The organism is Nonomuraea maritima (assembly GCF_900100395.1).
Taxonomy (GTDB): Bacteria; Actinomycetota; Actinomycetes; order Streptosporangiales; family Streptosporangiaceae; genus Nonomuraea; species Nonomuraea maritima.
Genome location: NZ_FNFB01000015.1, coordinates 115,344 through 171,221 on the forward strand (window position 1 = coordinate 115,344; position 55,878 = coordinate 171,221).

Below are 55,878 nucleotides of genomic sequence, written 5' to 3' on the forward strand. Positions count from 1 at the left end.
CCACGAACTCGCTCACCACGTACGGGACGGGCCCGTCGATGTCGGCCCCGAGCACCCGGGCCGTGCAGAACGGCGCCACCCGGTGCGCGGCCTGCAGTTCCCTGACCAGCCGGCGCCGGTTGTCGGGATCGCCGCCCCCCTTGAGCACCTTGACGGCAACCCGCTCACCGGACGGGCCGCGCCCCTCGTAGACGACCCCCTGCCCACCCTCGCCAAGACGCGCGACGATCACGAAGCCCCCGAGCGAACGGGGATCCCCCGGCTCCAGCGGACCGGCCATGAGCTCCTCCACGCACCTGGGGCTACCGAGCACCGTGCAGAGATCCTAAGCCGCAACCTCCACCCCCGCCCCGCCTTCAGGGCGTCCGCGAGGCCGGGCGACCCGGCGGGCCGCACCTGCGACGTAGCTGTTTCTCCTCATGGCCCCACGCTGAGGCGAAAGCGGACTGGTAATCCGGTCCACTTTCAGAAACCACTTCCCGGTACGCGAACCGCGAGCGCCTGCTTTCCGTACGTCCTGGCGACGGCGAACCCTCGATCCGGGACGGCCCATGCTCTTGCGTTATGAACCTCGGCCGACGCGTACTGGTAGCGGAGACAATGCCCGCATGCCCCATCGTGCTGGAGACCCGTGATGAGCTTTCCAGTACCCGAACCTCTTCCCAGCCCGTCCCCCACGCCGCAGCAGCCGCCGGTCCGCCCGCCCGCCCCTTCCACGCCGCCGCCCGACACCACCGGCGACCCCGACCCTGCGCGCCCGTCACTGACTCCCGCACCCCCGAACTGGGACTACTCCGGCATCACCCCGTCGGAGATGACCCGCTTCGAACGTGACCTCAGCCGCGCCGAGGACGTGCTCCGCGCCCACGAGCCGCGGCTCCGCCAGGCCCTCGACCAGGTACGGCTCGACACCTCCGCGCTCGCGGCCCTGCGCGAGATGGGCAACTGGATCAGCGCCAAGCGTCCGGAACTGCGGCGCCGCAACGAGACCATCCAGTCGCTGACGACGACGTGGGGCGCCGACGCCCCCGACATGGCGCCCTTCGACGAGGCTCTCTACAACCGCGCCTCCAGCAGCCCCGACGTCTACGCCGCCGCCACCCGGCTGGCAGAGACCGCGACCACCGGCGAGGTCGACGAGAAGACCCTCGCCGCGTTGGAGCAGCGGATCGGCGAACCCGCCTTCGCCACGCTGCTCATGAACGCGCTCGGCGCCGAGACGTACCGGAAGGTGATGGCGAGGACGGTGCGCGGCGACGAGGAGCTGCAACGTCTCCAGGTCGCGCTCAGCAAGGCCCTCGGCACGGCAAGCTCCCGCCTGGACGCCGGCTGGCGCGCGGAGCTGACCTCCGGCCTGGTCCAGTGGGACCATCAGGCGCTCGCGAAGGCGATCGCGCACGGCACGTTCGAGCCGGCGTTCCTGCTGCAGGTGGCCAGGGCCGTCGACGCCCACGACCGCAGAACCCCGTTGGAGGGCGGAACGGTGTTCCGCGACCCGCACCACGATCCGATCGTGGACATGATGCGGGCGCTGGGCCGCAATCCCGAGGCCGCCCAGGACTTCTTCGCCAAGGACCCGACGGCGCTCGGACGCTACCTGACCGAGCGTCCCACGGTGAACGGCCAGGACGAGCTGGGCAAGGCACTGGAGGCGGCCATCACGGTCTTCCGGGACAGGGAGGGCACGGTGGACAATCCGTCGCGCGGTTTCGTGTCCGCCGAACTGGCTTCGGAGTTCGTGGAGTTGCAGCGCAAGCGGATCAGCGCGGGCAAGGAGTCGGCGGTTCCAGCCGCTACGACCGCGCTCATCCTCGCCGCCTACATGCCTGACTCGTCCTTCGTCTCGGACAGGTCGGGGCTGAGCGGGTCCCGCGTACGTCTCAACCAGCCCGCGCACTGGCCGCCGGACGAGCCGTGGGGTGCTCAGTTCCGCACCGAGGACGTGCGAAAGGTCATGGCGGAGGTGTTCGAGGACGACCCCGACTCCGTCGTGACGCTCATGGCGGCCCAGACCGTGTGGTCGCAGAGGCTGCTCGACCACAACGCCGCGAGCGGCGACCGCGACGCCTTCGTCGCCGCCGCGAAGCAGGTCGGCTCAGGTTTCGGCCTGGTCACCGACGCGACGGGCCTCGCCGGCATAGCCAAGGGAGAGGAACTGGACGAGGCGCAGGAGCGGAAGGTCAAGGCGGTCATGGCGGTGGTCAACACCGGGCTGGCCATCCCGCAGACGGCCGGCTGGCCCGTCACGGCCGGTGTCGTGGGCGCCTGGACGGGCCTGGTCGAGGACAGCGCCAAGACCGAGCTCAACAAGGACGATGCGACGTACGAGGCCAACAGGACCAAGACCAGGTCGGAGTTCCTGGCCACCCAGCTCATCGCCCAGGCCATGTTCGACCACGGGCACTTCGGCGAGGAGGGACGTCGCCCGTTGAGCTTCATCAAGCCCGACGGTTCCCTGATGACGCTGGGGGAGATGACACCGGAGGGCGCCGTCGTACATCCGCATTTCGAAAGTTACGAGAACTGGATCGCGGACGATCACAGGGGCACGATGTGGAAGCAGTCGAAAGAGGGCCTGATCAGCGCTTACGACCGAGCCTTCAGCGAGTACAAATGAGGATTCTGGCCGCGACGGGGGTGGTCCTGGTACTGACCGCCTGCACCACACCGCCGGAGCCACCCGTCGACAGGACCCCGCTGCCGACGGTCGCCGCGCCGCCCTACGCCTGCGACCACATTCCTCTCAGGGCGGTCGAGCTGATGACGGGCGTGCGCGATCCGATCGTCATCGGCGACTTCGACATGACCTTCAGCAAGGGGCTGGGAGTCGGTGGATGCGCGTTCTACGAGCGCGCGGGCGACAGGAAGAAGCTGCTCGACGTCGATCTCACTCCGAAAGGCGGGGAGGAGATGGTCCGGGCCCAGATCGCGGCCGGTGACATGCAGCTGCCCGAGATCGTCCCTGGGGGCATCGGGTTCTACACGCAGGGTGGAACCGTGGAGGAGGACAGGACGATGGCCGGGGCGGTGCTCGTGAGGGGCAAGGCTCAGCTGTTCGTCGGGATGTCGCGAGGCGTCGAGGGACGGGACAACGCGGCCGACGTCATCGCCCTCATGAAGCTGATCGCGCCCAAGCTGATCACCGACGCCACCGCGCCCGGCAAGAAGAAGGGCTGAGCATGGCGGCGATGGTGGCCAACCCGCTGCACGAGGCGCTGCAGAGCGCGCTGCGCGCGGTCGGCCCGATGGTCGAGGAGATCAGCAGTGGCATCGACACGCCGTACCGGCAGTTCCGGAGCGGAACGGTGTGGACGGGCCCGACGGCGAAGCTGTTCGCCGAGCAACTCGCCCAGCTCAGGTCGCGCGTGCGCGCGTCGGGCGAGGGGATCGTCGCCGATTTGCAGGCCCAGCTGGGCCGCACACCCGCCCAGGTCACCGAGGAGGAGGCCGCGGAGATCAGACGAAGGTACGGCTTCCCCTGACGCGGGTGGGGCTCCGGCTGCCCCGCCGCTGCCCGATCCGGGGTTCGGGGGATGGTGGGCGGGTAGAGGGGGTCCGTGGCCGAGGTGTGGTTCTCGTCGGCGGTTGAGCTCGTGGAGCGGCTGCGGCGGCGGGAGGTCAGCGCCGTCGAGGTGCTCGACGCCCATGCCGAGCGGATCGCGCGGTACAACCCCTCGCTCGTCGCCGTCGTCTCGGCGGACCTCGACCGGGCGCGGCAGGCCGCCGCGGAGGCGGATCGGCGGCTCGCCCGGGACGGCACGGCGGGCCCGCTGCACGGTGCCCCCATGGTCCTGAAGGACGGGCACGACGTCGCCGGGATGCGCACCACCCTCGGCACCGACGTCTACGACCGCGTGCCGGACCAGGACGGCACGGTCGCCGCCCGGCTCCGCGCAGCAGGGGCGATCATCGTCGGCCACAGCAACGTCCCGCCGTTCCTCGCGCAGTACCGTACCGAGAACGAGATCTTCGGGCGCAGCGGCAACCCGTGGGACCCGCGCCGCACGCCCGGCGGCTCCAGCGGCGGCGGCGCGGCGGCGGTCGCGGCGGGGCTGGCCGCGGCCGACGTCGGGTCCGACTACGGCGGCTCGCTGCGGCTGCCGCCGCATTTCTGCGGTGTGTACGGGTTGATGGCGACCGAGCGTCGGGTGCCGGCCACCGGGTTCTGGCGTCCGCTGGACGGCAGGGCGCGCACGACCCGGATCCTCATGTCGTTCGGGCCGATGGCCAGGGACGTGGCAGACCTTGATCTCGTCCTGCGCGTGATCGCCGGACCTGACGGGCGCGACGGCGAGGTGCCGCCGGTGCCGCTGTGCGAGCGCCGGAGCGTCGCGACGGCCGGGTTGCGGCTGGCCGTGGCGCCGGCGCTGCCGGGCGCGGAGGTCGCGGCCCCGCTGCGGGCGCAGGTCGAACGGGTCGCGGTGCGGGCCTCGGACGCCGGGGCTCACGTGACGGAACGGCTGCCGAAGGTCGACTGGGGCCAGCAGCGGTTCTCCGGCGAGCTGATGAGCGCGGCCACCGCGGTGTTCGACCCCGACGCGGTGCTGCCCGACGCGCACCGCGAGCTCGCCTGGTATCTGCGGGTGCTCGACCGGCGTGACCGGTTCAGGGCGGCCTGGCACGACTTCTTCGCCGAGTACGACGCGCTGGTCACGCCACCGGGGACGACCACCGCGTTCGTGCACGACAGCATGGCGGACGAAGGACAGGAACGGCAGCTGGTGTTCGCGAACTTCGCGGGGCTGCCGGTGCTGACCGCGCCCGCGGGCCACGACGGGGCGGGCCTGCCGATCGGCGTGCAGATCGTCGGGCCGCCCTGGTCGGAGGTCAGGCTGGTCGAGATCGCGCACGCGCTGGAGGAGTCGGGCATCCTGCCGGGCTTCACCCCGCCGCCCGGCTACTGACGGTCACTCTCCCGTACGGGCGGCGGTGGTGAAGACGTGCCGGTAGCGGCTCGGCGGGATGCCGAAGCGCCGGGTGAAGGTACGGCGGAACGTCTCAGGGCTGCCGAACCCGGTGAGCTGCGCCGTCTCGGTCACGTTGTAGCCGGAGTCGAGCAGCGACTTGGCCGCTTCCAGGCGGGTCTCCTCGATGAAGCGGGCCGGTGAGGTGTTGAGCTCGTCCGTGAAGAGCCTGCCGAGGTGCCGCGCGCTCACCATGGCGAGCGAGGCGAGCGAGGCGACCGTGTGGTCGGCGCCCGGGTCGGAGACGACGGCGTCGACGGCGGCGCGCAGGGCGCGCCGGCGCGGCACGGGCGCGCGCAGGGGCGCGGAGAACTGCGACTGTCCGCCCGGCCGCTGCATGTAGACGACCAGGCTGCGGGCGACCGCGCGGGCGAGGTGAGGGCCGTGGTCGGCCTCCACGAGGGCGAGCGCGAGGTCGATGCCGGATGACACGCCCGCCGAGGTGTACACCCCGCGGTCCGCGACGTAGAGCGAGTCGGGCTGCACGTCGATCGTCGGGTAGGCACGGGCCAGCGTCTGCGCGTGCTGCCAGTGCGTGGTGGCCCGGCGTCCGTCGAGGAGGCCGGCCGCGGCCAGGACGAACGCCCCCGTGCACACGGACGCCACCCGCCCGGCGCGCGAGGCGAGGCGGGCCGCGCTGTCGCGCAGTTCGGGCTCGATCGGCCGGTTGACGAGCCGGTCGCCGCCGGCCACGACGAGGGTGTCGCAGGGCTCGTCGGTGAGCGCGTCGCCGCCGACCGGCAGGACGACGCCGACGGACGTGCTGACGGCGACGCCGCGGGGCGACACCTGCCGCACCCGGTAGGCGGCACCGTGCTGGTTGGCCTCGGTGAACACCTCCGCGGGGCCGGAGACGTCGAGGAGCTTGACCCCGTCGAAGACGAGGAAGGTCACGGTATGTCCGTCCACGTTTTCCAGGATATGTCCGAAATTGTGGGATCCATGTCCAGGGGGACCGTGCGGCGGGGGCCTCCCACGGCGGACGCTGGAGCCATGGCTGAAACCATCGCAGGGATCACGATTCCCGACACGAAGCTCGTCCGTGAGGTGACGGAGTACATCCGCGACACCGAGGACGACCTGCTCTACCACCACTCCCGCCGCGTGTTCCTTTTCGGGGCGCTGCAGGGCAGGGTCCGCGGGCTGCGTCCCGACCTCGAACTCCTCTACACCGGCGCGATGTTCCACGACATCGGCCTGACCGAGGGCTACCGCGAGTCGCACCTGCGCTTCGAGGTCGACGGCGCCAACGCGGCCCGCGACTTCCTGCGGCAGCGTGGCGTCACCGACGGCGACGTCCGGAAGGTCTGGCTCGGCATCGCGCTGCACACCACGCCGGCCGTCCCGGAGTTCCTCGACCCCGAGATCGCCCTGGTGACCGCAGGCGTCGAGACCGACGTGCTGGGCATCGGGTACGAGAACATCACGGTAGGGGAGCGCGCCGAGGTGACCACCGCGCACCCGCGGCCCGACTTCAAGAAGCGCATCCTGAAGGCCTTCACCGAGGGCAACATCCACCGCCCCGAGACCACCTTCGGCAACGTCAACGCCGACGTGCTGGAGCACTACATGGCCGGGTTCCAGCGCACCGACTTCGTCAAGGTGATCCTCGACAACCGGTGGCCGGAGTGAGCCGCCCGGCCTGACCCCGGTGTGGGACCGTTCCCGGCGGGCAGTCGGGAGATCCGGACCACGAGCTGCTCGGGGGGTGACCATGGCGCGGTGCCTGGTGACCGGGAGCACCGGTTACATCGGGGGCAGACTGGTGCCGGAGCTGCTGGCGGCCGGTCACGCGGTGCGCTGCATGGTGCGCTCCCCGGACCGGCTGCGCGACCTGCCCTGGCGTCACCGGGTGGAGGTGAGCGAGGCCGACGCGACCGATCCGGCGCGTACGGCCGCCTCGCTCGACGGCGTGGACGTCGCGTACTACCTCATCCACGCCATGGGTGCGGGAGGCGACTTCGCCGCGCGGGACCGCGCGGCCGCCCGCGCGTTCGCCGCCGCCGCCCGCGAGGCGGGCGTCGGGCGCGTCGTCTACCTGGGCGGGCTCGCGCCGAGCGGCAACGCGTCGCCGCACCTGCGGTCGCGGGGGGAGGTGGCGCGGATCCTGCTGGACTCGGACGTCCCGACCGTCGTGCTGCGCGCGGCGGTGATCATCGGTTCCGGGTCGGCGTCGTTCGAGATGCTGCGGTACCTCACCGAGCGCCTGCCCGTCATGACCACCCCGTCCTGGGTCCGTACGAGGACCCAGCCGATCGCCGTCCGCGACGTGCTGCGCTACCTGGTGCGGTGCGCGGAGCTGCCGCCGGCCGTGCACCGGTCGTTCGACATCGGCGGCCCCGACGTCCTCACCTACGGCGACATGATGCGCGGGTACGCCGCGGTGGCGGGGCTGCCACCGCGCTGGATCATCCCGGTGCCGGCGCTGACGCCGCGGCTGTCGAGCCTCTGGGTGGGGCTGGTCACGCCCGTGCCCGCCCGGGTCGCGCGTCCTCTCGTGGAGTCGCTGCGCAACGAGACGGTCTGCGCCGAGCACGACATCGCCCGGCACATCCCCGACCCGCCCGGCGGGCTGATCGGGTTCGAGCAGGCCGTGGACCTGGCGCTGCGCCGGATCAAGGACGCCGACGTCGCCACCCGCTGGACGTCCGCCTCGACCCCCGACGCCCCGAGCGACCCGCTGCCGAGCGACCCGGACTGGGCGGGCGGCGTGCTGTACCTGGACGAGCGGCGCCGCGCCGTACGGGCGTCCCCGGCGGAGCTGTGGCGGGTGATCGAGGGCGTCGGCGGCGACAGCGGCTGGTACTCGGTGCCCGCCGTGTGGCGGCTGCGCGGCTTCCTCGACCGCCTGGTGGGAGGCGTCGGCCTGCGCAGGGGCCGCCGCGACCCCCACCGGCTGCGGGTCGGGGACGCGCTGGACTTCTGGCGGGTCGAGGAGGTCGTGCCAGGACGGCTGCTGCGGCTGCGCGCGGAGATGCGGCTGCCCGGCCTGGCCTGGCTGGAGCTGACGTGCGGCGAGGAGCACGGAACCACCGTGTACGGGCAGCGCGCGGTCTACCACCCACGCGGCCTGCTGGGCCACCTGTACTGGTGGGTCATGTGGCCCTTCCACCGGTTCGTCTTCGGCGGGATGGCCCGCAACATCGCCGAGGCCGCGTCCGCGCGGTCACGGCCCTTCAGCTCCGTACGATGAGCGGCCCGCTCAGTGAGGCCCGCTCAGTGAGGCCCGCTCAGTGAGGCCCGCTCAGTGAGGCCCGCTCAGTGAGGCCCGCTCAGTGAGGCACGGTCAGGAGCAGCCCCACGATGATGAGGATCACGCACACGATGATCAGGACCGAGATCCGCCACATGTAGCCGGGCACCGTGCGCGGCCCCCGCCAGCGTCGGCGCGGGGCGCTCTCGCCCGGGCGCGGCCGCGCGAGGAGGGCGTCGAGATCAGGGTCCTCGAAGGCGAGCCGCTCCTCTATCTCGTCGAGGGCCCGCTGTTCCCCTCTGGAGAGTCTCATCGGGATCACCTAGATGTGCAGTCGTAGCGGTTGTTCCCGGTGCCGGCTGCCGGGCGGCTCGTGACCCCGTTCGCGACGGGCCCGCACCGGACGGCAGGCGAGGGTTGGCCCCTCTCCACGGCCCTTGCCCCCGATCCGCCGTCTCATACAGGACCCGCCGGCCGCTCACCCGCGTCGCACCGTACGGAACCCCATACAGCAGTAAGTCTAGATAACCGCCACGAAGCACCAGTCATCTGATTTGTCATGAAATAGGCGATATATGGCGACTTGCTGGTCTGCTGGGAGCCCGGGGGCGGCGGTCAGGTGCGGTGGACGGTGAGCGCGGTGCGCAGCCAGTGGAACGCCGGGACCGCGGGCGGCGCGGGCGCCCGCCCACCGAGGACGCTCAGCAACTGCCAGTACCGCTCCACCCGGGGTTCGGCGACCATCGCCAGCCAGGAGATCAGGGCGGCGGTCTCCGCGGCGGGAAGGTCCGCGGGGACCACCCGCTCCAGGACGCCCACGGCGGCGGCCGACTCAGGGGCGATGCCCCGCTCCAGAGCGCCGCCCGCGTGCTCCAGCACCAGTGGCCGCAGGTCGAGCCCGAACTCCAGGCGGTTGTCCCCGCTCAGGACCATCCGGCGGACGGTCTGCCGGAAGCCGGCGCAGGCGACCAGCTCCGCGAGCTCGACCCAGGCGTCGACCTGCTCGGGCGTCGGGTCATCGGGCAGCTCGGACGGCAGGTCGCGCATCCAGCCGGCCACCAGGGCGGCGTCCTCGTCGAGGACACCGGCGAACACGCCGTCCACGAACTCGTCGATGATCTTCTGGCGTTCCTGTGCGGACAGCCGGGCCAGCGCGTTCATCAGGGTCATCTCCTCGGTGGTGGTGTCGCGTCGGGCGAGCACGCGCAGGACGGCCCGCTGGACCCGCAAGGTGCGGATCTCGGCGTCGAGCGCTTCGACGTGCGCCTGCGCCACCTCTCGCAGCGTGGACCGCCGCTGCAGGATCTGCTGGACGGCGTCGAGGCCGAGCCCCAGGTCACGCAGGGTCCGCACCAGGTCGAGCCGCGCGACCGCCTCCGCGTCGTAGAGCCGGTAGCCGCCGTCCGACCTGCGGGCCGGCGGGAGCACCCCGGTGTCGGACCAGAATCGGATCGTGCGTGCCCGCAGTCCGGTGCGCCGGGCCAGCTGGCCGATCGTGTAGAGGCTCATGACTCGACTGTGCACCTTCCACCCACTGGAAGCTCAAGGCGTTCACGCGCAGCTCGCCCGCCGCCCGGAGCGTCCAGGGCACCGGCAGGCCCTCCACGCCACCCTCGGTGGGCCATAGTCTTCGAACGTCCGCAGCCGCCGGAGGAAGGACGCGAGGATGCCGCACGTGGCGAGGCCCGCCGTGGCGGCACTCACGCTCAGCGCCTGCGGCGGCGGCGCCGTCTCCCAGAAGCTCTCCCACGAACCGGTCACCCTCCCCCTCACCTGGTGGGGCGCGGCATCCAGGCCAATTCCACGATGCGCGAGGCGATCACGCCGAGGCTGACCGAGCACGACGAGCAGGCGGTCGAGTACACCGACAGCGTCAAGGTCTGCCCGGCGCCTGACCCCCACCACCAGGAGAAGGAACCGAAGATGTCGCAACGGAACTACCGGGCCGCGATCATCGGCACCGGCGGGATCGCCCACGCGCACGCGCAGGCGCTGCAGGCCTCAGGACGGGCGAGCCTCGTGGCGGTGGCAGACGTGGACGCCGCGCGGGCGGCCGAGTTCGCCGCCAAGTACGGCGTCCCGCGCAGCCACACGAGCGCGGAGGAACTGCTGCGGGAGGAACGACCTGACTTCGTCCACCTGTGCACGCCGCCCCACCTGCACGCGCCGCTGGCCATCGCCTGCCTGGAGGCCGGGGTGACGGCCCTGGTGGAGAAGCCGCCGACGCTCTCGCTCGCCGAGTTCGACGCCCTCGCCGACGCGGAGCGCCGCTCGACGGCGCACGTCGCGACCGTGCTGCAGCACCGGTTCGGCGCGGGCGCGATCCGCCTGCGCCGCCTGGCCGACGCCGGGGAGCTGGGCCGCCCGCTGCTCGCCACCTGCCTCACGCAGTGGTACCGCGACGAGGAGTACTTCGCGGTGCCCTGGCGCGGCACCTGGGAGTCCGAGGGCGGCGGGCCGACGATGGGGCACGGCATCCACCAGTTCGACCTGCTGTTCTCGGTGCTCGGCCCGTGGCGCGAGGTCACGGCCGTGGCCGCCCGGCAGTCCCGCTCCGTCGACACCGAGGACGTGTCGATGGCGCTGGTCACGTTCGAGAACGGCGCCGTCGCCACGGTGGTGAACTCGGTCCTGTCGCCGCGGCAGACCTCCCAGCTGCGCTTCGACTACGAGCGCGCCACCGTCGAGGTCGACCACCTGTACGGCTACACCGACGACGACTGGACCGTCACTCCCGCGCCCGGCCACGACGACGTGACGGTGCTGTGGGGACGGGACGGCTCCGCCGGCGACGGCGGGCGCAGCGGCCACGGCCACTGGCTCAAGGCCGTGCTGGACGCGCTCGACAAGGGCGAGGCGCCGCCGGTCACCGTCGAGGACGCCCGGCGCACGATGGAGTTCGTCGCCGCCCTGTACGCCTCCGCCTTCACCGGCGAGCGCGTACGAACCGGACAGATCACCGCCGACAGTCCGTTCGCCCAGCGGATGGACGGCACCGGCACCCCCTGGGAAAGAGTGAGGAACCCGTGACCCTGCAGGCCACCCACGCGCTCGGCCGTTCGGTCGCCGTCACCGCCGGCGACGTCGAGCTGTTCACCTACACCTACCGGCCGGACACGCCCGTGCTGGAGTCGCCGAAGCCGTACCTGCACCCCGTCCGTACGCTGGGCGGCGCCACGGTGTCGCTGTTCCGGCCGCACGACCACGTCTGGCACAAGGGCATCGCCTGGTCGCTGCCGCACGTCGGGGAGCACAACTTCTGGGGCGGGCCGACGTACGTCGAGGGCGAGTACGTGCAGCTCGCCAACAACGGCAGCGCCACGCACCGCGAGATGACCACGCTCTCGGCCACCCCGGAGCGGGTCGAGGTCGGGCACACGCTCGACTGGACCGCGCAGTCCGGCGACCCGGTCATCGAGGAGAGCCGCTCCCTCACCACGACCGTCGTCGACGACACCACCTGGGTGCTCGTGCTCGAGACCGCCATGACGAACGTGTCGGGCGTCGCACTCTGGTTCGGCTCGCCGACCACGAAGGGCCGCGAGAACGCCGGGTACGGCGGCCTGTTCTGGCGCGGCCCCCGCTCGTTCACCGGCGGGATCATCCAGTCGCCGCAGGGCGCGGGCGGCGACGAGCTGCGCGGCACGCGGGCCGAGTGGTTCGGCTTCCGCGGCCGGCACGACGAGACCGGCGAGCATTCGACGATCGTCATGGTCGACGACACGGCCAACCCGCAGCACCCGCCGCAGTGGTTCGCCCGTACCGAGCAGTTCGCCTGCCTGTGCCCGGCGCCGTTCTTCAGCGAGGAGGTGGAGCTCCCCGCCGGGGAGACCATGCGGCTCCGGTACGCGGTCGTGGTCGCCGACGGCGACCACGGCGAGAACGGCACACCACTCCTGGCGAGCCACGGCAGGCTGGCCCTGGCGGCACGCCCGTGACGCTCCCGGGCGACCCCGGCGGCCCTGGCGGTGATGCCGTGACGTTCCCGGGCGACCCCGGCGGCCCTGGCGGTGATGCCGTGACGTTCCCGGGCGGTACGTCGGTCAGCAGGCTGTCGGTGTATGCGATCGGCGCCTGTGCCGACGGGCTGGAGGGCGGCACCCCCCACCTGCACACCGCGTCCACGGAGGCGTACGTGGTGGTAGGAGGGCGGGGGGCGCTGCACACCCTCGACCTGAGCGGCCCGCGCGAGACGGAGCTGGGCGCGGGCTCGACCGTGTGGTTCACGCCCGGCACCATCCACCGCGCCGTCAACCGGGGCGGCCTGGAGGTGGTGGTCGTCATGTCGAACGCCGGGCTGCCCGAGGCGGGCGACGCCGTCATGACGTTCCCGCCCGAGATCGTCGGCGACCCGGACCGCTACGCGGAGGCCGCGACGCTGCCCGACGGGACGCCCGAGGAGATCGAGGCGGCCGTCGTACGGAGGCGGGAGCTCGCCGTCGAGGGCTTCCATCGGCTGTCCAGCGGCGCCGCCCGCGGCGACCTCGGCCCCCTGCGCGACTTCTACGCGAGCGCCGTCGCCCTGGTACGACCAAGAGCGTCCCGATGGCGGGAGATCTGGGAGGACACGGTCGCCCGCGAGGCGCGCCGCACCTCCGGCATCCTCGACGCGCTCGCCCGCGGCGACGGCGCGCACCTCGGAGAGGCCGCCCTGATGGAGAGCCCGTCCCAGGACCGCTGGGGCATGTGCGGCCACCTGCGCGCCCACGACGTCGCCCACCCGATCATCCACACCTCCGACCCGACCTGATCGACCGACGACGTATACACCCCCCCAACGAGGAGCGTGGCTATGCACGCTGTCCGTCTGTTCATCGGTGCCGCGCTGGCCGCGGCACTCACCCTCCACGCCCAGCCCGCCACCGCGGCGCCGCGGGGCACGACCTACTACGTCGACGCCGCCCACGGCGACGACTCCTCTTCCGGCCGCAACCAGGGGCACCCCTGGAAGAGCCTGGAGAAGGTGAATGCGACCACCTTCCGCCCCGGCGACCGCATCCTGCTGCGCGCGGGCCAGCGCTGGCAGGGCCAGCTGTGGCCCAAGGGCTCTGGCGCGAGCGGCGCGCCCGTCACCGTCGACTCCTACGGCAAGGGCGGCAGGCCCCGCATCGACGGCGCTGGACAGGTCGGCGACGCCGTACGGCTGTTCAACCAGGAGTACTGGACCATCCGCAACCTGGAGGTGACGAACGAGGTCCCCGCGACCGGCACCCCAGGCGAGAACCTGCGTGACCTGCGCGGCATCCACGTCTCCGGCGACAACAGCGAGACCCTCGACGGGTTCGTCATCGACGGCGTGGCCGTCCACGACGTCACCGGCCAGGTCAACTGGATCGGCGGCAGCATCGCCGACAACGCGCCCGGCGTCCGCTTCCAGACCGGCTGGGACGGCTCGAAGAAGACCGGCGGCATCGTCTTCGACACGACCGTGCCCGACATCACCGCGCCGCCCGAGCGGCCGACCGTGCTGAACGACGTGGTCGTCCAGAACTCCACCGTCGCCAACACGTCGTTCGCCGGGATCGTCGTCAAGCAGTACACCGGCGACGGCAGGAACGACGCGGGCGAGCGCATCGCGACGCCCACCGGCTGGGGCACCCGGGTGAACGCGAACGACCCGAAGTTCACCCCGCACACGAACATCGTCATCAGGAACAACCACATCACCCAGGCCGACACCGCCTACGGCTGCAACGGCGTCTACCTGACGAACGTGCGCGGCGGCCGCGTCGAGAACAACGTCGTGTATCGCACCGGCACCTCCGGCATCGAGTCGTACTTCTCCGACGACGTGACGATCCAGTACAACGAGGTGTACGAGACCCAGCAGAAGGCCGGTGGTGCCGACTCCAACGGCATCGACCCCGACAAGGGCACCACCCGGCACGTCGTCCAGTACAACTACATTCACGACAACGGCGACGGCGTGCTGCTGTGCCAGTTCGCGTTCGGCGACGCCGTCGTCAGGTACAACGTCATCGCGGGCAACAGCCGTTACCAGATCTACCTGCACTCCGACCGCGCCGCGAGCGCCGTCATCCACAACAACACGATCTACAACGACAGGTCGGCGTACCTGATTTACGGGTACGGCTCCTACCTCGAGGCGCGCTACGACATCCGGAACAACGTCCTGTACTCCACCCGCGCCGCGACGTTGACGACCAGTCCCACCATCACCTACGCCCACAACCTGTACGGCGGCGCCGACCTCGCCGTCCCGGCGGGCGACACTGCCGCGGTGGTTGCCGACCCGCAGTTCGCGGACGCCCCGATCGACGGCCCGTACGGCACGCCTGAGACGGGACCCCGTCTGGAGACCGCGTACGGCCTGCGCGTCGTGTCGGGCTCGCAGGCGATCGACGCGGGCGCCGTGATCGACGACAACGGCGGACATGACTACGCCGGCCGTCCGCTCGACAACGGCGCCCCTGACCTCGGCGCCTTCGAGTACGCCACGGCGAAGGGCGCGAAGGGCGAGGCGGTCATCGGTGTCGTGCGCACGCCGTCCGGCGCACCCGTCGCCGGGGCGACCGTCACTGTCGCGGGCAGCACCGCGACCACCGGCGCCGACGGCCGGTATGCGGTCAAGGACGTGCGTTTCGGCCGAGCCACCGTGACGGCGGTGAAGGACGGGTACACCACCGCGACGGCGACGGCGCAGGTCAGCTTCGGCAACGTCACCAGGGCCGACCTCACCATGACGCCCGACAGCACGGCCGGCTCGGTCACCGGGCGCGTGCTCGACCAGGCCGCCCGGCCGCTGTCCGGCGCCACCGTCACCGTTCTCGACGGCGCCCGGCCGCTCGCCGCCGCCACCAGCGGCCCCGACGGCGCCTTCACCGTCGACGGCGTGCCGATGGGCGAGGGGTACGCGGTGCGGGCCGAGGCGACCGGCCACCTGGCGGCCACCCGGACGGGGATCACCGTCGAACCCGTCACGGCGACCGACGCCGGGTCGCTGCTCCTCCTGTTCCCGGAGGCCGAGGCGGTGGCCGCGCACACCTTCGATGACCTCCCGGACGGGCCGCTGACCAGTGGCGACGGCCTCACCGTGAGCAGCGCCGGCGGCAGCGTGGAGGTTGTCGGGACGCCGGACGGCAAGAGCGTCAGGCTCACCCGCACCGCCAACAGCGGCAGCACCGGCGTGTCAGGGACGTACGCGCTGAACGGCATCGTGACCGTCGAGGCGAAGGTGATGAGCGAGGAGCTGTACACGTCCGGCAACCACTGGTGGGGCGTGCCCTACATCAGGGGGACGAACGGGCAGAACGCCGTCAGCGTGGCGTTCACCAAGAACACCGTCGTCGCCTACGAGGGCACGGCCACCCGGACGATCGGCGCGTACGAGCCGGGCCGGTGGTACACCGTCTCCGTCGTGATCGACACCGTCAACCAGCGCTTCGACCTCTACCTCGACGGCCGGCGCGTGCTGGACGACGCCGCGTTCCGCGCCCCGCTGGACAGCGTCGCGCAGGTCGAGTACTACGCCAACAGCTCCAACTACGGCAGCGTCGTCATCGACGACTTCCGAGTCTCGCAGGGATTCGCCGTCGAGGGCGTCACGAACGCGTGACGCCGATCGACGACCAGGGCCCGCTGCTCCTCGGGGAGGAGCGGGCCCTCGCGGAAGGAGTACCCAACATCCATCACCCAACCGGTGGATACCGGACCGCGCGAGTTTCGGTGTCGAGGGAAGTCGGGTCACAATGACCGGCATGCATGACGGGCCCAAGTCCCCGCCGACGCTGCATGACGTCGCCCGGGAGGCGGGCGTCTCCGTCGCCACGGCGTCCCGCGCGCTGAACGGCAGCTCGCGCAATGTCCGGTCGGAGAACGCCTCCCGCGTGCGGGCGGCGGCCGCCAGGCTCGGTTACGAGCCCCACCTGTCGGCGCAGGCCATCGCGAAGGGCTCGACCCGTACGGTCGCGCTGGTGGTGCGCGACGTCGCCGATCCCTACTTCTCCGCCATCGCCGCCGGGGTCACGCGGGCCGCCGAGACCGACCGGCTCATCGTCACCATGGCGGTGGCCGACGGCCCGCCGGAACGCGAACTGGAGATCGTCAGAACCCTGCGCGGGCAGCGGCCCCGCGCCATCATCGTCGCGGGCAGCCGCGTCGACGGCGCCGGCACCAGGGACGCCCTCATCGAGGAGCTGCGGCAGTACCGTACGGCCGGCGGCCGGGTCATCCTGATCAGCCAACGAGACCTGCCGTTCGCCACCGTCACGATCGACAACCGGGGCGGGGCGGAACGGCTCGCTCGGGCGCTGCTCGGCGTCGGCTACCGGCGCTTCGCGGTGTTTCATGCGCCGGCGTCGGTCCGCACGTCCCGCGACCGGCACGAGGGTTTCGTCGCGGGCCTGTGCGGCTCCGGCGTCCCAGAGCCGCTCGCGATCGAAACGGGGTTCACCCGCGAGGGCGGCTACGAGGCGGCGCGCCGGCTGGTGGAGCGCGGGTTCGAGGACGTGGAGGCGGTGTTCGCGGTCAACGACGTGATGGCCGTGGGCGCGATGACGGCTTTCCGCGATGCCGGGGTCGTGCCGGGGGCCGACATCGGGGTGGCGGGGTTCGACGACATCGCCTCGGCCGTGGACGTCGTCCCCGCGCTCACCTCCGTGGCCGTGCCGCTACGGGAGGCGGGCGTCCGGGCCGTGCTGCTCGCGCTGTCGCACGACGAGGAGGCCGTCGTCGATTTGCCGACCCACGTCGTCCTCCGCGCCAGCACCCCCGGCCGCCCCACCCGCTGAGCGCAGCGGGGTCAGCGGCCGAGGGAGGCGAACCAGCGGGCCATCGCCTCGTCGCGGCGGCCGGACACCGCCGACTGCAGGGCCTGCCGCGCCACGTTCCGTGCCATCTCCCGCAGCGGCCAGTGGTCGGGGTCCACCTGGGCGTGGGCCAGGCCGGCGGCCAGCATCGCCGCGAGCGCCTGCGCCGCCCGCGGCGGCACCTGCTCGTCCAGGTCGCACTCCTCCAGCATGTCGGCCAGGTTCGCCGACCACCCGGTGCGGATGCTGCGCGCGCAGCTCTCCCGCGCGACGTCGAGGCGCGCCCCGTCCCACACGCCCTCGACGAGCTCGGCGGCCTTGTCCTCCAGGCTGCCGCCCCACAGGAGGGAGGCCACCTCGACCGCGTGCACGAACGCGAGCTGGGCGGCCACCGCGACGTGCGCGTCGGCCGAGATCGCCGTGCCCGGCTCGTCGAGCTGGGTGTCGAGCCGGTCCAGCAGCTCGCGATACCGGCTTCGGGCGGCACGTGCCTCGGCCGCGAGCTCCGGTGAGTCCGCCGGGCCCGCCGCCCGGTCCTGTTCCTCCAGCGTCATAGCTGTGAGCATCCCAACGAGGGGCGGGCGGCTCGCCGGACGCTGTCTCCGTGTCAGGGAAAAATCGCGGTAGGCGGTGGCATCGTCTGCTTTGGCCATGGAACACCGACGTACCGGACACCCCTGCCCTCGCGGCAACGGCCTGATTAGCGCCCATCTCGCGGGTAGGGGGATGCGAGGACGCCATCGCCTACAACGGGAGGCCGATATGGATACCTCGGGAGGCGGCAAGACCGTCCAGGACGTGATGCACAGAGGGGCCGCGTGCGTCGGCGAGAACGAGTCACTGCGCAACGCGTCGGAGATGATGCGTGACATGTCGGTGGGGTCGCTGCCGATCTGCGGTGAGGACGACAGGCTCAAGGGCATCATCACCGACCGCGACATCGTCGTGAAGTGCTGCGCCGAGGGCAAGGACCTCGACTCGACCAAGGCCGGCGAACTCGCCCGCGGGCTGGTGTGGGTGGCCGCCGACGCCGGCCTCGAGGAGGCGCTGCAGAAGATGCAGCAGAACCAGATCAAGCGGCTGCCGGTGATCGAGAACCACCGGCTCGTCGGCATGGTCAGCGAGTCGGACCTGGCGAAGGAGTTGCCCGACAACAAGCTCGCCGAGTTCGTCCACCGCGTGTACGCCCCGGCCTGACCGGCACACGTCCTTCGACGACCGTCATCGGGCCCGGCGCCCGGTGAGGGTCCACCAGGAAGCCGCGACCTCACGGCCGCGGCTTTCTCCATGTCAACGCCGTGGGGTGCTCGTGGCGCCGTCCTGCAGGCCGCCGCCGAGGTCACCCCGCACCCAGGAGACTTCGACGTACCTGGCGTCTGAATGAGGGAGGCCCGGCAGGGGCCGCTCTCTGATGTCCGACGCGGGTGGCTGTCGGCGGAGAGCTGCCCCTGCCGGGCGTGACGTGGCGGTCGGCCTGTGTCCCGGGGCCGTGCAGGTGGCCCCCCCGGCCGTCACGTTGTCCGGTCGCTCAGGCGGTCTTGCGGCCCAGGCTGCGCAGCTGCGCGACGCTGAGCGTCGAGACGTTCTGGTCGATGGGGGAGTCGGTGTACTGGTGGATCGTCCAGGTCTTCCAGTTGGCCGGTGCGGAGATCTGGCCCCTGGCGCCGTTGTAGTCGGCGACCCACAGCGGGTACTGCTCCAGGCCCGCGCCGTAGCGGTTGGCGAAGTTCCAGGAGCTGTAGAACATCGGGGTGATGCCGGTCTGCTGCTTCACGTACGCCAGCCAGGTCTTGGCCCAGGCGTTGACGTGGCTGACCGACTCGCCGTCGGTGGTCTCCAGGTCGAGGACGAGCAGGTCGCCGGGCTTGGCGGGCTGCGAGTTCACCACGGCCAGGAAGTGCTTGGCCTCGGCGACGGGGTCGTCGTCGGGGTGAGCGAAGTGGTACGCCCCGCGGACGATGCCCTTCTTGCCGAGCCGCTGCCAGTGCCGCGCGAACGACTTGTCGGTGAAGGTCAGGCCCTCGGTGGCCTTGATGATGCCGAACTGGGCGGGGCTGGTGTTCCAGTCGAAGTCCGGCTGGTAGTTGGAGACGTCGAGGCCGTAGGTGAGGGGCTCGGCCTCCTGCTGCCCGGCGGACTGCGCGACGGACTGCGTGGGGGCCTGGTCAGCCGTGGCCGCCAGCGCCGCGCCTGGCGCACCGGCGATCGCGGTGCCGGCGCACAGTACGGCGCTGCCGACGGCGAGGCCGAGGCGCTTCTTGGCGGGAAGAAGAGGGGACGTACGCGAGAATGCGGCAAGCCAGGGCTTGAGCATGAGGACATTGACTCCTTGCTTCCATGCCGCCTACCGGGTTAGCTGTCGGGTTCGGGCGTGGAAGTGCCCTACGGGAGCAGCTTGGCGCTGGTATCCGATTCACCCCAGGAGAAGGTGGGTCCCCGGTTCCGCAGGCGCGGATTCGGCGGTCGCACACCGTCCCGGATGGGGATTGGCGTACGGTCCTGTCAACGATGGCGGCGTCAGGCCCTCAGACCATTGCCGCGATTAGGCAAAAAGGTATGCACCTCCCTAAGGGCAGTGCAAGTGGTAGGTATCGGGTTCGCGTGATTTTTGCCTATAAAGGCGTCGGAAACCCCGTATCCGCCGGGGTTATGAGCCAGGTAAAGTTTCGCCGCTCAGCGCGACCTGCGACGTTTCAACTGGGGCGAACAGTGCCTTTGTGACAACTGTGATTTGCCTGTTTTCGATCAGGACGGACGCGTACGGGCCACGAGCAGAGCCACGTCGTCCTCGTGAGTCCGTCCCGTCACCATGGCGTCCATCACGATGCCGCAGATCGACTCCAGCGGAAGCGCCGGATCGGGCAGCGCGGCGCCGAGCCGCGCGATGCCCTCGTCGATGTCGGCGTGGCGGGTCTCGACGAGACCGTCGGTGTAGAGCGCGATCAGCGAGCCCGGCGCGAGATCCACCGTCACCTGCTCGTACGCGCCGGCCCCGAGGCCCACGGGCGTGCCGGCGGGCAGCTCGGGAAAGGCGACCGCGCCGCCCGGCGCGACGAGCGCGGGCGGCGGGTGGCCGGCGGTGGCCAGGACGCAGCGCCTGGTCGCGGGGTCGTAGACGGCGTACAGGCAGGTCGCTCCCATGCCGATGAGCGATTCGCAGTCGGCGGGGGAGTCCTCCTCGTTCATGCGCATGATCACGTCGTCCAGGCGGGCGAGCAGGTCGGCGGGCGACAGGTTCATGAAGGCGAGCGTCCGTACGGCGGTGCGCAGGCTGCCCATGGTGGCCGCGGCGTCCACGCCGTGCCCGGTCACGTCGCCGACGACGAGCGCGATCCGGCCGTCGTCCAGCGGGATCGTGTCGTACCAGTCGCCTCCCACGCCGCCGTGCACCCCCGAGGGCAGGTAGCGGTGGGCGACCTCCAGGGCGTCGCCGCCGGAGAGCCGGCGCGGCAGCAGGTTGCGCTGCAACGCCAGCGCCGCGGTGCGCTCGCGGGTGTAGCGGCGGGCGTTGTCGAGGCAGAGCGCCGCCTGGGCGACGAACTGCTCGGCGAGGCACAGGTCGTCCTGCGTGAAGGGCTCAGGGTTGTCGGCGCGGACGAACGCGGTGACGCCCAGCGTCTCCCCCCGCGCCCGGATCGGGACGATCATCATGCTGTGCAGCCCGTACCGGCGGGTGAACGCGGCACGCATCGGGTCGCGGTCGAACCAGTCGCTGGTATCGAGCCCCATCGTGGCCTCGACGTGCGAGCGGCCCGTGGCCAGGACCTTCGTCCACGGCGAGTCGGGAGGCACGAACACCACCTCTCCCGGCTTCCACAGCAGCAGCGGGATGTCGGGACGGCTGGAGGCCGACCCCGCGCGGCGGAAGACGGGGATGCCGGGTCCCGTGCCGGCCAGGCGTTCCAGGGGCTCGTCCGACGGCAGCACCGACTCGACGAGATCGACCGTGACGTAGTCGGCGATCGCCGACACGCCGAACTCGGCCAGCTCCCGCGCGGTCCGCATGACGTCCAGCGTGGTGCCGATCCTGGCGCCGGCCTCGGCGACCAGGGCCAGGCGTTCGCCCGTCCGGCTCCGGCAGGCGTCGATGGCGAGCGTGTAGACCCCGACCGGCTCGCCGTGGACGTTCTCGACGCGGAACACCGAGACCGACAGGGTGCGATCGACGACGGTGTCCGGCGAACTCAGCTGCACCCCGGCGTCGATCACGGGAGCGCCGTCGCGCAGCACCCGGCGCTGCAGCCGCGCGAGGTCCGCGCAGGCGACCCCGCGCAGCACGCGCTGCTCCATGCCGCGGGCGGGCTCGTTGCGCCACACGCAGCGCAGCGCGGTGTCGCAGACCCACATGGCCATGGAGGAGTGGCGGATGAGCGGTTCCAGGATCGAGGCCACGGAGTCGCGCAGCGCGGTGGAGCCGAGCGGCAGCACCCACGAGGCATGCTCCGCGGCCGTGCGCAGCCGGTGGCCGTCCAGGCGCAGCACGACCGGGTGGCTGCCGGGCCGCTCCGGCCGGCGGTCGGGGTGGCCGAGGACGTGCGCGGCGTGCGAGCCGAGCAGTTCCTCGGCGGCTCGGGTCCAGCCGGTCACGATGCCTTCGGCGTCGACGACGGTGAGGGCGCGGACGTCCCGCTCTGACTTCCGGGGCGTTGGGACGGCCATGTCAGGACGACCGGCGTCGGGCGGGAACGGTCGTGGTGTCGGGGATCTGTCCGTTCTGTCGGTGCACGGGCTTGACCTCCTTGTTGATCCGCTACACGGTCATGGGACGATGAGCGCTTTCACGACCCTCTGGGCGGCCACGTCCTCGAGGGCGCACTGCGCCGTGCCGAGGTCGTACTCGCAACTGATCAACTCCGCCCACGGGAACTGGCGGTTGTAGCGGGCCATCACCTGGACCGAGCGGTACACATGACCGGCGTCGCTGCCCCAGCAGCCGCGGACCTCCAGGTGCTTGCGGTTGAGATCGAGATGGGGGTTGACCGTCGCCGTCCCGGCGTCGGTGTACTGGCCGACGACGACGTACCGGCCGGCGTCCCGGGTGAGCCGCATCCCCTCGGGGACGGCCGCCGGCACGCCGGTCGCCTCGATCGTCACGTCGGCCCCGCGCCCGCCGGTGGCGTCCCTGACCGCGGCGAGGCGTTCGTCAGCGGTCAGGGCGGAGATGTCGAGCACCAGGTCGGCGCCGAACCGGTGGGCCGCCGCCAGCCGGACCTCAGGCCCGCCGACGACGATCACCTGCCCGGCGCCGCGCAACTGGGCGAGGATCGCCCCGCACAGCCCGACCGGTCCCGCGCCCTGGACGACCACGGTGTCGCCGAACGCGATCTCGCCGAGCGTGACCGCGTGCAGGGCGGTCGGCATCCCGCAGCCGCCCGCCATGAAGGCCCGCCAGTCCAGTGCGTCCGGCAGCGGGATCACGTGCACGCCCGGCTTGAGGTGGATGTGCTCGGCCCAGCCGCCGAACAGCCCGTCGTCCGCCGACAGCGTCACGCCGTACACCTTCCTGGCCGGGCAGCGGGTGGTGGCGTGGGCCACCGTGCAGTACCAGCAGCGGCCGCAGGTGCCGTACACGTCGAGGAACGTGACCACCTGCCCCGGCCGCAGGGGCGCGCCCGACACGTCGCGGGCCGGGTCGCCCGGGCCGAGCCGGGCGACCCGGCCGGCGCTCACGTGCCCGGGAATGATCGGGTACGGCACGCCGGCGAGTTGCCCGTGCCACAGGTGCACGTCCGTGCCGCACACCTCGCTGCCCAGCGTCCGGAGCAGCACGGCTCCCGGCTCCAGCTCCGGGAGGTCGTACGTGCGCGACTCCAGCGGGGCTCTCGGCCCGTTCATGACAACCGCGGTGGTCACAGTGCGACTCCGTTCCGTGTGCCGGGTAGGACGACGGCCACTCCGCCAGTGTCGGCATTCATGCCAAATGACGGAAATACGTGCTTTGTGCCATGCATACGCTGGACGCATGGACATGGAGCTGCGCCACCTGCGCGCGCTCGTCGCGGTCGTGGACGCGGGCACGTTCACCGACGCGGCGGTCGCGCTGGGCTGCTCCCAGCCGTCGGTCTCACGCTCGATCGCCGCCCTCGAGGCCGCTCTCGGCACCCGGTTGCTGGAACGATCCAAGCAGCACGTCCTGCTCACCGGCTCAGGCATCCGGGTCGTCGCGCACGCCAGGCGGGTCCTCGAGGAGGTCGCCCACCTGTACCGGATCGTCGAGGCATCCTCCGCCGAACTCCGCGTCGGCTACGCCTACGCCGCCCTCGGCAAGCACACCCGGCGGCTGCAGAAGGCGTGGGCCGCCGCCCATCCCGAGGTGGCGCTCGTGTTCGTGCAGTCCAACTCCTCGACGGCCGGGCTCAGCGAGGGCATCGCCGACGTCGCCGTGATCCGCCGTCCCCTCGCCGACGACCGCTTCGACGTCGCCACGGTCGGCGTCGAGGCCCGCTACGCCGCGGTCGACACCGACAGCGCCCTCGCCAGGCGCCGCAGTTTGCGGATGGCCGACCTCGCCCGCCACACCATCGCGATCGACTGTCGCAGCGGCACGACCACGCCGAACCTGTGGCCGCCCGACGCCCGCCCGCGCACCCGCACGATCGAGGGTGTCGACGAATGGCTCACGCTGATCGCCGCCGGCCAGGCCATCGGGATGACCGCCGAGGCCACCGCCAACCAGAACCCGCGGCCGGGCGTCGCCTACCGGATCGTCACCGACGCCCCCGAGATCGAGGTCCGGCTGGCCTGGTGGAAGGACGACCCGCCCGCCCAACTGCCCGCCCTCGTCGAGATGACCCGCGAGCTGTACGCCGCCGCGCGCCGGCCCTGACGAGGGGTCGCTGCTGGGCGACATTTTGCGAAATAGGAGACTGAGCATTGCTCATGGCGTCCTATCGGGAATGTCTCATGGGAAACATCATCATGGAATCCAGTGACGTCCCCGACCTGGAAAGGTACGGGCTCAGCCGACAACTGGGGCGTGCCCTCATCCACGGGTTGCACCTCGGCGTCTACGTCGTGGACGCGACCGGGCGCATTGCCATGGTCAACCCCCGCGCCGAGGCCCTGCTGGGCCGGACCGCCGAACAGATGATCGGCATGGACGCGCACGACCTGCTGCACCGCAGGCCCGACGGCGGCACGATCCCGCGCGACCAGTGCCCCCAGCTCGCCGCCCTCGGGACGACCGAGAGCGTCCGGATGGACGAGGCGTGGTTCGTCCGCGGCGACGGCGGCCTCGTCCCCGTCAGCCTCATCGGCGCCTCGCTCCGGCTGGGCGACGACGAGGACCTCGGAGCCGTGGTCCTCTTCTACGACCTGCAGCGGCACAAGGCGGTCGAGCGGCAGCAGGCCGCCCACGTGTCCATGCTGGAGGACCTGGCCGGACGGCTGTCCCTGCTGGCGGAGATCAGCGCCGTGCTGGCCTCCACCCTGGAGGTCGAGGAGGCTCTGCGGCGGCTCACCCGGCTGGTGGTGCCGCGGCTGGCCGACTGGGCGGTGATCGATCTCCTCGGCCCCGGCGGCGAGCTGCGCAGGGTCTCCATCGTCGGGCACGACAGGCGCAGCCACGAGGTGACGAAGCAGTGGGAGGGGCCCATGCCCCTGCCGGAGGACGGCGTCCACTCGCCGATCGCCCGTGCCCTGCGCGGCGGGGCGTCCACCCTGCTCAGCGCCCGCGAGGCGTGGGACCTCGTCCGCCGGGACACGACGCCGTTCCGCGACTACCAGCGGCAGCTGTTCGAGTTCATCGAGCCGACGTCGCTGATCGTCTCGCCGCTGCGCACCCCCAGGCACGTGCTCGGGACGCTGCTCCTCGCCCGCTGCGCGCCCAGCCGCGACTTCGACTCGGCCGACCTGTCGCTGGTCGACGACATCGCCGGCCGGGCCGGGCTCGCGGTCGACAACGCCGAGATGTTCGACGAGCAGCGGCGCATCGCCGAGACCATGCAGCGCCACCTCATCGGCCCGCTGCCCGCGATCCGCGAGCTGGAAATGGCCGCGCGCTACCAGCCCGCCCCGCGCGGCTCCCGGGTCGGCGGCGACTGGTACGACGCCTTCTCACTGCCCGGCGGCCTGACCGCTCTCGTGATCGGTGACGTCACCGGCCACGACCTGCAGGCGGCGGCCGACATGTCGCAGATCAGGAACATGCTCCGCACGATGGCCTGGGCCCAGCGCACCCCGCCGAGCAGGGTGGTCGACCGGCTCGACGAGGCGCTGCCGTACATCACCGACGACCTGATGGCCACGCTCGTCCTGGTGCTGGTCGAACGGCAGGAGGAAGGGCGGTGGCGGCTGCGCTGGACGAGTGCGGGACACCCGCCGCCGCTGCTGGTCTGCGGCGACGGCAGCGCCCGCTTCCTCGACGAGGCCCAGGGCCTGCTGCTCGGTACCGGCCTGCGCACCGAGCGGCCCGACGCCGAGGTGCCCATCCCGGCGCACGGCACCTTCCTGCTCTACACCGACGGGCTGGTCGAGAGGCGCGAGGAGTCCATCGACGCCGGCATGAACCGGTTGCGCAGGCACGCCACCTCACTCGCCGGACTCCCGCTTCCCGCCTTCTGCGACGCGCTCCTCCACCGGATGCGCAACGACGTCACCGACGACGTCGCCCTGCTCGCCCTACGCCTCACCGGCTCCTGACGCCGGGCTCAGCAGCTTCCGCACGTCCATGGGCTTGTTCAGGTACTTCTCCTCCAGCATGAGGTCGGCGACCCGCTGCAGCGCCGCCGCGTCCGTGGCCGTCGGGTACGCGCCCAGCGTCACCTCGCCGGTCACCCCCTGATCGAGCTTGGTGTACGTCGGCAGCACCCTCCTGACCTTCTCCTGGTCGGTCGCGGCCAGGTGCTGGGCCTTGGCGAGAGCCCGCCGGAAGGCGTCCAGGGTTCTGGGGTTGGTCTTCCGCCAGTCTCGCGTCGTCATCCAGCCGGCCATCGGCAGCCCGGCGGCAGGGCCGGTCAGGGGGTCGCCGAGCTGCCGCAGCGCGCCGCTCCGCAGACCGTTGGTGAGCCAGGGCTCGGCCAGCAGGGCCGCGTCCAGCTTGCCGTGGGCGAGCGCCCCGGTCATCTCCGGGTACGGCTTCTCGCGGAACGTCGCCGGCACGCCGGCCAGGCGGCGAGTGACGGCGAGCGTGGCGGTGCTCCTCAGCGTGTTGACCCCGACGACCTTGCCCTTGAGCTGCGCCACCTCCGTGACAGGCGAGTCCGCGGGAACCACGAGCCCGTACGCGCGCGGCGCCGCCCGGTACATCTCCCCGACCACTTCGAGCGGCACGTCGTTTTCGTACGCGACCAGGGTGGAGACGTAGTCGGCCTCGGCGAGGTCGAGGCTCTTCCCCATGAGCTCGGGGATCGCCACCGCGCCGCCCGCGATGATGCGCACGTCCACGGTGAGGCCCTCCTGCGCGAAGTAGCCCTCGGAGCGCGCCAGGAAGAACGGCGCCGCGGCGGCGGTCGGCGCGACGCCCACGGAGATGGCGGGATGCTCCGGCGGCTCTGGGGGTTCGCCGCCGGTGCAGGCCGTTGACAGGGTCACCAGGGCGAGGCAGGCGGCGATGATGCGGCTGACGGGAGTCATGGGGGGTGCTCCGTGATCGGTTGTCGTGGACGCCGGACGCGTCCCATCTTGCACCCCTGTCAGACGAGTCACGAGACGCCGCAGGTTGCCCCTACGTCACGAGCAGGCGGTCCACCAGCGCCTGGAGGGTCACCGCGCCGATCAACCTCCGGTCGTCGCCGACCACGGCGACCAGCGGGCACTGGGTGCGGGCCATGAGCGCGGCCAGTTCGAGCGCGGTCGCGTCAGGGCCGCAGATGGGCAGCTCACGACGCCGCGCGCGCAGCGCCTCGCGCACGGTGCGGCCGTCCAGCGCTCCCATGAACATGTCGGCGTGCGCCTCGTCCACCACTCGGGCGAGGGCCGGATCGTCCTGGCAGTACGCGGGCACGGCCAGCCGCAGCACCTCGGTGCCGGGCAGGATCGTGACCGGCCTGCCGTCGTCGCCGACCACGATGAGACCGGGCAGGTCCTGCTCGGCCAGCATCCGGGCCGCGTCGATCACCGGTGAGTCGACGGCGATGGTGGGGTAGTCGGCGAGCAGGTATCGGGCGCGCATGCACATCCTCCGGGCCGGCGACGGGGAGCTGACGAACCGAACTTCCGGCAATACCCAACTCGACGGTAACAGCGCAGCTCGCTCCCTGCCAGACAAAACCCACCACACCCCCCGAATCTGGGTAACTCGCCACCCCGAAGCTGGGTGACCCACCGCGCCCTCCGAAGATCGGCGACTCGCCACACCCCGAATCTGGGTGACGGGGTGGTGACGGGCGGTCGGGGCGGCTCTGGGACGCTGGGGGGAGAGGCTCGCCTCGCACGAGGGGGTAGCTGAATGGCCAAGCAGATCATGGTCGGCGCGGACGGGTCCGCGCCCGCCGTCGCGGCGGCCGAGTGGGCCGCCGCGGACGCCCGCCGCCGCGGGCTCGACGTCCGCATCGTGCACGTGGGCGACCCCGACAAACCGTGCGCCGAGACGATGAACGACCTCGCCGCCCGGGTGCACGCGCTCGCCCCCGACGCCGGCGTGACCATGGAGGTGCGCGGCGGGAACGTCGTCGAGGAGCTCATCGCGGCGTCCGCGTCGGCCGACAGCCTGGTGCTGGGCAGCCACGGCCACGGCGGCTTCGCGGGCGTGGTCACCGGCTCGGTCACCATGGGCGTGGCCGGTCACGCGCACGTGCCGGTCGTCGTCGTCCGCGGCCCCCGCGTCGTGGAGTACGGCAGGGTCGTCATCGGCTACGACGGATCCGACCACTCGCAGGCGGCCATGGAGTACGCCGTCGAGCAGGCCCGCGCCCGCCTGGCGCAGCTGCACGTGTTGTCGGCCTGGCAGATGCCGGTGCCCACGCCGTACGCGCCGGCCTGCGACGTGCTGATCGAGGAGGCCGTACGGCAGGAGCTGGACACCGCGCGCGCCCGGGTCGAGCCGTGGCGGGAGAGCAACCCCGACCTCGTCATCACCGACGACCAGCCGCGCGACCATCCCGTTCCGGCCCTGATCAAGGCGTCGCAGACGGCCGACCTCGTCGTGGTCGGCTCGCGCGGCCGGGGCGGGTTCGCCTCGGCGGTGCTCGGCTCGGTCAGTCACGGCGTGCTGCACCGGGCCGCCTGCCCCGTCGCGGTCGTCCGGCGCTGACGGGTTACGACGTCTTCCAACGCTCGCGGGTGAGCTCGTACTCGACGTCGCCGTGCTCGGAGCCGTCGATCACGTACGGCCAGTCGGCGGTGAAGGCCCGCACGAACGACAGGCCCGCCTTCTCCATCACCCGCCGGGACCGCGTGTTGACCGCCATGGTGTTCGCGGTGACCCGCTCGACCCCGAGCTCGGCGAAGCCCCTGCCGACCAGCGCGCGCGACCCCTCCGTGGCGTAGCCATGCCCCCAGGCGGCGCGGTTGAGCCGGTAACCGAGCTCGACCACGGCCGGGCTGTGCTCGTCGAGAGGACGGAACTCGAACCAGCCGAGGAAATCGCCGGACCGCTTCTCCTCCGCCGCCCAGAAGCCCCGGGTGCCGAGACCCGGATACTCGTGCAGGAAGTGCGGCATCGTCCGGTCGCGGATCTCCTCGCGGGTGGTCGGCAGGCCGCCGTTGATGAACCGCATGACCTCGGGGTCGTTGTGCAGCGCCAGCACGAGGTCGGCGTCGGCGGGGACGAACGCCCGCAGTCTCAGCCGCTCGGTCTCCAGGAAGATGCCCATGCCGTGATCCTCACCCCGCGGGGCTCCGGCCCGCCACCGGATATCCGCCTCTCCCTTGGGCTCGCCCTCCTCGGCGGAGCGGCCCGCGATGAATGCCTGTCGTGGGCTCTTCTGGTCTGCAGATCATCCGCACCGGAACGACTGGCTACCCTGGATGCATGACGGCGATGGCTCCCGCGCGTACCGAAACCGACCTGTCCTTCCTGCTCGACCACACCAGCCACGTGCTGCGCACCCAGATGACGGCGGCGCTGGCCGAGATCGGGCTGACGCCGCGCATGCACTGCGTGCTCGTCCACGCCATGGAGGGGGAGCGCACCCAGATCCAGCTCGCCGAGCTGGGCGACATGGACAAGACCACGATGGTGGTCACCGTCGACGCCCTCGAGCGGGCCGGATACGCCGAACGCCGTCCGTCGAGCGCCGACCGTAGGGCGCGGATCATCGCGGTCACCGCGGCCGGCGCGGAGATGGCCAGGCGCAGCCAGGAGATCGTCGACGGCGTGCATCGCGCGGCGCTGGAGTCGCTGCCCGACGACGAGCGCGCGGTGCTCGTCCGCGCCATGAACCGCCTGGTCGGCGGGCATCTGGCCACCCCCGTCGAGAACGCGCAGCCGGCCCGCCGGGCTCGGGAGCGCACGAAGTAGTCCCGAAACATATCGTCTACAACAAAACTATCTGCTACGGTCTTTTTCGTCGTGCACGAGACGGGAGAGACCAATGGCGTACGCGCGGAACTCAAGGTGGGCGGCGCTCGGCGTGCTGTCCACGACAGGGCTGATGACGATCCTGGACGGCAGCATCGTGACGGTGGCGATGCCGGCCATCCAGCGTGACCTCGGGTTGTCGTCCGCCGGGCTGAGCTGGATCGTCAACGCCTACCTGATCCCCTTCGGCGGCCTGCTCCTGCTGGCCGGCCGGCTCGGCGACCTGATCGGCCGCCGGACCATGTTCCTGACCGGGAACGCCGTCTTCGCCGCCGCCTCGCTGCTGGCGGGCGCGGCCACCGGCCCCGGCACCCTCATCGCCGCCCGCTTCCTGCAGGGCGCGGGCAGCGCGCTGGCCTCGGCGGTGGTCCTCGGCATCCTCGTGACGCTGTTCACCGACCCGGCCGAACGGGGCAAGGCGATCGCGATCTTCAGCTTCACCGGCGCGGCGGGCGCCTCGATCGGCCAGGTGCTCGGCGGCCTGCTCACCGACGCGCTCAGCTGGCCGTGGATCTTCCTCGTCAACGTGCCGATCGGGGTGGTCACCGTCGTGCTCGGCCTGCGCGTGCTGCCCGCCGACCGGGGCGCCGGCCTGTCGCGCGGCGCGGACGTCGCCGGAGCCGTACTCGTGACCGCAGGGCTGGTGCTCGGCATCTACACGGTCGTCGAGGTCGAGGAGTACGGCTGGCTGTCCTGGCACACGCTCGGGCTGGGCGCCCTGTCCTTGGCGCTGCTGGCGGCGTTCGTGGTCAGGCAGGCCACGGCCGCGACGCCGCTGATGCCGCTGCGGATCCTGCGCTCACGCGACATGGTGGGGGCGAACGTCACCCAGATGCTCGTCCTGTCGGGGATGTTCGCCTTCCAGGTGCTCGTCGCCCTCTACATGCAGCGGGTCCTCGGCTACGGCGCCCTGGGGACCGGCCTCGCGATGCTTCCTGCCGCCGTCGGCATCGGCTCGATCTCGCTGTTCGCCTCGGCCCGGCTCGCCGCCCGCTTCGGTGCCCGCGCCGTGCTGCTGGCCGGTCTCGTGGCGCTTGTCGCGGCGATGCTGCTGCTCACCCGGGTCACCCCGGATGCCGGCTACGTCACGCACCTGCTCCCGCCGATGCTGCTCGTCGCGGGTGGCGGCCTGGTGCTGCCGGCGCTCGCCACGCTCGGCATGTCGGCGGCGCGGGAGAGCGACGCCGGACTCGCCTCCGGCCTGTTCAACACCACCCAGCAGGTCGGCATGGCAGCGGGCGTCGCGGTCCTGTCCACCCTCGCCGCCGGCCGGACGGAGGAACTGCTGGCCTCCGGCGCCGAAGCGGCCACCGCCATGACCGACGGCTACCGCCTGTCCTTCACCGTCTCCGCCGCCTTGATCTCCGCCGCCTTCATCGTGGCCATCACCGTCCTCCGCCGCCCAAGGGCCGACGCCCCCACGACAAGCCGCGAAGTTACGGCCCACCCCGGCAGGTAGGCCCCGTGGCGCGGGTGAGGGGGACGCGCATCCTCACCCGCGTCGATCAGCGGAGGGACAGGGCGGTGGCCAGGGCGCGCCACTCGGCGCGGGGGAGGGCGCTGTTGTGGGGGCCGCCGTCCACGGCGACCTGGATCGTCACGTGGTCGGCGCCGGCCCTCAGGTGCTCCTCGACGAGGGCCACGGCGCTGTCGACGTCGCCGAGCGAGAACAGCGACTCGATCAGCCGGTCGCTGCCGCCGTCGGCCAGGTCGGACTCGTCGAAGCCGTGCCGCAGCAGGTTGCCGGTGTAGTTGGGCAGCCCCAGGTAGGGGGCGAGCACCTCGCGGGCCCGCGCCCTGGCCCGCTCGGGGTCGGGGTCGAGGACGACCTTCACCTCAGGGGCGAGCAGCGCGTCCGGACCCATGACCGTGCGCGCGTACGCCGTGTGGGTGGCCGGCGCGAGGTAGGGGTGCGCCCCGAGCGACCGCTCGGCGGCGAGGGTGAGCATCTTCGGGCCGAGCGCCGCGACGAGCCGCCGCTCGCGTCCGACCGGAGTGGCCGCGGCGTCGAGCGCGTCGAGGTAGGACACCATGCTGGAGTACGGCTTGGTGTACTTCGGGGTCACGACGGCGTGGCTGGCCCCGAGGCCGAGGGCGAACCGGCCGGGCGTCTTCTCCTCCAGCGCGGCGACCTGTTCGGCCACCTCGTCAGCGGTGTGGTCCCAGATGCTGAGGATCCCGGTGGCGACGGTGATGCCGCTGGTCGCGTCCACCACGGCCGCGACGTCGGCCATCGACGGGCTGCCCCCCAGCCACACCGTGCCGTAGCCGAGGTCCTCCAGCTCGGCGACCGCCTCGGCGATCTCGGCGCGCCGGGCGGCGTCGGCCGTCGTGCTGCGCAGCGCCCAGCTCCAGATCCCGACCCGCCCGAACGACTCCCGCGTCACCGCAGCGTCCATGTCGTCACCACAGTCCCTTCCCTGTTGCGTGGGTGCGCCGGACCGGTCCCCGAGCCCTGGGGGCGATCGGCGAGACATCAGACCCGCATCGTAGAGGATCAAGCGTTCGAGGGTGCCGGGGCTGGTGCGAGGGGTAGGTCGTGGCTCTGTCCGGTGGACGAAAGTCCCTTTGATAGCCTTTTGGGTGGTTAAGGCATATATGTCCGCTAATGGGGGTTTGCGGAGCGGTGTGACGGCTCGGCGGGTCTGTCGTCTGTAACGGGTGACCTCCCCTGCCGCCGTCCGCGCGTCGATCTCCGCCGTGCACGCGGGGCGTCGGGCATGAGGGCCGGCTCGCAGCAGCCTGCCCACGTCGTTCATATGGATGGATCGTTCACATGTCCGCAGGTTCCGCTGCTCACCGTCGCGCGGAGGCGCGATCGCTGCCGGCGGCGGCCGTCATCGACGCCGACGGCGTCGTGCTCGGCTGGACGCGGGCCGCGGAACGGCTTCTCGGTTACCGCCCGGCGGACATCGTGGGCCATTCCGCAGCGATCCTCCTCACACCCGGCGACCATGACGAGCGGCTCTCGTCGTGGGCCCGCGAGTACGGGCACCGCGACAGCTGGTCGGGCCTCGCCGAGGTACGCCACCGGAGCGGCGACCGGCTCGTCCTGCACCTGCAGGGCCACCGGCTCCCCGCGGCCGACGGACGCTCCGCATGGGTGCTGTCGGCGAACCCGGCCTCGATGAAGGCCGCCCTGGAACCGCTCGTGGAGCCGCTCGTCCAGCGTTCCCCCGTGGCGATCTGGATCTGGGACCGCGACCTGCGGTGTGTGTGGCGTAACGCGAAGGCGCGGCACTTCCACGAGGTCCTGAGCCTGTGCGGCGACGGTGAGGCGCCACCGGAGGAGCCGTTGCTGCACCGCGACAGCCAGGTGGCCAAGTTGGTGCGCCAGGCACTCGAGGACGGCACCCCGGTGATCGACAACGAGGTGCGGCTTGCCGCGGTCGACGGCAGCACGCGCACCCTGTCGATCTCGGTCTTCCGCCTCGACGACGTGGACGGGCTGCCCATCGGCGTCTGCTCGCTGGCCATCGACGTCACCCAGAGCATGGCCCGCGAGCGGGTCTCGCTGCTCGTCGAGGCGAGCACGTCCATCGGCACCTCGCTCGACGTGTGGCAGACCGCGCAGGAGCTCGCCCAGTTCGGCGTGCCCGACCTGGCCGACTACGTCGTCGTCGACCTGGTCGAGTCGGTGCTCCCCGAGTCGGTGCTCCCCGATGATGACGACCCCGACCGCCCGAGCGCCGAGACGTACAGTTCCGTCTTCCGCCGCGCCGGCATGGCGTCGAGCCGGCCGTCGGGTCCTCCCTCGCCGTGGGCGCGCGGCGAGGTCGTGTTCCTGCCGCCCGACTCGCCCTACACGGACGTGCTGGCCACAGGCTGCTCCTTCTTCGAGCCGGTGGTGGACACCTCGCCAGGAACCTGGATGGACCACGACCCGAAACGCGCGCGCGTGACCCGGGAGGAGGGGATGCACAGCAGGATGGTGGTGCCGCTGCGGGCACGCGGCGAGACCCTGGGCGTCACCGCCTTCATCCGCAGCGCCAATCCGACCCCGTTCACCTGGGACGACCTGATCATCGCGGAGGAGTTCGTCGCCCGCGCCGCGCTCAGCCTGGACAGCGCGCGCCGCTACACCCGCGAACGCACCGCCGCGCTCGCGTTGCAGCACAGCCTGCTGCCGCGCCGGCTCTCCGGCGGCGACGTCATGGAGGTCGCCCACCGCTACCTGCCCTCCGGCACGCACAGCGGCGTCGGAGGCGACTGGTACGACGCGATCCCGCTGGACGACGGCCGGATCGCCGTCGTCGTCGGCGACGTGACCGGGCACGGCATCAACGCCGCGGCGTTGATGGGCCGGGTCCGCACCGCCGTCCGCACGCTCGCGTACCTGGGCATGCCGCCGTGCGAGCTGCTCGCGCGGCTCGACGTCCTGGTGGCGCAACTGCACGAGCAGGACGACGAGGGGGACGACAGCACACTCCTGTCCCGGAGCTCCACCTGCATGTACGCCGTCTACGACCCCGCCACCCGCCGCCTGTCCATGGCCACCGCCGGGCACCCGCCTCCCGTCGTCGTCCACCCGGACGGCGAGGCCGCGTTCCCTGAGCTGTTCGTCGGCCCTCCGGTCGGCCTGGCCCTCGGCTCGTACGCGTCCGTGGAGGTCGAACTGCCCGCGGGCACGGTGGTCGCCCTCTACACCGACGGGCTGATCGAGCGGCGCGACGACGACCTCGACGCCGGGATGGAACGCCTGCGCGAGGCTCTGGCGAGCCGGGTCGGCCTCCCGCTGGAGATCCTCTGCACGAGCGTGATCAACGCCATGGTGGGCGGCCGCGCCGCCGAGGACGACGTCGCCCTCCTGGTGATCCGCACCCGCTGAGTCACTCGCCCGTCTCGGCCAGGCCGCGCAGCAGGTCGGACGACGGGGAGCCGGTCTGGGCGGTGTAGACGACGAGTTTGAGGTCGGGGTCGGCCGTCGGGGCGAACGACTCCCAGTTGAGCGTCATCGTGCCGACCTTGGGGTGGTGCATGCGTTTGACGCCGTACGTGCAGTACGTGACCCGGTGCTCGGCCCAGTGCCGGACGAAGTCGGGGGAGTTCGCGGTCAGGTCGGCGACGAGTTCGGCCGGGCGCGGATTGCCGCCGGCCCGGCCGAGCGCCCCTCTGAGCCAGGCGGCGCACTCACCCGCGACGTCCTCCCAGTCGGGGAAGACGTCGCGGGCCGCGGGGTCGCAGAAGATCCAGCGGATCTCGTTGCGTTCGGCACGGGGCAAAGCGTCGAAGTCGGTGGTGATGGCCGTGGCCATCCGGTTGGCAGCCACGATGTCGAGGGCGTCGGTGAGCAGGAACGCCGGCACCGGGTCGAGCATCTCCAGCATCGTCCGCAGCGCGGCGCGCGGCTTGATCGGCTGGGCGGCGGGAGGGGTGTGTCGCCCGTTGACGAGTTCGCGCAGGTGGAGCCGTTCCTCGGGGTCGAGCCGCAGCACCCCGGCGACCGCCTCCAGCACCTGGGCGGAGACGTTGCCGACGCGCCCCTGCTCCATCCGGGTGTAGTAGTCGACGCTGACCCCGGCCAGCAGGGCGAGCTCCTCGCGTCGCAGCCCCTTCACGCGGCGGACGTCGGCCCGCGAGGGCAGTCCGACGTCGCGGGGCGTCACGCGGGCCCGTCGCGAACGCAGGAACTCGCGCAGCTGGTCTGGCCGGCTCATGTGGTCGAGTATCCCATGTGCGGTCGTGAAGCCCCAGGTCGAACCCCCGTTTTACCGGGGTGAGTGGCCGCGCAGCCGCTCGCCGCAACCGGCCAGGCCCGCGGCGGAGGCGGCGTCCAGCAGCCGTAGTTCCTCGACGACCCGCTGGAGCCGGTCCACGGCGCTGAGCGTGCGGGCCAGCAGGCTGTCGAGGTCGATGTGCTCGGGGTGCAGGCGCGCCTCCTCCAGTTCCGTCCGCAGCGCCGCGAGCGGTGTCCGCAGCGCGTGGGCCGCGTCGCCGGCGAGCCGGCACTGTGCCTCCAGGACGAACGCCACGCGCTGTGCGATCTCGTCCGTCCGGCCTGGGTGTGTGGTGATGGCGTGCACGTGCGATGCCCTCCTCCGGTCGGCGCTCCGCGGGGCGGCCGCGGATGTCACTCATGGAAACACCGCATGACCTGTGGAAACAGGGCCTGGACCAGCCCTTCGCAACCTAGGTCCGGCCAGTGCCACCTTCGGTGGCCGGCGGGCGTGTGACCGGCTCGCCGTCGCCCAGGTCGGTGCGCCGGTCACGCGCGGAAGGGACCGTTCCGACAGAACCCCCGACTGTCGCTGACTCGGGTGGCACCCGGCCCCTTCTTCAGGGAACCATCCGATCGGCCGGACGCGCAGTGCCGAACGTGGCCCTGTCCACCCCAGGGTTGCCAACCCCACCTACCCTCACAAACCAGACAAAGAATCTTGGACTAGCGTGTATGTTTACGTAAACATCCACCGGGGGCGAACGAGCAGGAGTGGTAGTGACAGCAAATCAGGGGCCTCGCTGGCTGCGGTGGCCGTCGGAGTCGTCCCGCGGACGGCTCGGCTTCGGCGCCGACTACAACCCCGAACAGTGGCCTCGCGAGGTCTGGAACGACGACGTGCAGGCGATGCGCCGCGCCGGCGTGAACATCGTCTCGCTGGCCATCTTCTCGTGGGCCAGGATCCAGCCGGGCGAGGACCGCTGGACGTTCGAGTGGCTCGACGAGATCATGGACCTGCTCCACGCGCACGGCATCGCCGTCGACCTCGCCACCGCGACCGCCTCGCCGCCGCCCTGGCTGACCGCCAAGCACCCCGAGATCCTGCCCGTCGACCACGACGGCCGTACGCTGTGGCCGGGCGCCCGCCAGCACTGGCGCCCCACGTCGCCCGTCTTCAGGCAGTACGCCCTGCGCCTGGTCCGCGCCATGGCCGAGCGGTACGCCGACCACCCCGCCCTCGCCGCCTGGCACGTCTCCAACGAACTCGGCTGCCACAACGTCTACGACTACTCCGACGACGCCGCCACGGCCTTCCGCGCCTGGCTGCGCGCCAGGTACGGCACGGTGGACGAGCTGAACCGGGCCTGGGCGACCGCGTTCTGGTCGCAGACCTACGGCGACTGGGACGAGATCCTGCCGCCGCGCCTGGCCGCGTCGTACCCGAACCCGACGCAGCAGCTCGACTTCAAGCGCTTCTCCTCCGACGCGCTCAAGGACCACCTGCGCGCCGAGCGCGCCGTGCTGGCCGAGCTGACGCCCGGCGTCCCGGTCACCACCAACTTCATGGTCATGGGCGAGACCAAGGGCATGAACTACGCCGACTGGGCACGCGAGGTCGACTTCGTGTCCAACGACCACTACGTGCTGCCGGGGCCGCAGGCGCGGGACGAGCTGTCGTTCTCGGCCAACCTGACCGGCAGGCTCGCGGGCGGGCAGCCGTGGTTCCTCATGGAGCACTCCACCAGCGCGGTCAACTGGCAGCCGATCAACGTCCCCAAGCGGCCCGGCGAGCTCGCCCGCGACTCGCTCACCCACGTGGCCCACGGCGCCGACGCGGTCTGCTTCTTCCAGTGGCGGCAGTCGGCCGGCGGCGCCGAGAAGTACCACTCGGCGATGGTGCCGCACGCCGGCACCGACAGCGAGGTCTTCCGCGACGTCGCCAAGCTGGGCGCCACCCTGGAGGCGCTCGCCCCCGTCGCCGGGACGCGGCGCCGCCGCGCCGCCGCCGCGATCGTCTTCGACTGGGACTCGTGGTGGGCGAGCGAGCTCGACTCCCACCCCACCTCCCGCCTGCGCTACCGGCAGGAGGCCCTCGACTGGTACTCCGCGTTCGCGAACGCCGGGGTGCGGGTCGACGTGATCAGCCCGGACGACGCGTTCGACCACTACGACCTGCTCGTCGCGCCGATCCTGCACGTGGTGCCAGGGACGCTCGCCGACCGGCTGAACACGTACGTGGCCGGCGGCGGACATCTCGTGGCGACGTACTTCTCCGGCATCGTGGACGAGAACGACCACGTGTGGCTGGGCGGCTACCCCGGCGCGCTGCGCGAGCTGCTCGGCATCCGGATCGAGGAGTTCGGGCCGCTGCTCGACGGCGTGCGCGTGGACCTCGACCTCGGTGTGTCGGGGACGCTGTGGAGCGACCGGATCGACGTCGCGACCGACGACGTCAAGGTGGTGGCGAGGTACACCTCGGGCGACTACACGGGCCGTCCCGCCGTCACCACGCGCCCGGTCGGCGCCGGTTCGGCGTCGTACGTCTCCACGAGGCTGGGCCGTGACGGGCTGGCTCCGGTGCTGGCCGCGCTGCTGGACGTGAGCGGGGTGCGCTCCGAGCTGCCGCCGGCCGCCGCCGGGTCGGTGGAGCTGACGATCCGCACCGGCGACGACGCCGACTACTGGTTCCTGATCAACCGCACCGACGACAGCGTCGAGCTGGGCGACCTGGAGGGCGAGGACATTCTGGCGCCGTCCCTGGCCGCCGGTCCGACCCTGGCCCCCCGCGGGGTCCGGGTCCTGCGCCGCCCCCGCCGCGCCTGACGAACACGAAGAACGGGCCTCACCCGGATGGGTGAGGCCCGTTCTCTTGTGTCACTTGACGGTGAAGCCCTGCTCCTGGCCGTACTTCACGGACGCGTCCTGCCAGGCCTTCAGGCCCTCCGCGAGGGTCGCGGCGCCGGTGTAGGCCTTGCCGACGGTGTCATTGAAGATGCTGTTGGCGTACACCTGGTACGGCAGGTACGACCAGCCGGGCACGACCTCACCGGCCGACTCGGCGAGCACCTGGTTCACCTGCTGGTCGCCGAAGTACGGGAACTTCTTGTCCTTGAACTCCGGCGAGTTCAGCTCGGCGGTCGTGGCCGGGAACGCGCCGCCGTCGAGGCGGATCTTCACGCCCTCGTCCACGTCGGCGAACTTCAGGAACGCGTACGCGAGCGCCTTCGAGGAGCCGGCCTCGGGGATGACGAGGGAGCTGCCGCCGTTCTCGGCGGTGGCCTTGCCGCCGCTCTCCCACTGCGGCATGGGGGCGACCCGCCACTTGCCCTTGCCGGCGGCGACGCCGGTCTCGAAGTTGGCCGGCATCCAGGCGCCGATCACGAGCGTGGCGATCGTCCCGTCGCCGAGTCCCTTGTACCAGGCGTCGCTCCACGACGTGATGGGGGCGAGGAGCTTGCCGGAGATGAGCTGCTGCCAGGTCGAGGCGAACTTCTGCGTGCCGGCGTCGCCGAAGTTGACGGTGACGTCGGTGCCGTTCACCTGGTACGGCTTGCCGCCGGCCTGCCAGATCAGGCTGGTCGCGAAACCGGCGTCGCCGGTGTCGTTGGCGATGTACGCCTTGGGGTCGGCCTCGTGCAGCTTCTTGGCCGCCGCGACGTAATCGTCCCAGGTGGCCGGCACGTCGATGCCGTACTTGTCGAAGACTTCCTTGTTGTAGAACAGGGCCATCGGGCCGGAGTCCATGGGCAGGCCGTAGATCCCCGAGCCGGAGTGCACGGAGTTCCAGGGGCCGGGCGTGAAGGTGCCCTCGAGCTTGTCGGCGCCGAACGCGGTCAGGTCGGTGACCGACTTGCTGAGTGCGAACTGCGGCAGCGCGAAGTACTCGACCTGCGCGACGTCGGGCACGCCCGAGCCAGCCTTGATCGCGTTCTGCAGGGCGGTGTACTGGTCCTTGCCGGTGCCGGCGTTGACCAGGTTGACCTTGACCTTCGGGTACTTCGTCTGGAAGTCGGCGACCACCTGCTTCAGGGTGGGCTCCCAGGCCCAGACCGTGAGGGTGCCGCCGGCGTCCAGCGCCGCCTGCACGTCACCGGCCGACGCGGTGGTGGCACCGCCGCCGCCCGAGTCGCCGCCGGAGGAGCCGCAGGCCGAGGCGAGCAGCGACAAGGACAACGCGGCGCCCACGAGGACGGTGCCGCGGCGGGTTACCTTCATGGATGTGCCTTTCCTATGTGCCTGGGCGGACGTCATTCCTTGACGCTTCCGGCCGCCAGGCCTGACTGCCAGTACCGCTGGAGCAGCAGGAACGCCACGATCAGCGGGATGATGGTGATGAGCGAGCCGGTGATCACGAGGTTGAAGATCGCCTCGCCGCCGCTGGTGGCGGCCTGGGCGTTCCACTGCTTGAGGCCGAGCGTGAGCGGGTACCACGCCGGGTCCTTCAGCATGATCAGCGGCAGGAAGTAGTTGTTCCAGGTCGCGACGACGGCGAACAGCAGCACCGTCACGATCCCGGGTGCGAGCAGCGGCAGGCTGATGCGGAAGAACGTCTGGAACTCGCGTGCCCCGTCCACGCGCGCCGACTCGAGGATCTCGTCGGGGATGGCGTCGGCCGCGTACGTCCACATGAGATAGAGCCCGAACGGCGTGATCAGCGACGGGATGATGATCGCCCACGGCGTGTCCGTCAGGCCGACGTCCGAGAACATGAGGAACGTCGGCACGGCGAGCGCGGTCGGCGGCACCGCGACGGCGCCGATGACGATCGCGAACACGGCCTTCTTGCCGGGGAAGTCGAACTTCGCCAGACCGTAGCCGGCGATGGTGGCGAGCAGGGTCGCGCCGCCCGCGCCGACGACCACGTACAGCAGCGTGTTGAGCAGCCAGCGGGTGAAGATGCCGTCGCCGTAGGTGAAGGTGCGGCCGATGTTGTCGAACAGCGCGAACTCGCCGTCGAACCACAGGCCGAACGAGCCGAGCAGACCGGCCTGCGTCTTGGTGGCGTTGATGACCAGCCAGGCCAGCGGGAGCAGCGTGTAGATCAGCATGAGCGCCGTCAGGACGGTCAGCGTGACGCTGCGCCGGTTGCGCAGCGGCTTCGCGCGGACCACCAGCGGGCGCGACGTCCTGCGGCTGGGCGCGGGAGTGGTGGCGGTCATGGTCAGGCCCCCTTGCGCATGCCGCGGAGCTGGACGACGTAGGCGACGATCATGGTGATCACGCCCATGACGATGGCGACGGTCGCCGAGTAGTTGAACTGCTGACCGGCGAAGGACAGCGAGAAGGCGTACAGGTTCGGCGTGTACGACGTGGTGATCGAGTTCGGCGCGAGCACCTGGAGGATGCTGGGCTCGTTGAAGAGCTGGAAGCTGCCGATGATGGAGAAGATCGTGGCGATCACGAGCGCTCCGCGCAGCGCCGGCAGCTTGATGGACCAGACGATCCGCAGCTGGCTCGCGCCGTCCATCTCCGCGGCCTCGTACAGCGACGGGCTGACGACGCGCAGCGCGGAGTACAGGATCAGCATGTTGTAGCCGACGAACTCCCAGGTCACGATGTTGCCGATGGAGGCGAGCACCAGGCCGGGCGACAGCGGGTCGGGCAGCGACCACCCGAGGGCGTCGTTGATGCTGCCGACGAGGCCGAACTGGCTGCCGTACATGAAGCCCCACATGAGGGTCGCGACCACGGCCGGGACGGCGTAGGGCAGGAAGACCGAGATGCGGAAGAAGCTCGTCCCGTACAGGCGGCCGCTGTCGATGGCGAGGGCCACCAGCAGGGCGAGGAACAACATGATGGGCACCTGGACGACCAGGAAGAGCGCCACCCGGCCGACGGACGCCCACAGCAGCGGGTCGGTCAGTGCCTTGACGTAGTTGTCCAGGCCGACGAAGGCGGTGCCGCCCACGAGCTGCGTGCGGAAGAAGCTCAGATAGATCGCGTACGCGATGGGTGCCAGAAAGACGACCGCGAACACCGCCATGAACGGCCCCACGAACCGCCAGCCCGTCCACGACCGCCGTTCGCGGGGCGCTGCCCGCCCGGTGTCCAGCGTGTTCGCCTGAACGGTTGCGACCACGGGTGCACTCCTCCCTTACCGGGTGTTTACGTAAACATAAGGCACAACCTGCAAAGGGCCGCAAACCGGGTCCTTATTCCGAAATGATCAAAATGGTTATGTTTACGTAAACTTCCGTGCGCGGTATGGTGGCACCGGCCACCACCACCGTCAAGGTCTCCGGACGTCTTGCGGCTGTCCGGAAATCCGGTTCATGGCTGGGCGGAAGGGCGCAGAAGGGCGGGATGGACGCGTGAACCGCGACGAGCGGCAGACGGCGGCGACGGACGAACCCCTGCGGGCCGGCTCCGGAGGCCGGCGCAAGCAGCGGGTCTCCATGGCCGACGTGGCCCGCCTCGCTGGCGTGTCCTCGCAGACCGTCTCCCGCGTCTCCAACGGCAACCCCGGCGTCGTCGAGTCGACCCGCGAGCAGGTGCTGGCGGCCATGAGGCAGCTCGGCTACCGGCCCAACAGCGCCGCCCGCGCCCTGCGCTCCGGCAGGTTCAACACCATCGGCGTCATCCTGTTCAACCTGGCCACGACCGGCACCAGTCGCACGCTCGACGCGATCGCCACCCAGGCCGCCGCCGAGGGCTACGCCATCACGCTCATGCCCATCGACCTGCCGACCCAGGACAACGTGCTGGGCGCGTTCACCCGCATGGGCGAGCTGGCCGTCGACGCGGTGATCGTCATCATGGCCGTCCACCTGCTCGACTCCGGCACGGTCACCCTGCCGCCCGGGGTGCAGGTCGTGGTCGTCGACTCCGACGCGGACGACCGCTACAGCGTCGTCGACACCGACCAGGCCGACGGGGCGGAGCGGGCCGTGCGCCACCTTCTCGACCTGGGCCACCACACGGTCTGGCACGTCGCGGGGCCGGAGTCGTCGTTCTCCAGCCAACGCCGCGCCGAGGCCTGGCAGCGCACGCTCGAGAAGGCCGGGCGTCCGGTGCCGCCGCCGCTGCGCGGCGACTGGTCGGCCGACTCCGGCTTCGCCGCCGGCCTCGCGCTCGCAGACGAGCCCGGCTGCACGGCGGTGTTCGTCTCCAACGACCAGATGGCCCTCGGCCTGCTGCGCGCCCTGCACGAGCGGGGCAGGTCCGTACCCGGCGACATCAGCGTCGTGGGGTTCGACGACAGCCCGGAAGCCGCCCATTACGTGCCGCCCCTGACCACCGTCCACCAGGACTTCGCCGAGATGGGCAGACGGTGCGTCCAGCGGGCGCTGCTCCAGATCCGCGGCGGGCAGGTGCCGCAGTCGGGCACCGACCTCGTCCCCACCCGGCTGGTGGTCCGGGCGAGCACCGCCCCGCCGCGCGGGTAGGGAGTGTTTGCGCAGGTAGAGCGGCATGTGAGGATTGCTGGCATTCTTGGCCGCGGTCGCTGAGTGTTACGTGCGCCACGCCACCAAGCTGGGCGCGGCGCGTTGTGGGCCGCGGCCGTACAGGCAGGCCGGGCCCGGTTGAGATCGTGGGCTTGTCCCTCCCGATCACCGAGGAGGGGCGTTCCAGCCAACGAACTCAGAGGGGAACCTGATCATCAGCATGCGCACGACTCTCGCCACGGCCCTCACCTCGGGCCTCGTCCTGCTCGCCCTCCCAGCCGCGCCCGCGGCGGCCGCCCCGGCGGGGAACGCCCCGTCCTGCGTCACCGTCTGGGAGCGTACGGGCTGGGTCACCAAGACCGGTTACGCCAGGAACGACTGCCGGGAAACGATGAACCTGAAGATCATCTGGGCGCACGGCAGCGATGGGAGCTGCCAGACCGCCCGGCCCGGCGCCACCGTCAGCAGCAAGATCCCGCGCGGGCCCCGGACCTTCGACGGCGCCAGCCGCTGCTGACGTCCGTCCGCCCCGATGTCCTCCGGTCGGGGGCGCGCCGGTGTCCCCGACGAGGTCAGAGCGTACGGGCCAGGAGCAGGGCGATGTCGTCCTCGGCGAGACGCGTCCCCATCATGCCGTCGATCACCGTGCTGCAGAGCAGCTCAAGCGGGAGCGCCGGATCCGTCAGCGTGGCGCTCAGCCGCGCCATCCCCTCGTCGATGTCGGCGTCGCGGGTCTCGACGAGGCCGTCGGTGTAGAGGGCGATGACCGACCCTGGGGCGACGTCGACGGTCAGCGCCTCGTACGACCCGAAGCCGAGCCCGATGGGCGTGCCGACGGGAACGGAAGGGAAGCTCACCTCTCCGCCGGGCGTGACGACGGCGGGCGGCGGGTGGCCGGCGGCCGACAGCGTGAACTGCCTGGTGGCGGGGTCGTAGACCACGTAGAGGCAGGTGGCGCCCATGTCGGCGGGCGACAGCAGGTTCGCGGTGTCCTGCTCGTTCATGCGCGCCACGAGGCGGTCGAGGTGGGTCAGCAGGTCGGCGGGCGGCAGGTTCATGTGGGCCAGCGTGCGCACGGCGGTGCGCAGACGACCCATGGTGGCCGCGGCGTTGATGCCGTGCCCGGTCACGTCGCCGACGACGAGGGCGATGCGCCCTTCCGGCAGCAGGATCGAGTCGAACCAGTCGCCTCCCACGCCGTTGTGCATGTCGGACGGCAGGTAGCGGCCGGCCACCGCGAGCGCGTCGCCGCCCGACAGCGTCCGCGGCAGGAGGCTGCGCTGCAGGGCGAGCGCGGCGTTGTGCTCGCGGGTGTAGCGGCGGGCGTTGTCGAGGCTGAGCGCGGCACGGGCGGCCAGCTGCTCGGCGAGCGTCAGGTCGTCCTCGGTGAACGGCGCCGGGTTGTCGGTGCGGACGAACACGGTGATGCCGAGCACGTCGCCGCGGGCCCGCAGCGGGACGATGATCAGGCTGTGCATCCGCGTGTCGTGAATGATCTTCGAGCGGTCCGGGTCGAGGTCGAGCCAGGTGCCGGCCGAGGTGTTCAGGTGCGGCTCGAAGTGCGAGCGCCCGGACGACAGGACCGCCGTGAACGGCGAGGCCGGAGGGACGTACACCGGCTCCCCCTGGAACCAGAGCGACTCGGGGAAGCTCGGGTGGATCGAGGCCGCGCCGGCGCGGCGGAACACCGGGATGCTGACGTCCGTGGCGGTCAGCCGCTGCAGCGGCTCGCCCTCCGGCAGCACCGACTCGGCGAGGTCCACCGTCACGTAGTCGGCGAGCGCCGGCACGGCGAACTCGGCCATCTCCTGGGCGGTCTTCGTCACGTCGAGGGTGGTGCCGATCCTGGCGCTGGCGTCGGCGAGCAGCGCGAGCCGCTGGCGGGCGCGGCTGTGGGTGATGTCGACGGCCAGCGAGCACACGCCGACGGGCTCGCCGTCCACGCCGTCGAGGCGGAAGAGGGAGATCGAGAAGGTGTGCTCCTCGCGCCCGTCCAGCGTGGTGCGGCGGATCTCCCGGTCGAGGACGGGAACGCCGTCGGCCAGCAGCCGCCGGGCCGCCGCGATCAGGGTCTCGATGCCGTCCTTGGGCCAGTCGTCCACGGAGCTGCCCACCGCGCGGTGGGGGAAGAAGTCCGGCACGCGCGCGGCCGTGTCGTTCAACCAGACGTAGCGCAGGTCGCGGTCGAACATGCCGATGCCGATGGGCGACCGCTTGACCAGCGGCTCCAGCAGCGAGTTCGCCGCCTCCGCCACCGGTGTCGCCCACAGCAGCCATCGGGGACGTCCCGGCGCGGGGTTGACCCGGGCGCCGCGCAGATGGACCGTGACAGGGGTGCCGTCGAGGTGGCGGACCTCGGCCAGGCTGGTCCACTGCTCGCGGCCGGCGACCCGCGACAGGAGGTCCCCGAGCCGCTCCGCCGCGCCCTCGGGCTGGAGCAGCACAGCCGCCGTCCGGTTGACGATGTCGGCGTCCGCGTATCCGAAGAGGTCTTCCGCCGATCGCGACCATCCGGTCACGACACCGTCCGCGTCGATCATGGCGACGGCCGGGACATGCCCCCCGGTGCCCGTCAGCTCCGGCGCGGTCATCGCTACCTCCAGTCACTATGTCCAGATTTCAATGTAATAGCTCTGAACAGGAGATACTCCGGATCAAGTGGTGCCCCGTGCCGGAGGTGGGCGGGCCGCACCCCTACCGTGAACTGTATGAATGAGAGCACGACCATGCGCGCGGTGGCCTACCGCAGGCCACTGCCCATCAGCGACCCCGCTGCCCTGGAGGACGTCGAACTGCCCGTGCCCGAGCCCGGCCCGCGCGACCTGCTGGTCCGCATCGAGGCGGTCTCGGTCAACCCGGTCGACGTCAAGGTCCGCGCCGGCGTCGACCCCGGCGGGCGGCCCAAGGTGCTCGGGTACGACGCAGCAGGAGTGGTGACCGCCGTCGGCGACGAGGTCACGCTGTTCCGTACCGGCGACGAGGTCTACTACGCCGGCTCCCTCGACCGGCCCGGCACGAACGCCCAGTACCACGTCGTGGACGAGCGGATCACCGGCCACAAGCCGCCGGGTCTCACCTTCGCCCAGGCCGCCGCGCTGCCGCTGACGGCGATCACCGCGTACGAGAGCCTCTTCGAGCGGTTCAAGCTCAACCGGGAGAGCACGGGCACCCTGCTGGTGCTCTCGGGGGCGGGCGGCGTCGGGTCGATGATGATCCAGCTCGCCCGCGCGCTGACCCCCCAGCAGACCGTCATCGCGACCGCTTCGCGGCCCGAGTCGCGTGACTGGGTGCTCGGGCTCGGGGCCCACCAGGTGGCCGACCACCACGACCTGGTGGCGAGCGTCCGGGCGGTCGCGCCCGACGGGGTCGACCGCATCCTGTCCCCGAACACGGCCGGCCGCATCGACGACTACGCCGAGCTGCTGCGTCCCGGCGGCGAGATCGTCGCCATCGACGAGCCGGAGGGGCTGGACGTGCTGCCGCTGAAGTCGAAGAGCATCAGCTTCCACTGGGAGTTCATGTTCACCCGCCCGCTCCACAACGCGCCGGACATGGCAGCCCAGCACGACCTGCTGGAGCACGTCGCGCGGCTGGTGGACGCCGGCGCCGTGCGGACGACGCTGACGACCGAGCTGGGGCCGATCGACGCCGCGACACTGCGTGAGGCACACCGGCGCATCGAGAGCGGCGGCACGATCGGCAAGATCGTCATCTCCGGCTTCTGAGCCGTCGGCGGCGGCCGTCGGGCAGTGCTTGCCAATCTCCCTGTGCACACAAATCCTGTTATCGGATGTTATGTCGTGTTTATGGCGATATAGGCGTTTCGGTGTGGTTGCTGAGGGCATGGGCGAACGGGCCGGTCAGAGGCGGTCTGAGCGGCCCGAGGTAAGGAGCGTGCCATGAAGGACGCGGGCAAAGTAGCGCTGGCCGTCGTCGTCGGTTACTACCTGGGCAGACGTCACAAGCTCCGGACGGCCCTGGCCCTGGCGGCAGGCGGCGCCGTACGCAAGATGCGCAAGGAGCAGGGGGGACTGCTGCAACAGGGCACCAAGCTCCTCGGCTCCTCACCGGAGATCGCCGGCATGACCGACCGGTTGAAGGGCGAGGTGCTGGAGGTCGCGAAGGCGGCGGCCGTGGCGGCGGCGAGCAAGCAGATCGAGTCCATCACCACGCGGCTGCACGAGCGGACCGAGTCGCTGCGGCAACCCCAGTCCGGTGAGCAGGCCGAGGAGCCGGAGCGCGAGGAAGGCCGCGAGGAAGGCCGCGAGGCAGGCCGCGAGGCAGGCCGCGAGGAAGACCGCGACGAAGGTGAGGAGCGCGCGGAGTACGAGGAAGAGGAGGAAGAGCCGCGCAGGGGCCCGGTGCCGAAGCCGCGGATGGCGAAGAGCCAGGGCCGGGGTTCCGCCGAGGAGCCGCGTACGCGCATGACGGGCAGCGGCCGCAGGCGGCCGTCGCACACGACGGGGAGTGAAGGGCGATGACCGAGGCCACGAAACTGCTGGGCAAGGCGGCCCACCAGGCGCAGGACACCGTGAGCCAGGGACAGGAGGCCGTACGCGAGTCACCGGCGGGCAAGGCCGTCCCGGAACTGCCGACGGGTCAGCTCACGTCCGCGCTGCAGGACCTGTCGATGGCGCTGGCGGAACGGGCGCTCGTCTCCGTGACCGGCAAGATCGAGGGCCTGAGCGGCCGGCTCGGCGACTTCGCGGACGGCGGCGGAGCGAAGGGCCTGCTGAGCGCGGTCACCGGCGGCGACAAGTCGATCGGCGGCTCGACCATCATGGGAGCGGCGAAGGGAGCCGCGAAGGGGATCTTCGGCAAGCTGTTCAAGGGCAAGGGCAAGGGCGGCGGACGCAAGAAGCTCAAGCTGACCAACATCGTCGAGACGGTCGACATCGGCGCCCCGCGCCGGATCGTCTACAACCAGTGGACGCAGTTCCAGGACTTCCCCACGTTCATGAAGAAGGTCGAGAACGTCAACCAGGAGTCGGACGACACGCTGTCATGGAAGGCGCAGGTCTTCTGGTCGCACCGTACGTGGAAGTCGAAGATCCTCGAACAGGTTCCCGACGAACGGATCATCTGGCGCTCCGAGGGCCAGAAGGGTCACGTCGACGGCGCGGTGAGCTTCCACGCCCTCACCCCCGACATCACGCGGGTGATGGTCGTCCTCGAGTACCACCCGCAGGGGTTCTTCGAGCACACCGGCAACCTCTGGCGCGCCCAGGGCCGCCGCGCCCGGCTGGAGCTGAAGCACTTCGCGCGGCACGTCATGCGCCAGGTCATGCTCCACCCCGACGACATGGAGGAGAGCGGCTGGCGGGGCGAGATCCGCGACGGCGAGGTGGTCAAGGACCACGAGACCGCGATCGCGGAGGAGCGCGAGGCCCAGGAGGAAGAGCCGGAACGCGAGGAGGGCGCGTACGAGGAGCCCGAGGAGGGCGCCGACCGCGAACGCGCCGAAGCCGAGGAGGGCGAGGAGCAGGAGGGCGAGGAGCCGTACTACGAACAGGCCGCGTACGAGGACTACGAGGAGGAGCCCGAGGAAGAGGCCCCACCCCGCAGGGAGCGCCCCCAGGAGGAGCGCGACGAGTACGACGAGTACGAGGACGAGTACGAGGAGCCCGAGGCCGAGCACGAGGAGCCCAAGGAGGAGCCGGCCCCCCGCGAACGCGAGCGGCGGCCCGGCCACGAGCAGGCCCGCCCCCGCCGCAGAGCCCCTGCCCGCAGGTAGCACTCCGGCGGTCGGGCAGACGCTCGGCGACGCCGCGGCGCGCGCCGCACAGACGCGCGCCGCCCTCAACCCGGCCGCCGCAGCGACCACCAGCATGCGGCCGACCCCGGTGCCGATCCCACCCCGTCCCTGACCTGAGGCCCCTCTTCGCCTGAGGTGGGGCGTCGCGGGGGTGGAAAAGCGGTGGAAACCCGGGCAGGGGGTTGGGATGCTGCGGGGATGCTGATCAGGGAAGCCGTGGCCGAGGACTGGCCTGACATCTGGGCGTTCTTCCGTGACATCGTCGCCGCGGGGGAGACGTTCACCTACCCGACGGATCTCGGGCGTGATCAGGCGCGGGAGTGGTGGATGCTTCCCGCGCCCAGCCGTACGGTCGTCGCGGTGGACGAGTCCGGCGCGGTGCTCGGGACGGCGAAGATGAACCGCAACCACATGGGCAACGGGTCGCACGTCGCCAGCGCCAGCTACATGGTCGCCCCGGCGCACCAGGGCCGGGGTGTCGGCCGGGCGCTCTGCGCGTACACGCTTGACTGGGCGCGGACGGCGGGCTACCGGATGATGCAGTTCAACGCGGTCGTCGAGACGAACGTGGCAGCCGTCGAGCTGTACCGGTCGCTCGGCTTCGAGGTGCTCGGCACCCTGCCGGAGGGCTTCCTGCACCCGGTGAAGGGGTACGTCGGCCTGCACGTCATGTACCGGCCGCTCTGAGCGTTCAGAGACCGCCGGCCACGTCGAGGACGGTTCCCGTCACGTACGACGCCTTCTCCGACAGCAGCCACACGACCGCCTCGGCGATCTCGTCGGGCTGACCGGGACGTCCGAGCGGGATGCGCTCGGCGACCCGCCACGCCCTGCCAGGCTCGCCGGAGCGGGCGTGGATCGTCGTGTCGATGGTGCCGGGCGAGACGGCGTTGACGCGTACGCCAGGGGCCAGCTCCTTGGCCAGCCCCAGCGTCATGGTGTCGACGGCCGCCTTGGTGGCCGCGTAGGCGACGTACTCGCCTGGCGATCCCGTGCGGGCGGCGACCGACGAGACCGTGACGATCGACCTGCCTGACGTGCCGGTCCACCGCCGCGCGGCCTCGCGGCACAGGCGCACCGGCGCCACGAGGTTCACGTCCACGAGGCGCCGCAGGTCGTCGTCGCCGAGCGCGGCGAGCGGGCCGATCCGGCTCGTGACCCCGGCGTTGTTCACCAGCCCCGACACCTCGCCCATCGACTCGGCGAGATCGAACAGGCGCTCAGGGGCGTCGTCGTCGGTGACGTCCAGGCGCACGCCACGGACGAGCGGGCCGAGGCTCCCGCAGAGCTCGCGCGCCTCCTCGTCGGAGCCGGAGTGGGTGAACAGCACCCCCACGCCGTCGGCGTACAGCCGCTCGACGACGCTCCTGCCGATTCCGCGGGAACCCCCGGTGACGATCACGACCACGCTTGCTCTCCTCGCATCGAGCGTGAGTTTCGATCATTCCTACCGCACGGCACGCCGCCGTACGGAAGCAGGGCATGCTTCGGCTCGGCGGGGTAGCTGCCACCGCATGCGCACAATCGTCAAAGGTCTGATCGCGGGAGCGGCCGGGACCAGCGCGCTCAACGTGGCGTCGTACCTCGACATGGTGGTCCGCGGGCGGGCGGCGAGCAGCACGCCGGAGCAGGCGGTCGACAGGCTCGCCCGGCGCGCGGACGTGAACCTGGGAGAGGGCGAACAGGCGGAGAACCGCAAGCAGGCGCTGGGCGCGCTGCTGGGGTACGGCACGGGGGCGGGCGCCGCGCTCGGCTACGCGCTGCTGACCGCGCGCCGCCGTCCGCCGTGGCCGGTCGGGGTGGTCGCGCTCACGGCCCTCGCCATGCTCGGCTCGAACGGGCCGCTGACCGCGCTCGGTGTGACGGACCCGCGCGAGTGGCCGCCGTCGTCATGGGTCTCGGACGTCATTCCGCACCTGGCGTACGGCATCACCGCGTACGCGGCGTACGCGGTGATGGACGGCTGAGCCCGGGGGACGTCAGTGGGCGGCTTCGTACTGCTTGACGACGCTGGCGGCGATGCGGCCGCGCTCGCTCACGGGCAGGCCGTTGTCGCGGGCCCACCGCCGGATCTCGGTGGACTTCTCACGGCTCATGGCGCGGCTGGAGGAGCCGGCGACGCCGCGACGGCCACCGCGGCCGCCGCGCTCGGCACGGACCGCGCGAGCCTTGGTGATGAACGGCGCGAGAGCCTTCTCCAGCTTCTCCCGGTTCTTGCCCGACAGGTCGATCTCGTAGGTCGTGCCATCGAGAGCGAACGTTGTGGTCCCCTCGGCGTCACCGCCGTCGATGTCATCGATAAAGGATTCAACGATGCGCTTGGCCATGGTGGTGCTCCAATTAACGTTATGGTTGCACGTACTGTATCGCCCTTCAGCAGCTCATGCATCGCGCGGGGGTTGCCATAGGGCGAAATGCAAGCCGGGCAAGTGATCCGGCGTCATGAAGTCCTTCGCGCATGTGTGATAATTCCTGCGGCCCACGGTGTGGCATTCTCGTCGCGATCCGCTGTCGCGGCGGCGTGTCGGGCGGCTCGAAAACGAGCTTTGTTCTGCCATCTCACCAGGTCATCGACCGGTAACCGGGGCTGAAAGAGACGTGCCGGCCGAGGGTGGCGAAACTCTCACCGGTCCGCGTCCGTGCTATGGCGCGGCCGGCCGTGGCGGCCGTCGTGACCGGTCGGAACGCGACGGTGACTCCCTGGCATTGCGGCCGCTTCCGGTTTCCTCCTGGTCGCAATGGCGATACGGTCCTGCCAGTTGAAACGAAATTCAAGGGTTCCCGGCGGCAATGACATTGGCCGGCGCACTGTGCGCAACGGGGTCCGTACGCCTACGCGAGTGATGCAGCGGAATGTCCGCCCTGGGGGAATGCCGGTCGGCTTTGGCCTCCGCTGGGCGGCGACGTATGGCAAGGAACCATTCGTGGCCGGGGCGCCGCGATCGTGGCATGAGCGCGGCGCGGCGCGGGCAGGAGTCGTACAATTGTTCGATCCGGCTCCCGCAGGAGCCTTCTTCGGAGGTGTCCGATGACCGCAAGCACCACCCACACCCTTGAGGCGCCCGGCGCGGTCCTGCACTACGACGTGCGGCCGGTCCAGGCAAGCACGGCTCCCACCCTGCTGATGATCGGTTCGCCGATGGACGCGAGCGGGTTCGCCGCCCTGGCCGCCCGTTTCACCGACCGCACGGTGGTGACGTACGACCCGCGCGGCGCGGGGCGCAGTGTGCTGACCGAGGGCGCTCCCCGCTCGACACCCGACCTGCACGCCGACGACGTGGCCCGGGTCATCACCGCGATCGGCGGCGGGCCGGTCGACGTCTTCGCCAGCAGCGGCGGCGCGGTCAACGCCCTGGCGCTCGTGGCTCGCCGTCCCGAACTGGTTCGCGTGCTGGTGGCGCACGAGCCCCCGCTCGCCCAGGCGCTTCCCGACCGCGACAACGTCCTCGCCGCGATAGCCGACATCGGGGAGACGTACCAGGCGAAGGGGTGGGGCGCGGGGATGGCGAAGTTCATCGCGTCGACGAGCGTGCGCGGCGAGTTCCCTGCCGACCCCGCCGACCTGCCCGTGCCGAGCCCCACCGAGTTCGGGCTGCCCACGGAGGACGACGGCTCGCGCGACGACGTCCTGCTCGCCCAGAACCTCATCACCTGCACGCACTACCAGCCCCACTACGAGGCGCTGCGAGCGGCCTCGACGCGCATCTTCATCGGCGTGGGCGTCGAGTCGGAAGGGCAGATCACCTACCGCGCGGGCACGGCGGTCGCCGAGCGGCTCGGCGTCGAGCCGGCCGTCTTCCCGAGCCACCACGGGGGCTTCTTGGAAGGCGATTTCGGCATGAAGGGCGAGCCGGACGCCTTCGCGGCCACGCTGCGCTCGCTCCTCGACTCCTGACCTGGCGGCGCTGCTCGCCGTCGCCGGCGAGCAGCGCCGCGTGCTGTCGGTTCGGTCAGCGTGAAGAGCACGCCCCGGCCACCCGCTGCAGCACGCGCGTGTACTCGTCGAGGTCGACGCCGTCGAAGTGGTCGATGAGACGACGGCGGACGGCGTTCAGGTGCGACGGCCAGGCCGTCTGCAGGCGGGCGTAACCGTCGTCGGTGAGCACCGCGTTCCAGCCCCTGCCGTCGTTGACGCACTTCACCCGCTTGACCAGCCCCTGGGTCTCGAGGCGGGCCACGACGCGGGTCATGCCGCTGACCGACAGGTCGGCGGCCTCCGCCAGCGCGCTCATGCGCAGCCGGCGGTCGGGCGCCTCCGAGAGATGCATGAGCGTCAGATATTCGACCAGCGGCAGCTGGCGATCATGCGTCATGTCGTGGTCGATGGCGCGGGGAAGCGTGGTGATCACCTTCACGAGCGTTCGCATGAACGCCTCTTCCTCGGAGGTGAGCGGTCTCAACGGCTCCTGCGTGGCTGCGCACATGGCCTCATCCTAGTTGCTTGACAAAGCAAGCGTAAAGGGTTTTTATTGCTTGCCGAGACAAGTACCCCGGGTTCGGGGTTGAACGATATGCGTGGAAGGATCACCGTTGACCAGGATCGGAATCATCCTCGGCAGCACCCGTCCCGGACGTAACGGCGAGGCCGTGGCGCACTGGGTCCACGACCTGGCGGTCAAGCGGGGCGACGCGGAGTACGAGCTCATTGACCTGCTCGACTACCACCTGCCGCACCTGGACGAGATCGTTCCTCCCATCATGGGGCAGTACTCGCAGCCGCACACCTTCAAGTGGGCCGAGAAGATCGCCTCGTTCGACGGGTTCGTCATGGTGACCCCCGAGTACAACCACTCGACCTCGGGCGCGCTGAAGAACGCGATCGACTTCCTCTACGCCGAGTGGAACAACAAGGCCGTCGGGTTCGTCAGCTACGGCTCGGTCGGCGGCGCGCGGGCCGTCGAGCACCTGCGCCTCGTCGCCGGTCAGCTCAAGCTCGCCGACGTCTCCCCGCAGGTCATGTTCACCATGCGCGACGACTTCGAGAACTACAGCGTCTTCACGCCGGGCGAGCAGCAGCCCGCCGCGCTGAACGCCATGCTCGACGAGCTCGTCTCGTGGAGCAAGGCCCTCGCCACGGTGCGGTCCGCCTCCTGATCCCGCGTCCGCTGCCGCCGGGGGGAGGTGCGGCGGACGCGTGGCTCGAACGCCGTGGAAGACCGCTCGGGGGGAGCGCCTTCCACGGCGGCGAGCGCCAAGGCGACGAGACACCGGGACGAGACCTGATCTTGATCGGCGAGCCTCATGCCGGCCGGATGATCTCTTCTTTCCTGTTCTGGCGCTGCTTCTCGCCGGTTGTTCCGCCCTGGTCCCCTTCCTCAGGGCCTCCATGTCGAGCGAGTCCATGGGGCCGACGATCAGGTCGGGGACGGAGATCGTGGTCAGGAAGACGGGCGACTACCGACCGGGACGAGGAGACGTCGTCCTGTTCAAGGCGCCCACGTACTGGCGTCCCAGTCCCCCGGAGGCGGTGTACGTCTCGCGGGTCATCGGGGTGCCGGGGGCCGTGGTCGAGTGCTGCGACGCGACCGGGCGGTTGCTTGTGGACGACGCCGCGCTGGAGGAGTCCTACCTTGCCGCGTCGCCGGCCGCGCGCGAGAAGTTCCGCGTGCGGGTACCGCCGGGCCGGCTCTGGCTCATGAGCGACAACCGCGACGTCGCGCTCGACTCCCGCGCCCACCAGGGCGACGGCGGTGACGGGACGATCGACGTCTCCGACGTCATCGGCGTCGTGGATCTGCCTTGACGCGCTCACCGGCCTGAAGGCCGGAGCGCTGCGGACGATCCCGGTATGCCCTCCGTGATCAGGTGGGGTCGAGGTTCGCGAGGGAGTGGCGGGCCTCGGCGGCGACCACGCGGCGGTACCCGTCCTCGCCCAGCTTCAGGACGTGCTTCAAGCCCAGGGCGTACGCGTGGTCGAACGCCTCGCCGGCCGGCAGCTCGATGTCGGGGGTCACTCCCACGCCCTCCCAGTTGGTGCCCGTCACCGGGTTGACCGCGCTCCCTGACGGGACGGCCGCCTTCAGATGCGGGCCGACCCGGTGGCGCATGCCCGGGTTCGCGCCGCCCCTGGTCCGCTCGCCCACCACCGTGGCCCGCCCGCGGGTCTGCAGGTCGTACGCCAGCTCCTCCGCTCCCGAGAACGTCTCGGAGCTGGTCAACACGTAAACCGGCTTGTCGGGGCCGAACCGCGGGCCAGGCGCGTACGGCAGCGTCCAGTACTGGTGGGTCTCGCCGGACGGGCGATCGTAGATCGAGTTGAGGTGCGTCGTGGGCCACTCGCCGAACAGGTACGTGCAGAACAGGCTCACCATGCCGGGCGCCCCGCCCGTGTTGCGGCGTACGTCGAAGATCAGCACGTCGGTGTCGGCGAGCAGCGTCATGGCGGCCACCGCGCGGTCACCCGCGAACGCGGGGAAGGCGAACATGGTCGTGTCGAGATAGCCGACGTTGCCGGGCAGGCGCTCGACGCGGGCGATCCCGTGGCCGGACAGCGCCACCTCCTTGGCGTACAAATCAGGGTCGAAGGCGTCGCCCTCAGGAATCTCGTCCACGCTGTAGATGAGCCGCAGGTGCTTGTCGCCGTTGACCGACTGGAGGTCCCCGGTGACCGCGAGGGCGAAGTCCTCGTCGGTCTCGATCTTCGTGTACGCGCCGGAGGACAGCCGCTCGTGCAGGATCTCGGCGACCTGCTCCGCGACCTCGGGGAACACGTAATGCTCCGCTAACTGGGAACAGAGCACGGTGATCTGAGGGGTCCAGTCCATAGCTCGGCACAATAGACGCTTTTTGCTCCGCGGGGCTGGTGCGGTGGGCTCTCCGGGCGTACCGTGACTCGTGACCAGATTTCAAGTCCAGTCATGAGAAGGTGAAACGGTGAAGCGGGCGGACCGGATTCTCGACGCTGCGGAAGAGCTGCTCCTTCGGCACGGCTACCGCAAGGTCACGGTCGAGGACATCGCGGCCCGGGCCGGCGTCGGCAAGGGCACCATCTACCTCCACTGGCGCACCAAGGACGAGGTGTTCGAGGCACTGCTGCTCAGGGCATCCATCGAGCTGGTGGAAGAGTTCATCGAGGCGGTGCGCCGCGACCCTGCGTTCGTGCGGCCGCACCGGTTCGCGCGCGAGTCGCTGCTGGCCGTGAGCGGCAAGCCGCTTCTGCGGGCGCTGCTCACCACCGACCTCGACCTGCTCGGCAAGCTCGCCCACCACCGGCTGCGCAGCCACGACCTGCTCGCCGCCGGGCGCGTCCACGAGATGTCCGACCGGTACGGGTTGCTCCGCACGGACATCCCGCACCGGGCCTACGCGCTGGGCGCTGCCCAGATGGGCTTCTACCTCTTCGACGGCTCGGATACCGGCGAGGCGCCGCTCGACATCGAGGCGCGGGGCGACGCCCTCGCCTTCACCGTGCGGCAGGCATTCGAACCGGCGGAGGAGCCGACCGACGAGATGCTCGCGGCGGCGGCCGAGGAGTTCATCACGATTTTTCAGGACCTGATCGTTCCCTACCGCAAGTGGATCTACGACTAAGGAGGGACGATGGTAGACATCGTCCAGCGGTACAACGTCCCGAGCCGGCATGCCTGGCTGCACGGCCCACGCACGGGCGCCCCGGTCGAGTACGACACCCGCGCCGGCATGTGGCACGTCTACGGCTACCACGAGGCGCAGCAGGTGGTGGGCGACCCCGCCAC

General features: G+C 71.2%; 53 protein-coding genes and 1 riboswitch (2 of these 54 running past the window's edge). Of the genes, 31 read left to right on the forward strand and 22 right to left on the reverse strand.

The features are described from left to right. A protein-coding gene (locus BLR04_RS23260) for a serine/threonine-protein kinase (protein ID WP_143022155.1) crosses the window boundary here: on the reverse strand, positions 1 to 280 show its beginning. The gene continues 1,199 nt to the left of window position 1, outside the view; 280 of the gene's 1,479 nt are visible here — the first part of the coding sequence; its start codon is at positions 278 to 280; its stop codon lies beyond the left edge, outside the window. Positions 281 to 634: 354 nt separating this feature from the next. Between BLR04_RS23260 and BLR04_RS23265 the strand changes: the two genes are divergently transcribed. The 4 genes from BLR04_RS23265 (at position 635) to BLR04_RS23280 (ending at position 4,904) form a co-directional block, all read left to right on the forward strand. Then, entirely contained in the window at positions 635 to 2,617 is a 1,983-nt protein-coding gene (locus BLR04_RS23265; protein WP_143022156.1) for a DUF6571 family protein, read from the forward strand. After that, entirely contained in the window at positions 2,614 to 3,177 is a 564-nt protein-coding gene (locus BLR04_RS23270; protein ID WP_143022157.1) for a hypothetical protein, read from the forward strand. Before BLR04_RS23265 ends, BLR04_RS23270 begins: the two co-directional genes overlap by 4 nt. A gap of 2 nt (positions 3,178 to 3,179) precedes the next feature. Beyond that, a complete protein-coding gene (locus BLR04_RS23275) occupies positions 3,180 to 3,482 on the forward strand; it encodes a hypothetical protein (protein WP_090768981.1) in 303 nt (100 codons plus the stop codon). 75 nt (positions 3,483 to 3,557) lie between these two features. Then, on the forward strand, positions 3,558 to 4,904 hold the full coding sequence (locus BLR04_RS23280) for an amidase (protein ID WP_090768983.1): 1,347 nt from the start codon (positions 3,558 to 3,560) through the stop codon (positions 4,902 to 4,904). Between the two features lie 3 nt (positions 4,905 to 4,907). Here BLR04_RS23280 and BLR04_RS23285 read toward each other — a convergent pair whose 3' ends face one another. Next, positions 4,908 to 5,873: a GlxA family transcriptional regulator gene (locus tag BLR04_RS23285; RefSeq protein WP_218129123.1), complete on the reverse strand. Its 966-nt coding sequence runs from the start codon at positions 5,871 to 5,873 to the stop codon at positions 4,908 to 4,910. Positions 5,874 to 5,957: 84 nt separating this feature from the next. Here BLR04_RS23285 and BLR04_RS23290 point away from each other — a divergent pair, with 84 nt between their 5' ends. Continuing rightward, positions 5,958 to 6,596: an HD domain-containing protein gene (locus tag BLR04_RS23290; protein WP_090768987.1), complete on the forward strand. Its 639-nt coding sequence runs from the start codon at positions 5,958 to 5,960 to the stop codon at positions 6,594 to 6,596. An 82-nt stretch (positions 6,597 to 6,678) separates the two neighbouring features. Beyond that, positions 6,679 to 8,157 carry an SDR family oxidoreductase gene (locus tag BLR04_RS23295; protein ID WP_090769101.1) on the forward strand — a complete coding sequence of 493 codons (1,479 nt, stop codon included), beginning with the start codon at positions 6,679 to 6,681 and terminating at the stop codon, positions 8,155 to 8,157. Positions 8,158 to 8,236: 79 nt separating this feature from the next. Here the strand turns inward: BLR04_RS23295 and BLR04_RS23300 are convergent, their stop codons facing one another. Then, positions 8,237 to 8,470 carry a DUF3040 domain-containing protein gene (locus BLR04_RS23300; protein ID WP_143022158.1) on the reverse strand — a complete coding sequence of 78 codons (234 nt, stop codon included), beginning with the start codon at positions 8,468 to 8,470 and terminating at the stop codon, positions 8,237 to 8,239. A 302-nt stretch (positions 8,471 to 8,772) separates the two neighbouring features. Next, complete coding sequence (locus BLR04_RS23305) at positions 8,773 to 9,666, reverse strand: helix-turn-helix domain-containing protein (RefSeq protein WP_090768992.1); 894 nt, start codon at positions 9,664 to 9,666, stop codon at positions 8,773 to 8,775. 297 nt (positions 9,667 to 9,963) lie between these two features. Between BLR04_RS23305 and BLR04_RS23310 the strand changes: the two genes are divergently transcribed. From BLR04_RS23310 to BLR04_RS23330, 5 genes are all read left to right on the forward strand, one after another. After that, the gene (locus tag BLR04_RS23310) at positions 9,964 to 11,187 is read left to right on the forward strand and encodes a Gfo/Idh/MocA family protein (protein ID WP_245740428.1); all 1,224 of its coding nucleotides are present in this window, start codon (positions 9,964 to 9,966) and stop codon (positions 11,185 to 11,187) included. Then, positions 11,184 to 12,095: a DUF6807 domain-containing protein gene (locus BLR04_RS23315; protein ID WP_090768994.1), complete on the forward strand. Its 912-nt coding sequence runs from the start codon at positions 11,184 to 11,186 to the stop codon at positions 12,093 to 12,095. Before BLR04_RS23310 ends, BLR04_RS23315 begins: the two co-directional genes overlap by 4 nt. A gap of 38 nt (positions 12,096 to 12,133) precedes the next feature. Beyond that, positions 12,134 to 12,907 carry a cupin domain-containing protein gene (locus BLR04_RS23320; RefSeq protein WP_245740429.1) on the forward strand — a complete coding sequence of 258 codons (774 nt, stop codon included), beginning with the start codon at positions 12,134 to 12,136 and terminating at the stop codon, positions 12,905 to 12,907. A 42-nt stretch (positions 12,908 to 12,949) separates the two neighbouring features. After that, a complete protein-coding gene (locus BLR04_RS23325; RefSeq protein ID WP_090768999.1) occupies positions 12,950 to 15,733 on the forward strand; it encodes a carboxypeptidase regulatory-like domain-containing protein in 2,784 nt (927 codons plus the stop codon). A gap of 142 nt (positions 15,734 to 15,875) precedes the next feature. Beyond that, entirely contained in the window at positions 15,876 to 16,907 is a 1,032-nt protein-coding gene (locus tag BLR04_RS23330) for a LacI family DNA-binding transcriptional regulator (protein ID WP_090769105.1), read from the forward strand. Positions 16,908 to 16,918: 11 nt separating this feature from the next. Here BLR04_RS23330 and BLR04_RS23335 read toward each other — a convergent pair whose 3' ends face one another. Then, complete coding sequence (locus BLR04_RS23335) at positions 16,919 to 17,479, reverse strand: hypothetical protein (protein WP_090769001.1); 561 nt, start codon at positions 17,477 to 17,479, stop codon at positions 16,919 to 16,921. A gap of 208 nt (positions 17,480 to 17,687) precedes the next feature. On the opposite strand from BLR04_RS23335, the gene BLR04_RS23340 reads away from it, so the two are divergent. After that, positions 17,688 to 18,122 carry a CBS domain-containing protein gene (locus BLR04_RS23340; protein ID WP_090769003.1) on the forward strand — a complete coding sequence of 145 codons (435 nt, stop codon included), beginning with the start codon at positions 17,688 to 17,690 and terminating at the stop codon, positions 18,120 to 18,122. 331 nt (positions 18,123 to 18,453) lie between these two features. On the opposite strand, the gene BLR04_RS23345 is transcribed toward BLR04_RS23340, so the two are convergent. From BLR04_RS23345 to BLR04_RS23355, 3 genes are all read right to left on the reverse strand, one after another. Further along, the gene (locus BLR04_RS23345) at positions 18,454 to 19,239 is read right to left on the reverse strand and encodes a glycoside hydrolase family 25 protein (protein WP_090769005.1); all 786 of its coding nucleotides are present in this window, start codon (positions 19,237 to 19,239) and stop codon (positions 18,454 to 18,456) included. A 12-nt stretch (positions 19,240 to 19,251) separates the two neighbouring features. Beyond that, positions 19,252 to 19,397: riboswitch (cyclic di-AMP (ydaO/yuaA leader) on the reverse strand. Positions 19,398 to 19,670: 273 nt separating this feature from the next. Then, a complete protein-coding gene (locus BLR04_RS23350; RefSeq protein WP_090769007.1) occupies positions 19,671 to 21,584 on the reverse strand; it encodes a SpoIIE family protein phosphatase in 1,914 nt (637 codons plus the stop codon). A gap of 99 nt (positions 21,585 to 21,683) precedes the next feature. Next, positions 21,684 to 22,778 carry a zinc-binding dehydrogenase gene (locus BLR04_RS23355; RefSeq protein WP_218129124.1) on the reverse strand — a complete coding sequence of 365 codons (1,095 nt, stop codon included), beginning with the start codon at positions 22,776 to 22,778 and terminating at the stop codon, positions 21,684 to 21,686. Positions 22,779 to 22,887: 109 nt separating this feature from the next. Between BLR04_RS23355 and BLR04_RS23360 the strand changes: the two genes are divergently transcribed. Both BLR04_RS23360 and BLR04_RS23365 read left to right on the forward strand, forming a co-directional pair. Further along, positions 22,888 to 23,751: a LysR family transcriptional regulator gene (locus BLR04_RS23360; protein WP_090769011.1), complete on the forward strand. Its 864-nt coding sequence runs from the start codon at positions 22,888 to 22,890 to the stop codon at positions 23,749 to 23,751. 92 nt (positions 23,752 to 23,843) lie between these two features. Beyond that, complete coding sequence (locus BLR04_RS23365; RefSeq protein ID WP_176903248.1) at positions 23,844 to 25,565, forward strand: SpoIIE family protein phosphatase; 1,722 nt, start codon at positions 23,844 to 23,846, stop codon at positions 25,563 to 25,565. Here the strand turns inward: BLR04_RS23365 and BLR04_RS23370 are convergent. Further along, entirely contained in the window at positions 25,545 to 26,498 is a 954-nt protein-coding gene (locus BLR04_RS23370; protein ID WP_090769015.1) for an ABC transporter substrate-binding protein, read from the reverse strand. The two genes, BLR04_RS23365 and BLR04_RS23370, sit on opposite strands and share 21 nt — an antisense overlap. Before the next feature lie 91 nt (positions 26,499 to 26,589). Beyond that, positions 26,590 to 27,036 carry a CBS domain-containing protein gene (locus BLR04_RS23375; protein WP_176903249.1) on the reverse strand — a complete coding sequence of 149 codons (447 nt, stop codon included), beginning with the start codon at positions 27,034 to 27,036 and terminating at the stop codon, positions 26,590 to 26,592. A gap of 276 nt (positions 27,037 to 27,312) precedes the next feature. Between BLR04_RS23375 and BLR04_RS23380 the strand changes: the two genes are divergently transcribed. Next, the gene (locus BLR04_RS23380) at positions 27,313 to 28,116 is read left to right on the forward strand and encodes a universal stress protein (RefSeq protein ID WP_090769018.1); all 804 of its coding nucleotides are present in this window, start codon (positions 27,313 to 27,315) and stop codon (positions 28,114 to 28,116) included. Positions 28,117 to 28,120: 4 nt separating this feature from the next. Here BLR04_RS23380 and BLR04_RS23385 read toward each other — a convergent pair whose 3' ends face one another. Further along, entirely contained in the window at positions 28,121 to 28,678 is a 558-nt protein-coding gene (locus BLR04_RS23385) for a GNAT family N-acetyltransferase (RefSeq protein WP_090769020.1), read from the reverse strand. A gap of 158 nt (positions 28,679 to 28,836) precedes the next feature. On the opposite strand from BLR04_RS23385, the gene BLR04_RS23390 reads away from it, so the two are divergent. Next, positions 28,837 to 29,325 (forward strand): MarR family winged helix-turn-helix transcriptional regulator, encoded by a 489-nt coding sequence (locus BLR04_RS23390; RefSeq protein WP_090769022.1) that lies wholly within the window; start codon positions 28,837 to 28,839, stop codon positions 29,323 to 29,325. 73 nt (positions 29,326 to 29,398) lie between these two features. Then, positions 29,399 to 30,844, forward strand: a complete 1,446-nt coding sequence (locus BLR04_RS23395) for an MFS transporter (RefSeq protein ID WP_090769024.1) — start codon at positions 29,399 to 29,401, stop codon at positions 30,842 to 30,844. A 46-nt stretch (positions 30,845 to 30,890) separates the two neighbouring features. Here the strand turns inward: BLR04_RS23395 and BLR04_RS23400 are convergent, their stop codons facing one another. Continuing rightward, positions 30,891 to 31,784 (reverse strand): LLM class F420-dependent oxidoreductase, encoded by an 894-nt coding sequence (locus tag BLR04_RS23400; RefSeq protein ID WP_090769026.1) that lies wholly within the window; start codon positions 31,782 to 31,784, stop codon positions 30,891 to 30,893. A gap of 377 nt (positions 31,785 to 32,161) precedes the next feature. Here BLR04_RS23400 and BLR04_RS23405 point away from each other — a divergent pair, with 377 nt between their 5' ends. Further along, positions 32,162 to 34,213, forward strand: coding sequence for a SpoIIE family protein phosphatase (locus tag BLR04_RS23405; protein ID WP_090769028.1), 2,052 nt, complete (start codon positions 32,162 to 32,164; stop codon positions 34,211 to 34,213). A gap of 1 nt (position 34,214) precedes the next feature. Here BLR04_RS23405 and BLR04_RS23410 read toward each other — a convergent pair whose 3' ends face one another. Then, positions 34,215 to 35,042: a helix-turn-helix domain-containing protein gene (locus BLR04_RS23410; RefSeq protein ID WP_218129125.1), complete on the reverse strand. Its 828-nt coding sequence runs from the start codon at positions 35,040 to 35,042 to the stop codon at positions 34,215 to 34,217. Between the two features lie 51 nt (positions 35,043 to 35,093). Beyond that, the gene (locus tag BLR04_RS23415) at positions 35,094 to 35,408 is read right to left on the reverse strand and encodes a histidine kinase dimerization/phospho-acceptor domain-containing protein (RefSeq protein WP_090769032.1); all 315 of its coding nucleotides are present in this window, start codon (positions 35,406 to 35,408) and stop codon (positions 35,094 to 35,096) included. Between the two features lie 413 nt (positions 35,409 to 35,821). Here BLR04_RS23415 and BLR04_RS23420 point away from each other — a divergent pair, with 413 nt between their 5' ends. After that, on the forward strand, positions 35,822 to 37,867 hold the full coding sequence (locus tag BLR04_RS23420; RefSeq protein WP_090769034.1) for a beta-galactosidase: 2,046 nt from the start codon (positions 35,822 to 35,824) through the stop codon (positions 37,865 to 37,867). Between the two features lie 51 nt (positions 37,868 to 37,918). Here BLR04_RS23420 and BLR04_RS23425 read toward each other — a convergent pair whose 3' ends face one another. Genes BLR04_RS23425 through BLR04_RS23435 form a run of 3 tightly spaced genes read right to left on the reverse strand, consistent with a single transcriptional unit; the run spans position 37,919 to position 41,123 of the window. After that, the gene (locus BLR04_RS23425) at positions 37,919 to 39,259 is read right to left on the reverse strand and encodes an ABC transporter substrate-binding protein (RefSeq protein WP_090769036.1); all 1,341 of its coding nucleotides are present in this window, start codon (positions 39,257 to 39,259) and stop codon (positions 37,919 to 37,921) included. A 32-nt stretch (positions 39,260 to 39,291) separates the two neighbouring features. Further along, on the reverse strand, positions 39,292 to 40,203 hold the full coding sequence (locus BLR04_RS23430) for a carbohydrate ABC transporter permease (protein WP_090769038.1): 912 nt from the start codon (positions 40,201 to 40,203) through the stop codon (positions 39,292 to 39,294). A 2-nt stretch (positions 40,204 to 40,205) separates the two neighbouring features. After that, positions 40,206 to 41,123, reverse strand: a complete 918-nt coding sequence (locus tag BLR04_RS23435; protein WP_245740430.1) for a carbohydrate ABC transporter permease — start codon at positions 41,121 to 41,123, stop codon at positions 40,206 to 40,208. A gap of 232 nt (positions 41,124 to 41,355) precedes the next feature. Between BLR04_RS23435 and BLR04_RS23440 the strand changes: the two genes are divergently transcribed. Then, positions 41,356 to 42,429, forward strand: a complete 1,074-nt coding sequence (locus BLR04_RS23440) for a LacI family DNA-binding transcriptional regulator (protein WP_245740431.1) — start codon at positions 41,356 to 41,358, stop codon at positions 42,427 to 42,429. Positions 42,430 to 42,649: 220 nt separating this feature from the next. Beyond that, entirely contained in the window at positions 42,650 to 42,946 is a 297-nt protein-coding gene (locus BLR04_RS23445) for a hypothetical protein (RefSeq protein WP_090769040.1), read from the forward strand. A gap of 55 nt (positions 42,947 to 43,001) precedes the next feature. On the opposite strand, the gene BLR04_RS23450 is transcribed toward BLR04_RS23445, so the two are convergent. Further along, positions 43,002 to 45,020, reverse strand: a complete 2,019-nt coding sequence (locus tag BLR04_RS23450; RefSeq protein ID WP_090769042.1) for a SpoIIE family protein phosphatase — start codon at positions 45,018 to 45,020, stop codon at positions 43,002 to 43,004. Between the two features lie 117 nt (positions 45,021 to 45,137). Between BLR04_RS23450 and BLR04_RS23455 the strand changes: the two genes are divergently transcribed. From BLR04_RS23455 to BLR04_RS23470, 4 genes are all read left to right on the forward strand, one after another. Continuing rightward, positions 45,138 to 46,154, forward strand: coding sequence for a zinc-binding alcohol dehydrogenase family protein (locus BLR04_RS23455; protein ID WP_090769044.1), 1,017 nt, complete (start codon positions 45,138 to 45,140; stop codon positions 46,152 to 46,154). 174 nt (positions 46,155 to 46,328) lie between these two features. Continuing rightward, complete coding sequence (locus tag BLR04_RS40825; protein ID WP_090769046.1) at positions 46,329 to 46,910, forward strand: hypothetical protein; 582 nt, start codon at positions 46,329 to 46,331, stop codon at positions 46,908 to 46,910. Next, complete coding sequence (locus BLR04_RS23465; RefSeq protein ID WP_090769048.1) at positions 46,907 to 48,163, forward strand: SRPBCC family protein; 1,257 nt, start codon at positions 46,907 to 46,909, stop codon at positions 48,161 to 48,163. Before BLR04_RS40825 ends, BLR04_RS23465 begins: the two co-directional genes overlap by 4 nt. Positions 48,164 to 48,382: 219 nt before the next feature. Beyond that, positions 48,383 to 48,871, forward strand: a complete 489-nt coding sequence (locus BLR04_RS23470) for a GNAT family N-acetyltransferase (RefSeq protein WP_090769050.1) — start codon at positions 48,383 to 48,385, stop codon at positions 48,869 to 48,871. 4 nt (positions 48,872 to 48,875) lie between these two features. Here the strand turns inward: BLR04_RS23470 and BLR04_RS23475 are convergent, their stop codons facing one another. Next, positions 48,876 to 49,592 carry an SDR family NAD(P)-dependent oxidoreductase gene (locus BLR04_RS23475; protein WP_090769052.1) on the reverse strand — a complete coding sequence of 239 codons (717 nt, stop codon included), beginning with the start codon at positions 49,590 to 49,592 and terminating at the stop codon, positions 48,876 to 48,878. A 106-nt stretch (positions 49,593 to 49,698) separates the two neighbouring features. Between BLR04_RS23475 and BLR04_RS23480 the strand changes: the two genes are divergently transcribed. Next, positions 49,699 to 50,151, forward strand: a complete 453-nt coding sequence (locus BLR04_RS23480; RefSeq protein WP_090769054.1) for a hypothetical protein — start codon at positions 49,699 to 49,701, stop codon at positions 50,149 to 50,151. A gap of 12 nt (positions 50,152 to 50,163) precedes the next feature. On the opposite strand, the gene BLR04_RS23485 is transcribed toward BLR04_RS23480, so the two are convergent. Further along, a complete protein-coding gene (locus tag BLR04_RS23485) occupies positions 50,164 to 50,511 on the reverse strand; it encodes a histone-like nucleoid-structuring protein Lsr2 (RefSeq protein ID WP_090769056.1) in 348 nt (115 codons plus the stop codon). A gap of 701 nt (positions 50,512 to 51,212) precedes the next feature. On the opposite strand from BLR04_RS23485, the gene BLR04_RS23490 reads away from it, so the two are divergent. Then, a complete protein-coding gene (locus BLR04_RS23490; protein ID WP_090769058.1) occupies positions 51,213 to 52,079 on the forward strand; it encodes an alpha/beta fold hydrolase in 867 nt (288 codons plus the stop codon). 55 nt (positions 52,080 to 52,134) lie between these two features. Here BLR04_RS23490 and BLR04_RS23495 read toward each other — a convergent pair whose 3' ends face one another. Further along, positions 52,135 to 52,608, reverse strand: a complete 474-nt coding sequence (locus tag BLR04_RS23495; RefSeq protein WP_090769060.1) for a MarR family winged helix-turn-helix transcriptional regulator — start codon at positions 52,606 to 52,608, stop codon at positions 52,135 to 52,137. Positions 52,609 to 52,714: 106 nt separating this feature from the next. Here BLR04_RS23495 and BLR04_RS23500 point away from each other — a divergent pair, with 106 nt between their 5' ends. Both BLR04_RS23500 and lepB read left to right on the forward strand, forming a co-directional pair. Continuing rightward, positions 52,715 to 53,278, forward strand: a complete 564-nt coding sequence (locus BLR04_RS23500; protein WP_090769063.1) for an NADPH-dependent FMN reductase — start codon at positions 52,715 to 52,717, stop codon at positions 53,276 to 53,278. 40 nt (positions 53,279 to 53,318) lie between these two features. Then, positions 53,319 to 53,927 (forward strand): signal peptidase I, encoded by a 609-nt coding sequence (gene lepB, locus BLR04_RS23505; RefSeq protein ID WP_090769065.1) that lies wholly within the window; start codon positions 53,319 to 53,321, stop codon positions 53,925 to 53,927. A gap of 58 nt (positions 53,928 to 53,985) precedes the next feature. Here lepB and BLR04_RS23510 read toward each other — a convergent pair whose 3' ends face one another. Beyond that, on the reverse strand, positions 53,986 to 54,948 hold the full coding sequence (locus BLR04_RS23510) for a S41 family peptidase (protein WP_090769067.1): 963 nt from the start codon (positions 54,946 to 54,948) through the stop codon (positions 53,986 to 53,988). Positions 54,949 to 55,057: 109 nt separating this feature from the next. Here BLR04_RS23510 and BLR04_RS23515 point away from each other — a divergent pair, with 109 nt between their 5' ends. Both BLR04_RS23515 and BLR04_RS23520 read left to right on the forward strand, forming a co-directional pair. Then, on the forward strand, positions 55,058 to 55,714 hold the full coding sequence (locus BLR04_RS23515) for a TetR/AcrR family transcriptional regulator (protein WP_090769069.1): 657 nt from the start codon (positions 55,058 to 55,060) through the stop codon (positions 55,712 to 55,714). Between the two features lie 9 nt (positions 55,715 to 55,723). After that, a protein-coding gene (locus BLR04_RS23520; protein WP_090769071.1) for a cytochrome P450 crosses the window boundary here: on the forward strand, positions 55,724 to 55,878 show its beginning. 1,042 nt of this gene lie beyond the right edge of the window; only the first 155 of its 1,197 coding nucleotides appear in the window; it begins with the start codon at positions 55,724 to 55,726; its stop codon lies off the right edge, out of view.

Excerpts from the sequence above, each read along its gene's own strand:
- BLR04_RS23265 (WP_143022156.1), top strand. The coding sequence starts at position 635 with ATGAGCTTTCCAGTACCCGAACCTCTTCCCAGCCCGTCCCCCACGCCG.
- BLR04_RS23270 (WP_143022157.1), top strand. The coding sequence starts at position 2,614 with ATGAGGATTCTGGCCGCGACGGGGGTGGTCCTGGTACTGACCGCCTGC.
- BLR04_RS23275 (WP_090768981.1), top strand. The coding sequence starts at position 3,180 with ATGGCGGCGATGGTGGCCAACCCGCTGCACGAGGCGCTGCAGAGCGCG.
- BLR04_RS23290 (WP_090768987.1), top strand. The coding sequence starts at position 5,958 with ATGGCTGAAACCATCGCAGGGATCACGATTCCCGACACGAAGCTCGTC.
- BLR04_RS23295 (WP_090769101.1), top strand. The coding sequence starts at position 6,679 with ATGGCGCGGTGCCTGGTGACCGGGAGCACCGGTTACATCGGGGGCAGA.
- BLR04_RS23300 (WP_143022158.1), bottom strand. The coding sequence starts at position 8,470 with ATGAGACTCTCCAGAGGGGAACAGCGGGCCCTCGACGAGATAGAGGAG.
- BLR04_RS23305 (WP_090768992.1), bottom strand. The coding sequence starts at position 9,666 with ATGAGCCTCTACACGATCGGCCAGCTGGCCCGGCGCACCGGACTGCGG.
- BLR04_RS23310 (WP_245740428.1), top strand. The coding sequence starts at position 9,964 with ATGCGCGAGGCGATCACGCCGAGGCTGACCGAGCACGACGAGCAGGCG.
- BLR04_RS23325 (WP_090768999.1), top strand. The coding sequence starts at position 12,950 with ATGCACGCTGTCCGTCTGTTCATCGGTGCCGCGCTGGCCGCGGCACTC.
- BLR04_RS23330 (WP_090769105.1), top strand. The coding sequence starts at position 15,876 with ATGCATGACGGGCCCAAGTCCCCGCCGACGCTGCATGACGTCGCCCGG.
- BLR04_RS23335 (WP_090769001.1), bottom strand. The coding sequence starts at position 17,479 with ATGACGCTGGAGGAACAGGACCGGGCGGCGGGCCCGGCGGACTCACCG.
- BLR04_RS23340 (WP_090769003.1), top strand. The coding sequence starts at position 17,688 with ATGGATACCTCGGGAGGCGGCAAGACCGTCCAGGACGTGATGCACAGA.
- BLR04_RS23345 (WP_090769005.1), bottom strand. The coding sequence starts at position 19,239 with ATGCTCAAGCCCTGGCTTGCCGCATTCTCGCGTACGTCCCCTCTTCTT.
- BLR04_RS23350 (WP_090769007.1), bottom strand. The coding sequence starts at position 21,584 with ATGGCCGTCCCAACGCCCCGGAAGTCAGAGCGGGACGTCCGCGCCCTC.
- BLR04_RS23360 (WP_090769011.1), top strand. The coding sequence starts at position 22,888 with ATGGACATGGAGCTGCGCCACCTGCGCGCGCTCGTCGCGGTCGTGGAC.
- BLR04_RS23365 (WP_176903248.1), top strand. The coding sequence starts at position 23,844 with ATGGAATCCAGTGACGTCCCCGACCTGGAAAGGTACGGGCTCAGCCGA.
- BLR04_RS23370 (WP_090769015.1), bottom strand. The coding sequence starts at position 26,498 with ATGACTCCCGTCAGCCGCATCATCGCCGCCTGCCTCGCCCTGGTGACC.
- BLR04_RS23375 (WP_176903249.1), bottom strand. The coding sequence starts at position 27,036 with ATGCGCGCCCGATACCTGCTCGCCGACTACCCCACCATCGCCGTCGAC.
- BLR04_RS23380 (WP_090769018.1), top strand. The coding sequence starts at position 27,313 with ATGGCCAAGCAGATCATGGTCGGCGCGGACGGGTCCGCGCCCGCCGTC.
- BLR04_RS23385 (WP_090769020.1), bottom strand. The coding sequence starts at position 28,678 with ATGGGCATCTTCCTGGAGACCGAGCGGCTGAGACTGCGGGCGTTCGTC.
- BLR04_RS23390 (WP_090769022.1), top strand. The coding sequence starts at position 28,837 with ATGACGGCGATGGCTCCCGCGCGTACCGAAACCGACCTGTCCTTCCTG.
- BLR04_RS23395 (WP_090769024.1), top strand. The coding sequence starts at position 29,399 with ATGGCGTACGCGCGGAACTCAAGGTGGGCGGCGCTCGGCGTGCTGTCC.
- BLR04_RS23400 (WP_090769026.1), bottom strand. The coding sequence starts at position 31,784 with ATGGACGCTGCGGTGACGCGGGAGTCGTTCGGGCGGGTCGGGATCTGG.
- BLR04_RS23405 (WP_090769028.1), top strand. The coding sequence starts at position 32,162 with ATGTCCGCAGGTTCCGCTGCTCACCGTCGCGCGGAGGCGCGATCGCTG.
- BLR04_RS23410 (WP_218129125.1), bottom strand. The coding sequence starts at position 35,042 with ATGAGCCGGCCAGACCAGCTGCGCGAGTTCCTGCGTTCGCGACGGGCC.
- BLR04_RS23425 (WP_090769036.1), bottom strand. The coding sequence starts at position 39,259 with ATGAAGGTAACCCGCCGCGGCACCGTCCTCGTGGGCGCCGCGTTGTCC.
- BLR04_RS23430 (WP_090769038.1), bottom strand. The coding sequence starts at position 40,203 with ATGACCGCCACCACTCCCGCGCCCAGCCGCAGGACGTCGCGCCCGCTG.
- BLR04_RS23445 (WP_090769040.1), top strand. The coding sequence starts at position 42,650 with ATGCGCACGACTCTCGCCACGGCCCTCACCTCGGGCCTCGTCCTGCTC.
- BLR04_RS23450 (WP_090769042.1), bottom strand. The coding sequence starts at position 45,020 with ATGACCGCGCCGGAGCTGACGGGCACCGGGGGGCATGTCCCGGCCGTC.
- BLR04_RS23455 (WP_090769044.1), top strand. The coding sequence starts at position 45,138 with ATGAATGAGAGCACGACCATGCGCGCGGTGGCCTACCGCAGGCCACTG.
- BLR04_RS40825 (WP_090769046.1), top strand. The coding sequence starts at position 46,329 with ATGAAGGACGCGGGCAAAGTAGCGCTGGCCGTCGTCGTCGGTTACTAC.
- BLR04_RS23465 (WP_090769048.1), top strand. The coding sequence starts at position 46,907 with ATGACCGAGGCCACGAAACTGCTGGGCAAGGCGGCCCACCAGGCGCAG.
- BLR04_RS23470 (WP_090769050.1), top strand. The coding sequence starts at position 48,383 with ATGCTGATCAGGGAAGCCGTGGCCGAGGACTGGCCTGACATCTGGGCG.
- BLR04_RS23480 (WP_090769054.1), top strand. The coding sequence starts at position 49,699 with ATGCGCACAATCGTCAAAGGTCTGATCGCGGGAGCGGCCGGGACCAGC.
- BLR04_RS23485 (WP_090769056.1), bottom strand. The coding sequence starts at position 50,511 with ATGGCCAAGCGCATCGTTGAATCCTTTATCGATGACATCGACGGCGGT.
- BLR04_RS23490 (WP_090769058.1), top strand. The coding sequence starts at position 51,213 with ATGACCGCAAGCACCACCCACACCCTTGAGGCGCCCGGCGCGGTCCTG.
- BLR04_RS23495 (WP_090769060.1), bottom strand. The coding sequence starts at position 52,608 with ATGTGCGCAGCCACGCAGGAGCCGTTGAGACCGCTCACCTCCGAGGAA.
- BLR04_RS23510 (WP_090769067.1), bottom strand. The coding sequence starts at position 54,948 with ATGGACTGGACCCCTCAGATCACCGTGCTCTGTTCCCAGTTAGCGGAG.